The following is a 55,294-nucleotide window of genomic DNA, read 5'->3' on the forward strand; positions in this document are numbered from 1 at the left end:
AGTTCAAGGAAGAGTATTGGGACGGCAACTGCAAGGTCGAGCGCAAAATGAAGCATGGCGAGTACAAGGAAAAGCGCAAGTGCAAGCCGCCCAAATACGCATCGCATCGGGAATATCGTGAGGTAATTCCGGTGTACGAGGACCGCGTGTACTACCCGGTCGAGCGATATGTGGAACCGGAAGTCCGATACTACGACAGGCGCCAGCCGGGTGTATCGATCGATGTAAGCATCCGTCGTTGACGCTCGAGAATTCCGGCCGCTGGATCAGCGGCTAGATCCACACATCGTTGACGGCGGTGCGGTCGCTGGTTTCTTCTTCGCCTGTATTGAGCACGCCGCGCGGCTCGATCAACAGCAGTTTCACCTCGCCCTCGGCGGACGGCTTGTGCTCGACGCCCTTGGGCACCACCACCATTTCACCCTGCGACACCAGCACGTGGCTGTCGCGAAAATCGATCCGCAAGCGCCCTTCCAGCACGATAAAAGTCTCATCGGTGGCGGCATGCGCATGCCAGATGAAATCCCCCTGCAGCCTGACTATCTTGAATTGATAGTCGTTCATTTCCGCGACCACCTTGGGTGCCCACTGCTCGGAAAACAAACTGAATTTTTCAGCGAAATTGATGGTGTGGATGGCGTGCGCCGCCGTCTGCTCGGTATTCATTGGATTGGTCCTGTTGCTGATTGGGGAGTGCCCAGCGTACGCAAAACGGGACGTCGTTTCTTGTACGATTGTGCGGGCGTCAGCCGGCGCGCATTCTCAGCCAGCGCGCCGGCGACAAGCCATAGGTCTTGCTGAAATGGCGCGTCATATGGCTCTGGTCGGTAAAGCCGGCGAGCAACGCCGCGCCGACCAGCGACTGGCCCTGAAGCAGCAGCGAGCGCACCAGGTCCAGGCGGCGCATGGTCAGGTAGCGATACGGCGAGGTGCCGAACAGCAGGCGGAAATCGCGCGACAGGCTCCAGCGGTCGCGTCCGCTGTGGCGCTCCAACTCCTCCAACGTGACGCTGTGCTCCAGGGAGCCGTGGATGAACTCGCGCGCCAGCTCGGCGGCGCGGTAGTCGAACGGCGGGCTTGAACGCGGCGGCGCCGACACCGCGCCCAGCGCGTGGGCCAGGTCGAACAGCGCGTCGTCCTCCTCAAGCGGATCAAGCGGCGCGTCCACGCTGCGCAACAATAGTTCGCTGGCGGCGTACAAGCGGGGATCGGCGCTGATGCCGTGCTGAATGAACGGCAGCGCCCGGCCGCCGAGTATTTGCTGGATCAGCGCCGGTTCGATATACATCATGCGGTAGCGGAAGCCGGCGTCGGTCCCCGCCTCGCCGTCATGCACCTCGTCCGGGTGCAGCACGATGGTAGCGCCGGGCACGCTGTGGCGCTGCCCGCCCCGGTAGTGGAAACTTTGCACGCCGGCCAGGGTGCGGCCGATCGCGTACGTGTCGTGACGGTGCGGCTCGTAGCCGTGGCCCCAGAAGAATGCCTCGATGCGCTCCATGCCCCTCGTCGGCGGCGCGCGCACGATCCAGTCGCCGGCCGGCTTGGCCTTGCTCATGGCGTGGTACTCGTCAGAGTGGCGACATTCATCCGGGTTTCATCGTCGGGTTGGGGGGAAGCTGGAATTCTACCCTTTCCCGATGTAGTAACAACGATGCTCAAGCTACAATCGACCTATCGTTACCCCATCTGGAGCTACACTATGCAAGCAAGTACGGCGGCACTGATCATCATCGATATGCAAAAAGGCATGGCCGATCCGGCGGCCGGCACGCGCAACAACCCCGAGGCGGAACAAAACATCGCTGCCTTGCTCGGCGCGTGGCGAACGGCCGGTGCCACGGTTGTCCATGTCCGCCACATATCGAGAACGGTTGGCTCGCTGTTCTGGCCCGGCCAAGCCGGGGTCGAGTTTCAGGAGCGGTTCGCGCCTTTGCCGGATGCCCATGTGGTCGAGAAAAATGTGCCCGATGCCTTCATCAACACCGGGCTGGAACGCTGGCTGCGCGTGCGCGGCATCGGCGAACTTGTCATCGTCGGCGTGAGCACCAACAACTCGGTGGAGGCCAGCGCCCGGACGGCGGGCAACCTCGGCTTCGCGACCCATGTCGTTGCGGATGCGTGTTTCGCCTTCGCCAAGGTTGACTACGCGGGCGTGCCGCGAACCGCCGAGGATGTGCACGTCATGGCCCTGTCCAATCTGGACGGCGAGTACGCGACCATCGTGCATACCCGGGACCTGCTCGCTGGTTTTGCAAAGGCTGCGTGATGCGCATCGCCCTCGTCTCTGATATCCACGGCAATTTGCCGGCGCTTGAAGCGGTCGCCGCGGACATCAAGCGGCGAGGGGCGGATATCGTCGTCAACATCGGCGATAGCTTGTCCGGGCCGCTGCTGCCGTTGGAAACGGCGCAGTTTTTGATGGCGCAGGATTGGATGCATCTAGCGGGCAATCATGAGCGTCAGATTTTGGCGCTGCACGCTGGTTCGGGCGCGAGCGATACGTTTGCACACTCGCAGCTGACATCGAAGGAGCTGGCGTGGATCGCCGGCCTGCTGCCGGTACGACAAATAACGCCGGACGTGCTGGCATGCCATGGCACGCCAGCCAGCGACGTGACCGGCTTGCTGCAAACGGCCGACGCGGCGGCCACTGCGGCCGAGATCGAGGCGCGCCTGGGCGGGATCGATGTTGGTCTTGTTATCTGCGGACATGTGTGCGTACATTGAGTCGGTAACTGCCTCCACCTATGAAGGCGCGATTTTGAGGCCTGTTCATTTACGTTAAATCGATGACTCACGTGCTTAGATATTCGAATGCTTGCACATTCAGCTCGGAAACTGGCCCTTAGTATCTGGCCGGACGCCTCGCAGGCTATGGCAGTTTGCTAGCCGGACACGTGCTACCTCTTGTGTTGAAACCCCAGTGGGCAAGTGTGACGCAGATACGGCGCCCCAACTGCCACATGTAAAAATGAAAAGATCCGTTGCTGAAGTGAACGTGTTCGTGCATAGTTGTATTTTGGTTACAGCATGAGGGCGACGTATGGTTTTTCAGGTGACGGCCGCGGCCGCAGATTTTTTAGAACGGTTGGCCGAGGCGCTTGAAGTCCCCGCAAGTCGATACGAAGAAGCTGAGAATCGCTACCACTCCGTGGGCGATTGGCTCGACCGCAAGGAGTCGAGTTTGAAGGAGCACTCGCCAAACGTTTATGTGCAAGGCTCTTTCCGTTTAGGGACTCCCATTCGTCCGGTGAACGATGATGAGCACTACGATATCGACCTTGTGTGCGAGCTATCGCTTGGGAAACACGAAGTTTCGCAGGAGGACTTGAAGGCAAAGTTAGGCGTCGAGATGCAGCTGTACGCAAAGCGCTATGGAATGGCGCGTGCCTCAGAGAGCCGACGCTGCTGGACCCTCGACTATGCCGAAGGCGCACAGTTCCATCTTGACGCCTTGCCAGCAATCCCTGATGGCGAAGGTCGGAGGCAAGTGCTCGAGTCGATGCATCTGTCTGCTGAATGGGCAAAAAGTGCGATTGCTATCACCGACACCGAGTGTGAAACTTTCAAACAACGTACGTCACAATGGCCGCACAGTAATCCCAGGGGATTCACGGAGTGGTTCCGCTCGAGGATGAAAATAGCTTTCAACGAGCGGCGTCAGCGTATGGCGTTTGAGGTGCAAGCAAATGTGGAGGATGTGCCCTCGTACCGTGTCAAAACCCCCCTCCAGCAAGTGGTTCAAATTTTAAAACGTCATCGCGACATTCGCTTTGCTGACAATCTTGAAGTAAAGCCGATTTCAGTCATCATCACAACTTTGGCTGCAAGGGCGTATGGAAATCAGGCTGACCTTCCCGAGGCGCTGGCGGCAATCCTCGAGAACATGCATCTCCATATTCAGCAGCGCAACGGCGTGTTCTGGATTGAGAATCCAACTGACCCGGCCGAGAATTTCGCGGACCGTTGGGCGACCCATCCGGAGAGAAAAGACGCGTTCTTCCAATGGCTTAGATTCGCGCACGAGGATTTCAAAAATATTGCAGGCAACGACGACCCTCAGCTAATAATGGAGTCTGCCAGTGCCGCCGTGGGGGACTCGCTGGCAAGGAAGGTCCGGGCCAGCGCTAGCCAATCCAAGGCTACAGGAACTACGCAAAGCATCTTTAAACGCGCGGTCAGCGTATTCACCGCTCCCCATCGCCAAGCTCCACCTTGGGTTACTCGTGCCAAGGGCAAAGTTAGCATTGCAAAAACCCGAGTCTTCCAAAATGGGTTCCGCCCAACTGTCTTGCTGCACGATTCAGCACCATTGACGAAAGGAGTTTCGCTCGAGTTTGCCGCTACAACTAATGTGCCGAAGCCTTACAGTGTTTTTTGGCAGATTGTGAATACGGGTGATGAAGCGAAATCTCGAAACGACCTGCGGGGAGATTTCAATCCCGACTTGATGGTTCAGGGCGGCATCGTGCGAAAAGAGGACGCGGTGTACTCCGGGACGCACTCCGTAGAGTGCTTCATCGTCAAGGACGGAAATTTGGCCGCACGAAGTGGTGCCTTTATCGTAAACGTGAAATGAGATTGAATAGTGAAAAATTTGTTCTATGAGTTTTGCAGCCGGGCTATCGACTGGATTTTCAGAGTACGGACGATGGGTGCACTGTTGCTCAAAGGAGGGCTGCTTCTTCTCATTGGAATAGCGGCAGTCGATTTCGCCTTTCAGGTCAACTATCGCGACAAGGAAAGCAGTCTGAACCTTCAGTTTGGAACCGGCGGGGCGCTGCCAGATTCAATCGTATATATCGTCGTTGGGATAGCGGCACTGCTACTGATTTCAGGGATATACGTGCTGTGGCGCGATGACCGGAGAGAGCGGCTCCAGCTGTTGATAGTCGTAGAGGTGCGGGGTCTTAATGGAACCGTAGACACGCCTTCGGTGAAGGCAGTCAAAACTAAGTTTCGAGGGAACAGGCACCCCGTCGTGGTTGACTTCAGGCCCAGCCGCAACGGGGAGCTCGTAAATCCTGAGCTCATGCTGTCAAAAATCGAAGGCATGAAGTTGACCGTCGACACTTTGTCGCAAGGGCGGGACAAGAGTGACGTTTTCGTTGCTGTGGGCGGTATTGCAGCTGTGCCGGCGATGTTCCTAGTCGGTAAAATGTTCGAGGACGAGTCCCACACTGATTTATATGATTGGGATAGAGACTTAAAATGCTGGAAGATGATAGACCGGCCAGACGACGGCAAGCGGGTGTTGCCGCTGGTAGTACCTACATTGTCCCCAGCAGATACCGAGATTGTTCTCGCAGTTTCGGCCTCTTATCCAGTGGACGACGTATCCGTTGCTGCGGCATTTCCTGGGCTGAGTGTGGCGCAATTGTCGGTTGATACACCACAGGTGAATAGCTACTGGTCAGAAGTGGCGCAGCAGGCATTTGCTGCGGCATTTCGCGACTCTATACAGCAGTTGATGGGGCTAGGCATACGGCGAATCCATCTGGTGCTCGCGGGGCCGGTAAGCTTAGTTGTTCGAATGGGGTCAATGTATGACGACCGTCTTCATCCTGAGCTCATCGTCTACCAATATGAAAAGTCGTCAACGCCGCCGTATCCCTGGGGAGTGGTAATGCCCACGCACGGGTCTCCGAGGCCAACTATCCATAAGCTTACAGTCCCAGCCGCTGGTGCAGCCGATGTTGGTACCTAAGCTTCTCGGTGCTGCGGTCGTTAGCCTGGTTCTCCTGGCGCTTGCCGAAAGACGCTCCAAACCGAACCGCAACCTTCAAATTATGTTCGAGCGCTTCCACGCCGCGATAAAGCTCGACGAAAATGATGAGCGACTCAAGCTGCGCACGAAGCGGGAAATTCTACTCAGGGCGCTTAAGAAGAAGCTGGCGGTGCATTCGCTGGAATTCGAATCGTTCGACCAAGGTAGCTACGCAATGCGGACGGGGGTAGTTCCCAAGGACGGGAATTACGACATCGACGTAGGGCTCATTTTCGATTGTTCGCTTGAACGATTTCCAAATCCCGTTTCTCTTAAGACCTTGGTCCACGACGCGCTCGCTGGAAGTAACAGAACTGTCGCCATACGACGAGCTTGTGTTACGGTCACTTACTTTCGGAATGGAGTTCAGGATTACCACGTAGACCTGGCCGTCTATTTGAGGCAGCTGGATGGTCATCTCATACTGGGGAAAGGCCGGAAATATTCCGAGGCGGAAAAGTGCGAATGGCTGCCCTCGGCACCGACGGAGCTTACCCAGTTTATCCTGTCGAAGTTCGACGGCGAGGAGCAAGCTCAGTATCGGCGCTGCATTCGCTACCTCAAGCGTTGGAGAGACGAGAACTTTAGTGCCGGCGCGCCGCTCAGCATCGCTCTCACTGTCGCAGCGGCACTGTGGTTTGAACCCAAGCGCGCAACAGACGAGACCTTTGCGGACTTGGATGCCGTCCTTGCACTCGTCAAAACGATGCAGCGCAAGTTTGGAAACAACTTCGACTTGGGCAGGCTGTCCGTGCCGCTACCTGGCGTTAAGAAGATAGACTTGATGTCAGGCCTGACATCCGGTCAGATGAGCGTCTTTAAAGAGCGCCTAGATTGCCTGAAGGATGCTCTGTCGAACTGCTATGGCGTCGATTCCGCTGCTGAAGCCGCCCGAATTCTTCGTTTGCAGTTTGGGTCCGAGTTTCCACTTGGCGATGTGATGTAGCGCTGCTTACTGCAAGAGGCGGACAAGGCCAAATCGCCCGAACGAGCGAGTGCTAACAGTCAGATGCCGTCTTCAATTTGATTTCGCGTCGGCCCGACGTCTTTGTATTTGCGCTGAACTGCGGCATTGTCTTCGTCGTGTTCTTCACGGGTTGTCGCTCTTTGAATCGCAACCACCGCAGCACTGTCACCCTCGACGATTGACTCAATCAGGGTGCGCAGGTCGTCTGTCGTCCCCACATGTGTGCCGATATATCCTGATTGAATCAGACTGAACAGAGCGTCCTGTCGCATGTAGTGGCCGTTAAGCGACCGGTAGCTGATTTTTAGGTTCCCGTTTTTGTTCTCAAATTCGGGCTGTTGCAACAATTCCTCCATGTGGTCGAGTGGAATGAGGAGGTTCTTGTCCGAGGGTGAGAGGATGTTTCGTACGAACTTGAAATAGAACCCGCCCGCATTCAAGCGGTATCCCTTCTTATCCGAGTGTTGGGAAAAACGCCGCATCTTGGATATCTGGCCCGGGAAATGCCGCTCTTTCGTATACTGCCAGTCCGAGTTTGCTTCATCGGACCCGCCCGCCTTCTTAAGCATCTTGTACTGAATAAGAATCGCATTGTTGTGGTGGCGATTAAGGTAGATTAGGTCAATGCCCAGGACATCCTCCAAGGGCTTCCTGTTTGCAGTGAACACGTCGAGAGTCTCATTACCGTTGCGAAATGATGCCCTTCCCGTAGTGTCCAAGTGGGTGAACTCATAGCCAGGGAAAGTGACTGCATCGCTCGCAATGACGTCGTCTTCCCGCACGCGGACTTCCTTCAAGGTGGTCTCGTCCTGCGAAATCTCGAGGCGGGTGGCTATAGCGTCCGCTTTTAGACCAAAGGCCTTCAACGCGGTTTGAACCGCGTCTAGCTGCGTGCTTTGATTTTGTCCGCGCTTTTTGCCAGGTAAGCCGTTCGCCACTGCCTCGATGCTGCGATGGTTCGAGGTAGATTCGTTCAGACCCTTAAGGAGAGCTTGACTCACCTTCGGCGATAGCTTGACCAAGTCGGTTTGGCCTGCAAGGGCCCGCTTTAAGTCGCTGTGTTGGCGCTTTTCGCTCACCATTGCGAGCAACGAGGCCTCGGTAGCGGGTTGGATGGGAGACGCGCGTCGTACCCGAACTCGGGTTTCCAAACTAGCTACCGCATCGCGAAGGCCGAGAATACAAAGGAAGGCTGCCGGCGTAGTCGGGCCGGCGCCAAACCGAGGTGCTAATTCCCCGAGAATTATGCAGACGCTGTTCTGGACGATGTCGTGAAAATGGCCATGCGGGCGAATTAGAGTGAAGTCAGTGATACCACTTTTCGTGCCTTGAAGCTGGTCCAATGTGGAACCGAGCCGGAAGACGACAATCGGATGCTTCGCGACCACTGCAAGCATCTCCGTCAGCCACGAAGGCTCAGCCATCGGCACGGTTGAACCGGTCATAGGTAGCAGTCAAAGAATAATCCATGGAGGAAGGCGTCACGTACTTGGCGCCCATGCTGGGCGTAAGCCGCAGTGCAATATAGCGCTTTGATGGCAATGATTCAAGACCGAATCGGTTACGCCCAGTCCGCAGCGATGGAATTTACGACGACAGCACGCTGCAGTACCTTAAAAAGCACCACGGCACCTTGCGATTTGGTTCTCGTCGCGAGCCTGATCCGGAGGCGAGCTCCTACTGGTTTTCAGAAATGCCATGACTTCATCCATTGCTCCTGATTTTCGCAGCGCCTGATGCGTGTGCGATGCGTTCATCCAGTTTCCAACCTTGTACTCTATTTTCTTCCCGCCAAAGCAGCGTGCTCATTGGTCATCAGGTTCTCCCTTTGGCTTCAAAGTACTGTGCAAAAGCACAGTTATCAAGCAATACAGCCGTCCTCCTTGCGCTGTCGCTATACTGTATATGTGACCAGTATCCAGCGAAAAGAAACAATGCGAAAAAGCACACAAGTTTGGTTTTATAACACTCTAATTGACAACGTACATGATTAGGCGGAGTATGATGTGAGAATTGGCACTCGACGGGTGAGAGTGCTAACAGCTACAAAAAATAAGCTAACCCTATGCCAGGTGTGCAGCATGCTCACGGCGAGTCTCACTCTTAAAAAAGGATTTTCTATAATGCCGGCAGTCCAAAAACACTTTGAAGATTTCCACTCCAAAATCAAGCTTGATGAGGATGACGAGAAGTCTACGCTGCGCGAAAAGCGCAAAATCCTGCTGGATGCCTTGACGGCGAACTTGGTGGACGATGTGCCCAAATTTGACAGCTTCAACCAAGGAAGCTACTCCATGCATACCGGGGTGGTCCTACTTGATGGCAATTTCGACATCGACCTCGGACTCATTTTTGATTGCAAAAAAGACAAGTATCCCGACCCGGTCACTCTCAAAAAAAAGATTCGCGATGCGCTGAACACGCATGGCCGCAGCGTAAATATCCGTCGCCCTTGTGTCACCGTGAACTACATGCGTGGCGACAAAATTGCGTATCACGTCGACCTTGCGGTGTACGTGAAGCGCGACGACGGGCTGTTGGACATCGGAAAGGGTAAGGAGAACTCGGATGCAAGCAAGCGCGTCTGGGAGGTGTCGGACCCGAAGAAGCTCACCGACGTCATCCGCACGGCGTTCACGGATACGTACGAGCTGGCGCAGTACCGCCGGTGCATTCGTTATCTCAAGCGCTGGCGCCAAGTCCAATTTTCGTCCGGCGCACCGTTGAGCATTGCCCTGACGCTCGCAGCCCAGAAGTGGTTCAAGCCTTACTTCGAAATGTCCGGCAAGGCAGGTGATCTCCAGGCCATGCTGAACTGGGTCAATGCAATCCTCAACCAGTTCTTGTGGGCGAACGTGAACGACAGCTTTCACCCGCGGCTGGCGGTGACGCTCCCAGTTGCTCCGTACAGCGACCTAATGGGCTGGATGACGGAGGGACAGATGAGTACGGTGAGGTCCAAGTTTGAGGTCCTGCGTGATGCACTGCAGGAGGCCCTCGAGGAGGACTTGCCAGAAGATGCCTGCAAGGTGCTCAACAAGCAGTTTGGTGACGACTTAGTCGTCCCTGAGAAGGCCGCCACTGCCCGCAAAGTAGGGGCGCCGGTCATTGGCACGGGTAACTCCGCCTGATGGGCGCCGGTAACGCCAGCGAGGATTTGGTGAATACCTGCCTCGAGGCGGTCCGTCAAGCCAGTGTCGACCGTGGCCTCCAGCTTGAAGTCCTGGAGGCCACGGCGGAGCATCGCATTAACGTAGTTGTTCAGGGCGCGTCCCAGCGCTGGAACCTGGTAATCGAATGCCTTAGCGCTTCGCTTACGCGGCTGCCTTATGTGAGATTGAAGCCCACCGGTCGGCTCCACCCGCACGTGGGCTACTACGGAAGTGTCTGCGTTAGCGACCACCAGGGTCTGTCCCTCGACCCTGACCGCAACGTGGAAATCGTCGCTTATACATTTCTTGCCGCCTTCGACTTGCTCGAAAAGTGGGATGCAGACAAGGCAGGGGGCGCAGCGGAGTTCTTCAATGAAGTGGAGGGCTACTGGAATGCTATGCCAGGTTCGATTCGCGCATCGAGCGCCTTCGATGCAGATGGACGTGACCGCCTTGTCACGACGTATCTTAAATTCAAGGACAAGGCGCCCCAGCGGTTTTTCACCGAGCGCGATGTCCCGCCACATAAAACTTTCGATGTAAAGGGGGCCGCTTCCCAAAACGCGCTGTACATCCATTTGGATACGTTGCCTGCGCCTCCGGTATTTCCCGATACGCTTACCACTGACTACGTAGCGTCAATTCGAAACAGTATGTCGGAAAGGCAGCTTGAGCTTTGGGGACGGTTGGTTCGACCATCCTTGAACAAGAATCATCCGAAGCAAGCGGCGCTTCTCGTGTCCATTCCACGCCAGGCCGGCGGTGTATCTGTGGTCGGCTTCGAATTTCGGACACGAAACGGCGACATCGACCTCAAGGAGCCCGTGACGCCCCTAACGACGCGACGCCTTACCCCAGCGTATATGCGGGAACGGGGCGGCGCATCTGCGGCGATGTACTCAAAACATGTTGTCGTGATCGGGTGCGGCGCCATTGGCGCGGTGGTCGCTGACGCACTCGCAGCGACCGGGGCGGGTCGGCTTACACTTGTCGATAGCGATGATTTCTCTGAGGACAACGTGTTTCGCTACATCCTGGACCCGTTTTGGATTGATTCGTCAAAGGTCTTCGGCCTGAAGTATCAGCTCGAGACACATTACCCTGGAATCAAAGTCATTGCGCGAGCCACCAGCGGACAGGAGTGGCTTCGTGGGGCAAATCTGGGTGAAGTTGATGCGGTCGTTTTTGCGCTCGGGTTGCCGACGCTTGAGCAGAGCTTTGCACGCGCACTGCGTATGTCAAAAAGGCAGTTACCGATGCTCTTTACGTGGTTGGAACCTCTTGACCTCGGCGGGCACTCCGTGCTTACCTGGACGCAAGGTGAGGGCTGCCTCGACTGCCTCTATCGTGACGACGAAGGTGAATCGAGCCTGCAGTCCCGCATCGCATTTCTTGCCCCCAATCAGTCGGTGTCGAAGACGATTACGGGGTGCGGAGGCAACTTCGTACCGTACGGCGCACTGCAGTCCAGGCGTACGGCGCTGATGGCCGCGGAACATATCCTGTCGGCGCTGTCGGGTAAAACCGGGCCGTCGTACCACTACTGGGCTGGCGAAGGAAACGCGGCCGCCGAACACAATTTGAAAACGACCCCGTGGTGGAATGAGGCGCAGTCGAAGATGCCGAGCGAAGAACAATCGAAGCGCGCATTCGGTCGCTCCTGTAAGAAGTGCAGGACGGTCAAATGAAATTGGTCTACCGCATTTCGAGCAATCGGCGCCTTATCATCGTGGAAGCAGCCGTCCAGCAAATGCTGGCGTTTCGCCAGCGCTCTTGGTGGCAGACAGAGGCCGGCGGCGTTCTTCTTGGACGGCACCTGCTCGATACTGACGATGTGGTCGTTGATGAAGTCACGATGCCGCAGAACGCGGACAGGCGCGGCCGGTTTAGCTTTTTTCGCTCGAAGAAGCACAGCGCAATCGCACAGAGTCGCTGGTCCGAAGAGGAAAGCACGCTCGCTTACCTGGGCCTCTGGCACACCCATCCAGAGGCAGTCCCAAATCCGAGTCGGGTTGACCGCCAAGACTGGAAGAAGGCTTTGTCGTCGGACACCTTCCACGGTGACCAGCTGTTTTTCCCTATAGTTGGCATTGAACGAATCCGCGTTTGGTCGATGACCTGTGACGGAGCATTTTACGAATTGGCCGAGGAGAAAAAAGATGACTAGGACTCAAGCACGAGCTACCATCCCAACAGAGACCAAGAACACGTTGTGGATTGCTGCGGCGGGGCGCTGCCAATTCCGCGGCTGTAATAAGCTAGTCTCACGGGATTTCCTTACCAAAAAAAGACTAAAAGTGGGCGAGAACGCACACATCATTGCCGACAGCCCCGATGGCGCTCGTGGCCTCTCAGGTCTTTCGGAAAAGCTGGCTGCGGACGGCAGTAATTTGATGCTTGCGTGTTTTGACTGCCATGCCCGTATCGACGAGCATGGCAAGAGCAACGAGTACACGGCGGAACAGCTATACGCTATGAAGCGTGAGCATGAAGAGCGCATCGAGCGAATCTATAGCGCGACCGGAATGATGGAGAGTTTGCCTATTTTGATGGCGTTCCCCATTGGTTCTCACGTGCCCATTGTCGACATCGCCCAAATCAATTATGCGATGCTGGAAAACAGTCGCTACACGCGCTCCCCAAAGGCACCGCACATTCACATCGACAAAGCCGATTTTGACGTGTTAGACAATGTCGAGGATTTTTGGCCGCGTGCGGAAGCCGTGCTGCAAAAAATTTACGAGCAACGTATCCGCCCACAGCTAGTTGATAGAAATGGGCCCACACACCTGACGCTTGCGGGATTTGCGCCCATACCGATGCTCATGAAGTTGGGCGCTCTTTTGGGCGACAAGACTGAGGCATCGGTACTCGATTTGCCGAGTGAACGATGGCTCTGGGATGTTAGGCCGGAGTGCGCGGCCCCGAAATATAAGTTCGATGTTCCCAACCAGCTTCCGCGAGAGGTTGCGGTCGTGGTCAATATTTCTGGCCTCGCGTCGACGCCTAACCAGCAGATGCCGGTCTTCGAATTCCGTGCCGAGGAGCCCAATCGCGGCATCATTCGAACCGAAGCGCACGTGCTCGATTTCCGCCGGCAGTTCAATGCGTTCTTGAATGCGCTCAACGCCGCTGGGGTGCGAGTGCTGCACATCTTCCCCGCCACCCCGTTGAGCGCGAGTGTCGAGATTGGACGCATGCTGCTACCAAAGATTTTCGAGGAGGTGCATGCGTGGGAGTGGCAGGCGCCAAATTGGAAGCAGGCGGTACGGCTCAAGTGATGTCATGCAGGCTAGGCGACGCAGTCTACGGTGCAGTATCGCAAGCGATGCTGGCGCCGATGCTGCGACGCTCTTTTGGGCAGGTGTGGACTTGGGGTTTGAAAGAATCTTGCTGGCTTGCTAGCGACAGCGGATGAGGTGTTTTCGTTACTCTTCTTCGTCGCCATAACCTCCAAAAGATTCAAGGACTGGCCACATTTAGGCACAAACTTAAAATTTAGACTAGATGTAGTGGTTTCATTGTACTCGGTTTTTGCGGTAACACAAGAACATACTGGGTTTTCGTACAGTTTATTAGCGGCACTGCAATGCCTATCTGCAGAGCAGGGACCAGTTACCGACATATTGCTCACACACGAGCCTGGTTACCAACATATTGTTGAAAACGGGTGCTTCGTGCGAGCTTGTTAATCGAACGACCGAAATGTGTGTGCGTGTCTGCGGAAGCCCAGTTACCGACCAATTGCCGAAAAAAGCACAGTTACCGTCTTTGTGTTGGAATTACCGACTTAAATGTCGAGTCACAGACATACCCATGTGGCGCGCGGCCTTCGCAGTGGAGTCGGACAATTGATCGTCAACCCCGGCAGCGTGAGTCAGCCAGTATATGCCGACGATTACCCGTGTGCCCATGTGATCGAGTCCGGATCGCCCGATGCCACGTACGCCATCGCGGAGCATATCGATGGGCAGTGGCGATCGAGTCATTTCGCCATCCCCTACGGGCATGCCGAAATGGCGGCCCTGGCGAAGTCGCGCGGACGACTCGACTGGGAATGCGCGCTGTTGACGGGTTATATGCCACGCAGCCCGCAGTAATTCATCGGCTGCGAATCTTCTGGCATTTCCGACATGGGGCGCTGGGCGGTTATGCCTGCGGATCGGTCGTCTTGCCGGTATCGGCCAGCACCGACTCCCCGATCGCATAAAACTGGCCGCCGGCGATGTAATGCAGGCTGCGCAGGCTCGGATCGGCTTTATCGAATTCCCAGTGGCCGTTGCGGAACACGCGGTCGTCGGCCCAGGCCGCCACCACTTCGCCGATGAACAAGTCGTAGGTCTGCTGGATGTGCGGCTCGGGAATCACCTTGCATATCAGCCAGGCCGAGCAGCCGGAGACCAGCGGCGTGTCCCGCTCGCCGGCGCGAAACAACTCGATCCCACATTTTTTCAGCTTGTCCGGCGCGTCGGTCAGACTGAGATTGCCGACGTCGTAGGTCAGCTGGACTTGCCCCGCGTTGGGCACCTGCAGCGCAAAGTAGCCGCTGCCCTCCACCAAGCCGCGCGTGCTGGTGGCCTTGTCCAACACCAGCGTCACTTTAGGTGGAGAGAAATCCAGCGCGCAGGACCAGGCCGCCGCCATGACGTTGTCGACACCATCGTGCGAGGCCGACACCAGCACCGTCGGACCGTGATTGAGCAAGCGATATGCTTTTTCCAGCTCCACCGCCACCATATGTTTATTCACTTAGCCTCCCAATAATACTCAGCAGGAGATTATGCATCGGATCGGGCCTGACCGCTCACGCCAGCGTCTGCAACTCCCCTTTGAAGACAGCGCGCAGCGTCCGCGCCGCGAAGATGGCGATGCACACGGTCGTTATCACCAGCAACAGCAACGCGAGACCGTCGGCGACGGCATGGCGCGCATGGCCGGCGTAGCGCAAGGCGGCCAGGGTGGCGGCGGCAAGCGGGAAGCTGGCCGCCCACCACGACAGGCGGAACGGATGCTCGGCCACCAGCGCGCGCAAACGGCCGGCCACGATGGCAAGCGCGAAGAACATCACCATGACCAGCCCTTCGGCAAACAGGTCGATCTGGCCGGTGGTCGCGGTGTAGGTCGAGAAACCGACGCTGAACGGCGCGCTCAGCAACAGCAAGGTCGGCTGCAGCGGCGCGGGCATCGCATCTTCCCGCATCAAGCGCGTCAACACCATGCCGAGTAACGGCAGCCCGAACACGAGGCCGACCGCGACCGAGAACACCATCACGCCGTGCAATGACGATTGCCAGCCGAGCGCGGGCAAGGCCAGCGGCACGTCGAGCAGGCCGACAACCGGGATCAAGATCGCCGGCGTGATCCCGGTTTGCTTTTCCCTCAGCCAGCGGCCGACGATGGACAGCGAAAACACCGCCATGCCGATGGCCCCGACGACCCACAGCACGCGGGCGGCCGCCAGTTGGAGCGGCGCCAGCAGAATCGGCAGCAGCAGCAAGGTGATCAGCGGTGTGCCGAACAGGTTGCCGGCGACCGGATGGGCGAACTCGCGGCGCACCGCGTCGAAGCCGAACCAGGCCTTGACCGCATAGCCCGTTCCGACCACGACGGCAAGCAACAGCGCGGCCATCGACAGGCCGTCGCCGATCCAGGCCGGCACGCCAAAGATATCGGCAGCCAGGCGCCAAGCCACCGCCAGGCCGATGCTGCCCATGACGGCGCCGAACAAGCCGACCGGCAAGTAGTGAAGATTGCTGCTTGGGGCGGCCTCGGCCGCTGGATTGATTGTGTTCATGGTCTTGCTCCTTAAAGGTTCGAGCGTGTCGCCGCTGGCGCGCGTGACACACGGATGCACAGTTGCCGGCGCGCTATTCGTTGCCGGGCCCGCTGTCGCGGTCTTGCGGTGGCCGCTCGGCGGTGCTCGCGGCCAGTTGCTCCTCGAGGCGCCTGATCCGGGCGTGCAACGGGGCCGTCATGGTGGCGATTTCGCTTTCGGTAAAGCGCGGCGTGATGTGCTGCGGGCAGTTCCAGTCGTAGCCTTCGACGCTGATCACGAAAGCGCGTTCGATGCGCGCCTTGTAGCCTGGCGTGCGCAGTCGCTCGATCAGCTCGGCATCGTCGGCGGCCTCCACCAGCCGCACGCGGCCGATGAGCTTCAAGCGCATCCGGTTGGCGTAATCCATGACGATGATGGAGATACGGTCGTCCTTTTGCAGGTTGCCCACGCTGAGGTATTGCACGTTGCCGCGAAAATCGGCGAAGGCGACGGTCTTCGGATCAAGAACTTTCAGGAAGCCGGCCGGACCGCCGCGATGCTGCACATAAGGCCAGCCCGTCTCGCTCACCGTGGCTTGGTAGAAATGGTCGGCCTGGGCGATGAACTCGGCCTCCATGCGACCCAGGCGGTCGGCCCGGTTGGTCATCAGGTCGAAGCCTTCGTATTGCTCGCGGCTGCCCATGCGTTCCTGCATGGCGCGCACGTTCGGGGTAAAGGTGATGTCGGAAAATGCGCGGCCCATGATGGCTCCTGGTAAAGGTGGATTTAAGGTTTCACTTTGCGGCCGAGGAAGTCGCGCATCAGCTTGGCGATCTTGTCGCCGTCTTCTTCGAGGGCGAAGTGGCCGGTGTCCAGCAGGTGCAACTCGGCTTTCGGCAGGTCGCGCAGGTAGGGCGTGGCGCCCGCCGCCGGGAATATCTTGTCGCCCTTGCCCCAGACGATCAGCATCGGCGGCTGGTATTTGCGGAAATACGCTTGCCACTCGGGATAGCGCGGCGGATTGGTGCCGTAGCTGTAGAACATTTCGATCTGAATGTCCTTGTTGCCGGGACGGTCCAGATAGGCCTGGTCCAGCATCCACGCGTCCGGGCTGACGTTGGCGTCCGGATTGCGGAAACCTTCGGTGTATTGCCATTTGGTGCCGCCGATCTCCAGCAGCGGGCGCAACTTGGCAGCCTTGGCTTCGGTTTTGTCTTTCCAGTACTCCTTGACCGGTTGCCAGAACTCGTTGTCCAGGCCCTCGTCGTAGGCGTTACCGTTTTGCACCACGATTGCCGTGACACGTTCCGGATGGGCGGCGGCCAGGCGGTAGCCGATCGGCGCGCCGTAGTCCTGGACGTAGAGCGCGTACTTGGTCAGCCCGAGCTGGCTGGTTAATTTATCGATCACCTTGGCCTGGTTGTCGAAGCTGTAGCTGAACTTGTCCATCGGCGGCTGGTCGCTCTGGCCGTAGCCCGGATAATCCGGCGCGATCACATGGTAGCGGTCGGCCAGTTGCGGAATCAGGTTGCGGAACATCTGCGACGAGGTCGGGAAGCCGTGCAGCAGCAACAGGGTCGGCGCGTTTTTCGGGCCGGCTTCGCGGTAAAACACTTTCACGCCGTCGATGCTGACGGTGTGATAGCTCACGGCGGTCGAGGCGGCGGGTGCGGCAGGCGCGGCTGCGGCACCGGCGGTGATGGCAACGAAGCCGGCGGTGACGGCCAGGCGGGTCCAAACGGAAGAAGACGAGTTCATGGCGATGCTCCTTAAGATGAGTGGGTACGGGAATCAGGCGGCCAGTTTCAGCTCGACTTGCGGGAAGTCGATCTCGACTTTGCTGGCCTTGCCGAGGATGTTGGTGAGGAAGTTCATGCCGACGTGGGTGATGATTTCCACGATGTCGGAATCGGTGAAGCCGGCGCTGCGCAGCTGGGCGATCTCGATGGCGCTCACATCGCCCTTCTTCTCCATCAGGCTGGTGGCGAATTTGACGGCGATGGCCGCTTGCGCGTCTTCGCTGGTGCCGTGACGGGCGGCGCTGATTTCGTCGCCGGTCAGCCCGCTTTTACGGCCAATGGCCGTGTGCGCCGAGACGCAGTAATCGCAGCCGTTTTGCTGGGCCAGCGCCAGGGCGATGCGCTCGCGGGTTTGATGGTCCAGGCTGCCGGCCCCGGCCACGCTATGCAGGCCCAGGAAAGCGCGCAAGGCGACGGGCGAGTTGGCGAACACTTTGAGGAAGTTCGGCACCATGCCGAGTTGGCCTTGAATGGTGTCGAGCAGGGCTTGTTGTTCGGCGTTGGCGTTGGTGCTGTCGATGATGGCGATGCGGCTCATGGTGTTTCTCCTTGGGGTCGGTTGGTAAGTGTTGTCCAGCGCTTGCAGTTTGAATCTTTTGCCGCATAATGAGAATCCAGAGAAATTACAATGAACCATTCCTGAAAGCGGAATAATATGGACCGACTGTACACGATGGCGATATTCCTGGCCGTGGTCGATGAAGGCGGTTTCGCGCCGGCCGCGCGCAAGCTGCGAATCTCGCCGCCGGTGGTGACGCGGGCGGTGACGGAGTTGGAGGAAACCATGGGCGTGCGCCTGTTGACGCGGACTACGCGGATGGTGCGGGTGACCGATGTGGGCGCGCGCTACGCGGCCGACTGCCGGCGCATCCTGGCCGACGTGGCCGATTCCGAGCAGGCGGCGGCCGGCACGCACGGAGAGCCGCGCGGCAAGCTGGTGATCACCTCGTCGGTGCTGTTCGGCGCCATGTATGTCACGCCGGTGGTGACCGAGTATCTGCGTCGCTATCCGGAAACCGAGGTGGAATGCCGCTTCGTCGACCGGGTGGTCAACATGATGGATGAAGGGATCGATGTGGCGGTTCGCCTGGGCCACCTGCCCGATTCGAGCTACCAGGCGGTGCGGGTGGGCCAGGTGCGGCAGGTCGTGTGCGCGTCGCCTAGTTACCTTGAGGCGCGCGGCATACCGCTCACGCCGGAGGAGCTGGGCGGGCACGACATCGTGCTCGCCAGCGCCCTGACCGCCTCACCGGAATGGCGCTTCGAGTCGGAACGCCAGCCGATGGTCGTGCGGGTGCGCCCGCGTCTCGTCAGTACCAGCAACGATGCGGCCATTGCGGCCGTCGTGCGGGGATTTGGACTGACCCGGGTGATTTCCTATATGGTTGCGCCGCACCTGGCGGCCGGGCGGCTCAAGACGGTGTTGACGCAGTATGAATCGGCGCCGGTGCCGGTCAGTGTCGTGCACCACGAGGGGCGCCGGTCGACGGCCAAGGTGCGTGCTTTTATCGATCTTGCGGTGGCGATGCTGCGGGCCGAAGGAGCATTCAATTGAGCTGAAATTTGCTAAATATCGGCTCAACCCAAGTCGTCGTCCGACAGGACGCTATCTAAGTGAATGTTCAGTGCCAAACTGCACAGGCAAAAAAGAAAAGCCGTTGACGAATCAACGGCTTATCGAATTTGTGGTGGAGACGGCGGGAATCGAACCCGCGTCCGCAAGCACTCCACAGACAGTTCTACATACTTAGCACTATCATTTAATTTAACCAGTACAACACGGACGTGCACGTTTTGGACTAGCGATTCACCTTAGATTTAGCGCTGATCGAAGTGACCCCTCACAGCGCGAGTCCCTGTAAATGACTCCACAGCTTTTAACGGCCCACCCCAGGGACGAGGTGTTGTGGAGCTAACAGCAATTAAGCTGCCAGTGCGTACGAGTTATCGTTTGCAGTTAAGTTTTTCTGGGTGTATTTACGAGGTAACCAGCCCTCGGTATGCCCTGCTCTGCTTTGCAACCCACGTCGAAACCAGGTCGTCCCCACAGACCTCCATTCTAGCGCACTTTGCCTCTGGACGCATGCCCATTCGGAGCCCAGGTCAAACGCCTGTCACAATCGCCCGATATGATGGCTGCAGTTCTCACACAGAACGACCAATTAGCGCCTCCCGGAGGCGGCTACTACCGGCGCCGGCGGTCGGGAAATATACCGGCACCAATTTCCTTCAGTTATAGCCAGTGGGCGGCGCGGACGAACAGTCCTGCGGTCACTAGCAGGCTGGTGATCATTAACCCCACCAGCCAGCGGAACTGCCTGTCCCTGCGCGTCTGGCTCCTGCGGCCAGCGGCAATCACGGTATCGAGACTATGCCTGCCCATCGTTAATCCTTCGATCACGCTCAATCGGGCATCAAACCAAAGTGTTGCATTGCAGCACAAAAGCCGTTGACTTCTAGACGGAAAGTAACAATTTCAAACACTTTTTCAATTTCGCGCGCAACCGCTGCATTAGAATGGGATGTACCAAAACTACTGTTCAGACACCTTTTCATGCCTAACGCCGCCACAATTGACTCCCCCAGCCCCAAAAGACGCGGGCGCCCCTTGAAAGGGGAAAGCGGTGGACTGCGTGCGGAATTGATCGAGAAATCGGCCGAATTGTTTCGCACCAAGGGTTACGACAACACCACCGTACGCGATATCGCCGCCGCCGCCGGCATCCAGGCCGGTAGCTGGTTTTATCACTTCAAAACCAAACAGGACATCCTGGCCGCCATCATGGAGCAAGGCCTGGAGCGCTCGCTGGCCGAGATCGAGGCCATCGGCAGCCAGCCGCTGCCGCCGTGCGAGATCCTGCGCCAGCTGGTCGAGGCCCATCTGCATACCTTGCTGGCGCCGGACCACCATTACATCGCCGTGCTGCTGTACGAGTGGCGCTCGCTCGACGAGCCGTCGCGCTCGCGCGTGGTGGCGTTGAAGGACCGCTACGAAGCCGTGTGGGACCGCGCCATCGCCGAGCTGCACCTGTCCGGCGACTGGGCGATGCCGTCGTCGTTCGACCGCCTGCTGATCTTCGGCGCGCTCAATTGGACCGTGCAGTGGTACAAACCCGGCAGCGGCGCCGACGTCAAGGAGTTGGCCCGCCAGGCGATGCGCTTCATCCTGCGCACGCCCGCCGCAGTTGAGGCACAATAGGGGCATACTTTCAAAAGGATGCCCATGATTTACGAGATCGCCGAGATATATATCAAGCCGGACGACCACGACGCCTTCCAGGCCGGCGTGGCCGAGGCGGTGCCCTTGTTCAAGGCGGCCACCGGTTGCCTGTCGATGCGCCTCGATCGCGACATCGAAACGCCCGACACCTATCACTTGGTGGTCGGCTGGCAGACCCTTGAAAACCATACCGTCGATTTCCGTGGCAGTCCGGCGTTCCAGTCCTGGCGCGGACTGGTCGGCAGCTATTTCGCTACACCACCCAAGGTGGAGCATTTCGAAACCGTGGTGGCCGGCTTCTAAGCCGCGCCCGAACGGTCAACCAAGGAGGTCGTCATGACACGCACAATACACCGCAATTTCGAACAGGTGACCGATGCCGAAAGCGCCCGCAGCGCCTTGCTGGCTAAGGGTTTTCCTCCGTCCACCGTCAAACTGACGAAGCATACGCCGCTGCCGCCGAGCGTGGCGTCCAGCACCGTCGGCAACATCCTCGACGCGCTGACGCCGGGCGGCCCGGCCGCCGCCGCGCACGCGCGCGAACGCAGCGGCGCCATGCTGTCGATCGATATCTACGACGAAGATGAAAGCAGCAACGCGGACGCCATCATGAGCGGCTTCGGCGCCCGACCGGCCTAAGAACTGACCCGCCCTAGTCCAATGCCGCTACGTTAGCGGACATCGGAACCACGTAGGGCCGATTAGCGCAGCGTAATCCGCTAGGCGCCGTCGGCGGCTCATGGCGGATTACGGCGTGCCGCCTAATCCGCCCTACGAAAATCACACGGCAGGATGGTTGAACACCTGGCGCAGATAGGCCAGGAAAGTCTCGTCCTTGCACAGCGTTTTGCCGGGCGAGTCCGACAGCTTGGCCACCGATTGCCCGTTGCAGTTGACCAGCTTCATGACGATGTTCAGCGGCTTGAGGCCGACGTCGTTGGTCAGGTGCGTGCCGATGCCGAAGCCGGTCATGATGCGGTCGGCGAAGTGGCGGTACAACTCAAACGCCTTCTCCAGATTCAGTCCGTCCGAAAACACCAGCCGCTTGGTCTTGGCGTCGATGCGCAGCGCGGCGTAGTGGGCCAGTGCCTTCTCTCCCCAAATCACCGGGTCGCCCGAATCGTGGCGCAGCCCGTCGAACAGCTTGGCGAAGTACAGGTCGAAATCGTCGAGGAAGGCGTCCATGCCGACCACGTCGGTCAGCGCGACACCCAGGTCGCCACGATACTCCTGCACCCACGCCTCCAGCGAAGCTTTCTGGAAGTCGCGCAACCGCACGCCGAAGGCCTGGAACGACTGCATGTATTCGTGCGCCATCGTGCCGATCGGCACCAGGCCGAACTTCATCGCCTGATAGACGTTCGACGTGCCTTTGAAATACTCGGGCACCTCGCGCGACAGGCGCTGCACCACTTCGTCATGCCAGGCGCCGGAAAAGCGCCGGCGCGTGCCGAAGTCGGAAAACTCGAACGGGTTGCGGCGCGCCGGCTCGGCGCCGAAGGCCTTGAGCGCGGCGATCTTGGCGCTGAGGCGCTCGCGCCCCTCGGCCAGCGCGGCGGCCTGGTCGAAGCGGCGGAAATACAGTTCGTTGACGATGTAGAGCACGTAGATCTCAAAGCCCATCACGTGCACCTGCGGCCCGGTCGCGCGGATCGCCAGGGAGTCGCCGTCGATCCGCACGTCGATGAACTTGCGCTGGAAGCGGAACACCGTCAGGAAGTCGACGAAATCGCTTTTGATGTAGCGCAGCGAGCGCAGGAAGGTCAGTTCCTCGTCCGAAAACCCCATCGAGCACAGATGATCGAGTTCGCGCTCGACTTCCTCGTGCAGCTCGGCCAGCGGATAGACCGGCGTGTTGCGGCAGACGAATTCGTATTCGGTGTGCGAATTGGGATGGCCATGCAGCAGCGCTTGCCACATGGTGAATTTGTATAGATCCGTCTCCAGCAGGCTGCGGACGATAGGCTGACTCATGGACTCTCCAGATTGCATATTGCCATGATCTTACGCCATGCGCGACGGATGCGTGGATTGCGGCGTCCGCGCGCGCGCCCGGCGCCGCTTCAGCGGGCGGCGTTGGCCAGCAGCTCGGGCAGCACGTCGCCCGCCTGCATCAACTGCACGCCGCGCTCCCGCATGGCCGCGAGGAAGCCCTGGTACTGCGCCTCGAAGCCGGCGACCGGGCTCATACAGTCGGTGATCAGCACCAGCTTGGACGCGGCCTGGTCGCCGAAACGGTCGGCAAAGTGGTCGACAATATGCTCGACGGTCGCCTTGATGCAGTGGCTGCCGGCCTCCCCCGCCACGTAGATCTGGTCGGCCTCGGCCAGCGTGTTGACGAACTTGGTGTTGAACTGGGTGTCCGGGTCGTCGGCGTAGGGCACCTCGGCCATGACGGCCGAATAGTGCTCGGTCCACGGATTGGAGCCCTTGGCAAGCTTGGCGACGATGCCGAGCGAGGCTTCCTCCCAGGCGCCATAGGCGGCGCGCACGTCGTCATGGACGTTGTTGCCCCAGCTGCCGATTTCGCAGTGCACCGGCCACACCATCAACTGATAGCGGCCGGCGGCCTCCAGCTTGTCGAGATAGTTCAGCGCCAGCGGCAAGGCGGCCGGATGGCGCGGCAGGTATTTTTCGGCGCGCACGTCGTCCGCAGTGATCTGCGTGAACGGCGCCACCGGCATGCCGTCGCGGGCGATCCAGAACGTCGGGTGGGCGATGTCGAAGCGGTGGTGCGAGTCGAGCGTGAGGCTGATCGCCGTCAGGCCGGAGCGGCCACGGTTGATCAGGCCGGCCAGGCGCTGCATGTCCTGATGCGCGCCGGGCACCGGCAGCGCCGGTGCGCGCGGCTGGCGCGTGACCGGGTCCAGCGGCAGATAGGCGGCCGGCAGATCGCAAAAGTCGTTTTGCGGATCGATGATCAGCAGGTGCAGATGTCGTTTCATGTGAAGCTCCGTGACGGGTATGCCTTCCATGATACGCAGCAAAGAACAAGCCCCGCAAGCGGGGCTTCGTTCAGTGGCGTTTGTGTGGCTTATTGATGCCAAACCCGCACTGCCAGGCAGGGTCGTACCCCTCGGGGTACGACCCTTAAGCGGCAACGCACGCGTATCGCCAACGGCATGCGGGTTTGGGTTAAACCAGGATGGCGTTGATATCGGCGCGGCTCTTGGCGATCGCTGCGGCGGCCGCGTCTTCACCCTTCGACACGCCTTCGGCGACGATGAAGGTGATGTCGGTCATGCCCAGGAAGCCGAGGACGGCGCGCAGATAGGTGGTGACGTGGTCGTAGCCGGCCGCCGGGCCCTCGCTGTAGACGCCGCCGCTGGCGACGATCACATACACCTTCTTGCCGGTGACCAGCCCTTGCGGACCGTTGGCGCCGTACTGGAACGTGCGGCCGACGCGGGCGATCTGGTCGATCCATGCTTTCAGGCCCGACGGGACCGAGAAGTTGTACATCGGCGCGCCGATGACGATGGTGTCGGCGGCAAACAGCTCGTCGATCAACGTGTCGGAGGTTTTCACCGCGTGGGCCTGGTCGGCGTTGCGCTGGTCCGCCGGGGTGAAGAAGGCGCCGACCACCGGTTCGGTCAGGTGCGACACGGGCGCGGCGCCCAGATCGCGCGAGACGATGGTGTCGGACGGATGGGTTTCTTTCCATTTCGCGACGAATTCACCGCCGAGCTGGCGGGTCAGGGAGCCTGGACGAACACTGCTGTTGATGTGGAGTACGGTTGCCATGATGTGCTTCCTTTATGAGGTAGGGTTGCACGCATCATAGAACGGGATTACTATCGATGAAATACGGTAAATTTAAATCTTACTGATCGATTTTATCGATATCTAATCATCAACCATCGTACCTACCACAGGCAACCACAGGTAACCATCATGCGCGACCCCGGCCTTCCCTCCCTCGACCAGCTGCGCGTGTTCATCGCCGTCATCGACCATGGCGGCTTCGCCCACGCCGCGCGGGCGCTGCACCGCACGCAATCCGTCATCAGCTACACCATCGCCAACCTGGAGGAGCAGCTCAACATCGAACTGCTCGACCGCAGCAAGCGCAAACCGGTGCTGACCGAGGCCGGCAAGGCGCTGCTGGCCGACGCCCGCGCCGTCTCGCTCAAGGTCGACGGCATGCGCGCCCGCGCCAAGGCGCTGTCGGCCGGGCTGGAGGCGGAGGTGTCGCTGGTGGTCGACGTGATGTATTCGACCTGCAAGCTGGTGCGCATTCTGCACGGCTTCCAAAAGGAATTCCCGACCGTTTCGATGCGGCTGCGCACCGAGGCGCTGGGCGCGGTCACGCAACTGGTCATGGACCGCACCTGCCATATCGGCCTGAGCGCCTGGATGCCCGGCTCGGCCGACACCATCGAGCGCCAAAGCTGCGGCGTGGTGACGATGGTGCCGGTGGTCTCCCCCGACCATCCGCTGGCCCAGATCAAAGGCAAGATCTCCAACGAGGTCCTGCGCGAGCACACGCAACTGGTGCTGACCGATCGCAGCACCCTGACCAAGGGCCAGGATTTCGGTGTGGTGGCGCTGCGCGACTGGCGCCTGGGCGACCTGAGCTCCAAGCACGCGCTGCTGCGCAGCGGCATCGGCTGGGGCAATATGCCGGTCGAATTCATCCAGTGGGACCTGGACGCGGGACGCCTGGTGCAACTCGAGGTCGCCGAGGGGCCGTCGTTCAGCGCGCCGCTGTACGTGATACGGCGCGGCGACGAGGAGCCGGGGCCGGCCACCCGCTGGGTCATGCAGCAGTTTCTGGACATGGACCGGCGCATCGCCGAGGAGTACGGCGGCAAATTGCAACCCGCCACGGCGGGCGGGGAGCACGTGCCGATCCACATGCCCTTCCACCAGCGCTCGACCGAAAAGCCGTCCGCCGCAACGACCCCGGCGATCACCGCGGCGCCGGTCAAACAGGCGCCGGGCGCTACTTCACGCCAGCGGCGCTGAGCTTGCGCCGCAGGCGGCTGATTTCCTCCGACAGGTCGACCACCAGCGCGGCGACGTCGTCATTGGCCTCGAAGTCGCGCTCGATCTGGCACAGGCGGCGCGCCCGCACCAGGTCGGCGCTGGTGAAGCGCCAGCTGACGCAATCCTCCGAGTCGCACTCCATCAGGATACCGGTGCGCACCCGCTGCACCACCCAGTCGCGCTCGACGGCGCAGGCGCGCGCCAGCTCCTCGAGCGTCAGCGCGGTCTCATCGATCAACACGGCGGTCAGGGGCGATTGCCCCACCGCCGCTTCCATAGCCTGTCCCATAGCTCATCCTCCCGCGCGCGGATTGAACGCCATCTCGCGCGCCATCGTTTGATACAGTTCGCGTGCCTTGTCGGTGTTCGCCGGCGGCAGCACCACTTCCAACAGCAGATATAAGTCGCCGGCCTCCTTGCCGGGGATGCCGCGTCCGCGCAGGCGCAGCTTGCGGCCGCTTTGCGAACCGGCCGGGACCGACACGGTCACCTTGCCCGACGGCGTAGCCACCTCGATGTCGGCGCCCAGCGCCAGCTCCCACGGCGCGACCGGCACCGTCTCGAAGACGTCGCGGCCATCGACGCGGTAGCGCGCATCGGGCCGGAACTGGATTTCCAGATACAAGTCCCCCGGCCCCGCCTCGCCGCGCTGGCCCTGGCCGGACAGGCGCAACTGCTGGCCGGCCGTCACGCCCTTCGGGATGTTGACGCTGAGCGTGCGCTCGCGCGTGACGATGCGGTCGGCGGCGTCGCGCTCGGCCACCATCATGCTGACGTTGCGCGTGGCGCCTTGATACGTGTCGACCAGGTCGATGGTGATCGTGGCATGGCTGTCGTCGCCGCGCTGCGGCTCGTACTGCGTGTATTGCTGGCGCCGGCGTCCGCCCAGGTTGGCGAACAAATCGGAGAAAAAGTCGCTCGAATCGGTGTCGCCGAAGCCGCCACCCGTACCGGCGCCGCCCGGATTGCCGGTGCCGCCGCCGAAGCCGCGTCCCCAGTCCGGCGGCGGGCGGAATTCCTGGCCCGCGCGGAACTGCCGACCGCGCCCGAGGTCGTCGTAGGCGGCGCGTTTTTCGGCGTCGCCCAGCACGCCGTAGGCCTCGTTGAGTTCCTGGGTTTTCTTTTGCGCGTCGGCTTCCTTGCTGACGTCCGGATGGTATTTGCGGACCAGCTTGCGGTAAGCCTTCTTGATCTCGTCTTCCGAGGCGGTTTTAGATACGCCCAGGGTCTGGTAATAGTCCTTGTATTCCACGTTGCGCTCCACTCTTGCCTGCGTTGGGCCGGCGACTTGACTCGACAATGATCGGAAGTTTACCTCCAATCCGCCTTCGCCGCCGCCCTTCAGACGGGAGGGCGCGACACTGCCGCCACAAAAAGTTGTAATTTTATATCTTAACCATTTGGAAATAGATACTATTTCCACTTGAATAAAATCAGGGAGATTAAATGTTTTTATCAAAACTGAACGCCGCTTTATTGGCCGCCACCTTGTCCATGGGGACCGGCGCGGCACAGGCCACCATTATCACCTTCGACGAATTCCCCGCCACTGGCACCATCCCCCTGATTACCGGGGACAGCTTCGCGACGAGCGGCTATAACTTTAACGTTTTGGAAGGATCGGTGTATTTCCTATCCTCTGGTAACGGTACGACCAGCATGGATTTGGGTGGCAAAGTCAGTGTGAGAAACGCGTCCAATATACCGTTCTCGTTCACCAGCTTCGCCCTGCGCACGGTGTTGGCGCTTGAAACCAGCACGGTGAAATTCAGTGGCACGGATGTGGGCGGAAACGTCATTGTCGAGACCTACACCGTCAGCGGCGCCAACAGCCCCAATCCGCTCGACATGACATTCTTCAATCCGTCCCGCTTCAACAACCTCACCGCGCTGGAAATGGAAATCGTCTACGGCCCCTGGGACGCCGAGACCTACTTCAGCTTGATCGACAACATGGCCTTCAATGAACAGGGGGTGTCCGCCGTGCCCGAGCCGGAGACTTGGGCGATGCTGGGATTGGGCCTTGCCATGGTTACGGGACTGGCGCGCCGCAAGCGCGCCTAGGCAGCAAATGCGGTAGCACACGCCGGGACGGCAAGCCGTCCCGGTCGAACGTTTAGCGCACGCGTCGCACCGATGAGATGCGGTCGCCCATGTCGCGCAGGTTGTCGTAGCGGCCCGGCGACAGAACGATACATTTGCCGCGGAAATCGGCGTCGTCGCACAGCTGCCACTCGCCCTCGCGGATGATCACCGAACCGGCCTGGTCGTTGAAGTCGAGACGATCCAGCTTGCGGATGTCGTCGCGCAATTCGACCTCGGCGCCGTTGAAACGCGACTGCGAATACAGCACGATCGGCGCGCCGCCACGGCGGCCTCCGCCACCGTAGCCGTTGTCACCGCGACGGTCATGGCCGCGATCGCCGCGGTCACCACGGTCACCACGATCGTCGCCACCTACCTCGCGCAGCGACGACAACACATCGTTAAACCCTTCCAGCTTGCGGTACTCGCCCGGCCCAAGGACGATGCAACGGCCGTCGAAATTGGCGTTCTCGCACAGCTGCCAGCGGCCCGAGCGCACCCGCACGCTCGAGGCGCGGTCGTTGAAGCCATCGGCCGACAGATCGGGGACCTGGTCGCGCACCGAAATCGCCGGCCCGCCGAAATTGTCATGGGTGTAAAGCGTGATTTCGCCGGCATGCGCGGCGGAGGCGAAGACAACGGGAGCGGCCAGCGCGAGGGCGGCGTTCAGCAAGCGGGGCAGGAATTTTTTCATGTTTTTGGCCTGAATAGTTGTAGGGCGACGTCCGGATTGGACCTCTTCTGTACATAACGCGCATGTTATAAGTTTCGCATACGCAGCAGTCCAACTAAATTGCAACCAAATGCAATCGTGACGAAGGTAGCCGTTAAAATGGCGGGCTCAGTCACATCAGCTTGCCGCTCCGGTCACCTTATGCCCCATTCTTTCACCCTGTCGTCGATCCGTCTCGAAGCCGCCGCGTTGTGGCGCCTGTCCTGGCCCATGCTGATCGGCCAGTTGGCCACCGTCGGCATGGGTGTGGCCGACGTCGCCATGACCGGCCACACCAGCGCCGACGAGCTGGCGGCGGTGTCGCTGGGCGCATCGATCTGGTCGATCATCCTGGTCACCGTCAGCGGCGTCATGATGGCGATCAACAGCATCGTCGCGCACGACGTCGGCGCGGGCGACCTGCGCAAGATCCCGCACACGGTGCGGCAATCGCTATGGAAGGCGCTCGGCGTCGGCCTGGCCGCGGCCGCGCTGGCCAACGTGGCCACCCTGCTGTTCGCCCACCTGTACCTGACGCCGCACGTGCAGCGCCAGGCCGAGCTGTTCGTCCACATCATCAGCATCGGCCTGCTGCCGTTCGCCGCCTACCGCGCGCTGTACGGCTACAGCACCAGCATCAACCAGACCTTGCCGGTGATGCTGATCGCCATCATGGGCCTGTGCATCAACATCTTCGTCAACTGGCTGCTCGTCTTCGGCAACTGGGGCTTCCCGGCCCTGGGCGGGGTCGGCTGCGCCGTCTCGACCGCGCTGTGCATGTGGATGATGCTGTTCGCCATGCTGGCGTGGATACGCTACGCGCCGGCCTACCGCGCCACCTACCCGTTCACGCACTGGGAATGGCCGCACTGGCCGGAGATCGGCACGATGCTGCGGCTCGGCGTGCCGATCGGCATCAGCTACTTCGCCGAGGTCAGCGCCTTCGGCGCGGTCAGCCTGCTGGTGGCGCGCTATGGCGTGGTGCAAATCTCGGCGCACCAGATCGCGCTCAACTTCACGTCGCTGGTGTTCATGGTGCCGCTCAGCTTTGGCATCGCGCTGATCACCCGCGTCGGCCAGTCGCTGGGCGAAGGCAATCCGCTCAAGGCGCGGTTCGTGGCCTGGGTCGGCGTGTGGATGTCGCTGGCGTTCGCCGTGTTGTCGGCCGCGTTCATCGTCGTGTTCCGCCACCAGATCGCGCAAGCCTATACATCCGACCCGGCGGTGCAGGAACTGTGCGCGCACCTGCTGCTGTTCGCCGCGCTGTTCCAACTGTCCGACTCGACCCAGGTGGCGGCCGCCTGCGCGCTGCGCGGCTACAAGGTCTCGCGCCAGCCGATGCAGATCCAGCTGCTGGCGTTCTGGGGCTTCGCGCTGCCGCTGGGCTGCTGGCTGGGCCTGGCGCCGCAATGGATGCCGTGGTCGCCGGCCGAGCCGATGGCGGCATCGGGCTTCTGGATCGGGCTGGTGGTGGGCCTGACGGTGGCCGCCGTGCTGCTGAGCTGGTCGCTGCGCAACCTGTCGCTGGCGCGCGTGCGCGGCGCCTGAAAAAGACGATATGAAACACAGCGATACATAAGGCCGAAGGAAAGACGGTTTTGCGGGATGGATTCAGAACATTGCCATCTCGCCACATAAACACGACTCTGGTATCGTCTTGGATTGCCCACCAAGAGACCTTCCATGCGCTTTATCCTCTGCTTTCTCGCACTGCTGGCCGGCGGCAACGCCGCCGCCGAAAAACTGACCCTGGACCGTATCCATGCCGACCCGTCGCTCAGCGGTCCGGGCGTGCGCAGCCTGAAAGTGTCGCCCGACGGCGCCCGCGTCACCTTCCTGCGCGGCCGCGACGACAACCAATTCCAGCTCGACCTGTGGGAATACAACCTCAAGGACAAGTCCACGCACCGCCTGGTCGACTCCAAGATCCTGGTGCCGGAAGAGAACCTGTCGGACGCCGAAAAGGCCCGCCGCGAGCGCGCCCGTACCGCCAGCCTCAAGGGCATCCTCAGTTATAGCTGGTCGCCGGACGGCAAGCAGCTGCTGGTGCCGATCGCCGGCAACCTGTACCTGATCGACGTCAGCAAGCCGGACGCCGCGCGCATGGTCGCTTCCGGCAACGTGCTCGATCCGAAGATCTCGCCCAAGGGCCGCTACGTCTCCTTCGTGCGCGACCAGAACCTGTTCGTCATCGACCTGTCCAACAACAAGGAACGCCAGCTGACCAGCGACGGCAAGGGCACCATCCACAACGGCGAAGCCGAGTTCGTGGCGCAGGAAGAAATGGGCCAGACCAGCGGCTACTACTGGGCGCCGGACGACTCCGCCATTGCCTACAAGCGCTACGACGAGGCCCCGGTGCCGGTGGTCAAGCGCTTTGAAATCTACGCCGACCGCACCGACGTGATCGAGCAGCGCTACCCTGCCGCCGGCGATCCGAACGTGCTGGTGCAGTTGAAGATCGTCTCGCCCGTTAGCGGCGAGATCCGCAACGTCGAACTCGGCGCGGAACAAGATATCTACCTGGTGCGCGCCGACTGGAGCGCCAACAGCAAGGCCTTGCTGTTCCAGCGCCAGAGCCGCGACCAGAAGAAGCTGGAGCTGGTGTCGGTCGATGCCGCCACGTTGACGCAGCGCGTGCTGATCACGGAGACGTCGCCGACCTGGGTCAGCATCTTCGACGACCTGCGTTTCCTGGGCAACGACAAGTTCATTTGGCCATCGGAGCGCAGCGGCCGCAAGCACCTCTACCTGTACGACCTGAACGGCAAGCTGCTGCACCCGATTTCCAGCGGCGAATGGGGCATCGACAAACTGCTCGCCGTCGACGAAAAAAATGGCCGCGTGTTCGTGCAATCGAATCGCGACGCCGTCATCGACAGCCAGACCTACGCGCTCAAGCTCGACGGCAGCAGCGCCGACAAGCCGGCCCGCATCACCGAGGGCGACGGCTGGCACGACTCCTCGTTCTCGCGCAACGGCGAAGTGTTCGTCGACACCTTCTCCGATCCGGACACCCCGCCGCAGGTGAGCATCCGCCGTCCGGACGGCAAGATGATTAGCTGGCTCGAGCACAATGAGCTGAACGCCAGCCACCCGTACGGCAAGTACAAGGACGCGCACCTGCGCACCGAGTACGGCACCTTGAAAGCCAACGACGGCCAGACCCTGTACTACTCGATGATCAAGCCGAGCGGCTTCAGCCCGGTGAAAAAATATCCGGTCTACCTGTCGACCTACGGCGGCCCGCACGCGCAGCACGTCGCGCGCAAATGGGGCAACTTCTTCGACCAATACATGGCGCAGCAAGGCTTCGTGGTGTGGCGCCTGGACAACCGTGGCTCGTTCCGCCGCGAGCGCGCCTTCACCGACGCCAACTACCTGAACCTGGGCAAGTTCGAAGTCGAAGACCAGCTGACCGGCATCGAATGGCTGGGCAAGCAAAGCTACGTCGACGCCAAGCGCATCGGCGTGTTTGGCTGGAGCTACGGCGGCTTCATGACCTTGCGCCTGCTGGCGCAAGCGTCGGACAAGATCGCCATGGGCGTCTCGGTCGCGCCGGTGACGGATTGGGCGCTGTACGACACCCACTACACCGAACAGTTCATGAGCACGCCGAAAGCCAACGCGGCAGGTTACGTGTCGGCGGGTGTCTACTCGCACCTGGACGGCCTGAAATCGCCGCTGTTGCTAATGCACGGCATGGCCGACGACAACGTCCTCTTCACCAACACCACGCGCATGATCGACGCGCTGGTCAGCCGCAACGTCCGCTTCGAACTGATGACCTACCCGGGCGGCAAGCACGGCATCGCCGGCCGCGCGCCGCAGCGCCACGTCTACGGCAACATCGAAGCCTTCTTCAAAAAGAACCTGATGCCCGACGCCAAATAAACCCACGGGGGTCAGGTCCGACATTCGGACACGAACGGGGCGCTAGGATGAAAGTTGGCGTCTAACGCAAGAGCCCGTGTCCGAATGTCGGACCTGACCCCGGGGTTTCTTGGGGGTGGCTTGAGCGGCCACAAGAGGAGATTTGTTGATTATTCGATAATGCCCGCTGCGGTGCGTTTCGCATCGTTTCACTTATATTCCAGGAGGAATTATGGCTATCGATGTCTATCTGCAGATCGACGGAATTCGCGGCGAGTCGGCGGATGAAAAACATAAGGATTGGATTGAATGCAAGTCGGTGAGCTGGGCGGTGAGCCAGCCGAAATCGGCTACCGCGTCGACCAGCGGCGGCCATACCGCCGAGCGTTGCGAACACCAGGACATCACCTTGCTGAAAATGGCCGACCTGGCGTCGCCGGTGCTGCTGCAAACGTGCTCATCCGGTAAAACCATTCCGAAGGCGAAGTTCGAATTCATGCGTGCCGATGGCCAGGGCGAGCGCATCAAGTACTTCGAAATCGAACTGGAAAATGTGTTGGTCGGAACCGTGTCGCCCAGCGTGCAGGAAGGCGACGTGCTGTCGGAGCAAGTGTCGCTGAAGTTTTCGAAAGTGAAGTGGCGCTACACGCAGCAGAAAATCTCCGGCGGTTCGGGCGGCAATACCGCCGGCGGCTGGGATTTGTCGACCAATCGCATCGCGGCTTGATCCGTCCTGCAGGTAAACGAAAACAGCCGCTAACGCGGCTGTTTTTTTATGCGGCGAATGATCGCCTGCGATGCGCTCTAGGCGCCGGGTGGGGCTGTTAGTTGCGGTTGCCTTTGACGACGTCGTCAATCGCTTCTTTGGCATCGCCAATGCCCTTTTGCACTTTGCCTTCGGCTTGCTTGTTCAGGCCCTTGGCTTGCTGTTCCGAGCTGCCGATTACTTCGCCGGTTTTTTCCTGGATTTTGCCGCCGATGTCTTTCGCCGTACCCTTAACTTGATCCTTGTTCATGATGAACTCCTTTATCGTTGTTGAAGCTACAGGACACACAACTTGGCGCCGTGTGCATGGATTCACTATAGGCTCCAACCGCTGAGTTCTCTGTGCGTTCCCGAACGCTGCCAAAAATCAAATTTTCCGCCAGACACTGGCCAGCCAAGGCTGTTGATCGCGCGGCAGTCCGCTGGGCCGGTAGTAATGTTGGACGCCGCTAAAGCCTGCCGCGACAAGGTGCCGTTCCCAGGTATCGTAATCGTAGTAGCTACCGTAGCGCGGGCCGTTCCAGCCTTCGCGGTTGTCGCCGCGCGGATTCGAGCTGAACAGAACGCCGCCCGGTTTCAGCGCCGCGTGCAGGCGCCGCAACACGTCCGGCAGCGCCGCGCTCGGCACGTGGAACAGCGAGGCGTTGGCGTACACGCCATCGAAATATTCGGCCGGCAAATCGAGCTGGACGAAGTCCTGGTGCCAGGCGTCGCAACCGCTGTAGGCGCGCGCCATCTCCACGAAGCGGGCCGAGCCGTCAACGCCGATCGCTTCGTGTCCCATCTCGCGGAAGGTCTTCAAATCGCGGCCGGGACCGCACCCCAAATCGAGCAGGCGATACGGCGCCGCCCCCTCGATCGCGTCGAGCAGCGCGGCGATGTTTTGGCTGACATCATGATCGATGGTGCCGGCGAAAAATTGCTGCGCCGTCAGCTCGTAATGCTGCAGCGTTTTCTGTGTAATTTCTTCAATGTGATCGGGTTCCATGATGCCAGTGTAGCGTATCGGCACGGCAGAAAAGATACGCTCAGGTATCAAATCGCTTCTTTCCTTCGGTGAATCGCTATATAGTTAGCCCATAGCAACGCCCCTATTACGAGTATCGAGGAGATAAAAATGAAACTTGACGCCTTGTTCCAGAATCCGACCGCGCTGCCCACCGCGCCCAAGGTCGTCGAGGAATTGATCAGCAGTTTCGACAAGGCCAGCGTCTCGACCGAAGAGATCGCGAAAAAACTGGCGACCGATCCGGTGCTCAGCGCCAAGCTGCTGCGGCTGGCCAACTCGGCCTACTATCACGTCTCGCGCAGCATCGGCACGGTCGAGGACGCCGTGCTGATGCTGGGCTTTGTCACCGTGCGCACCCTGGTCATCAGCTCGGGCCTGGTCAGCGGTTTCAAGACCGTTCCCGGCCTCGACCTCAAACAATTCTGGCGCTACAGCCTGCACACCGCCGTGTCGGCCAAGTGGATCGCCAAGAAGACCAAGGAAAACACCGACCTCGCCTTCACGATCGGCATGATGCACGCGATCGGCCAGCTGGTGATGCACTCGGCCATGCCGGAGAAATCGATGGAAATCGACAAGATCGCCGGTACGATGGACGCGCGCCGTCTCGATGCGGAGACTGCCTCGTTCGGCTACACCTTCGCCGATGTCGGCGCCGAGCTGGCCAAGCGCTGGAAGTTCCCGGCCGCCTTCTCGGAAACCATCGAGGCCTTCCCGGAACCGCATCACAACGGCGAACTCAATCGTTTGGCCGCCGTCGTCTCGCTGGCGGCCTGGCGCGCGCGCGTCGAGCACGCCGAAATGAGCGAAGAGGAAATCGCCGCCTGCTACCCGACCGAACTGGCCGAGGAGCTGGGTCTGGACGATAACGCGCTGATTGACGATATGCCATCACCGGACGAGTTGAGCGCTGGTCTGGAGGAGCTGGTCAAGTAAACTGACCAGTTTGCCTTAAAGGCAACGAAAGCCGCCTGCTTTTCAGCACGGCGGCTTTTTTTTCGACTTTTTTAAATATTTTTTCAAAATACCCTAAAGTTCCCGTTTAAGGCGACGTTAATCAGGACATGCGGTAATCCGTTTTGCCGAAGATAACTAGCCTGGGTGGGTATATGATCGCTACCGAAGTCCTCTCGATGTACGAAAACATTGCCGGTTTGAGCAACCAGATGGCCGCCGCCGCGCGCATGGGCGACTGGGATGGTCTGAGCAAACTGGAAGCCCAGTGCGCCACCGAAGCCCGCGCCGTCGCCACCGGCGTCCCAGCCCTGAGCGGCGCCCCGCGTATGCGTAAGATCGACCTGCTGAAGCAGATTCTGGCGAATGACCGCGAAATCCGCGACATCGCCGATCCCTGGATGAACCAGGTACCCGGCATGGCGCGTCAGTAAAAACCGCCCGCCCAACAAAAAAGCGCCTGACCACAGGCGCTTTTTTTATTCTGAAACACGTAGGGCGGATTAGGCGGAACGCCGTAATCGGCCATGTATGCGCCAACGCGACGCACGCATGGCGGATTACGCTGCGCTAATCCGCCCTACGTGGTTTAGAAGATTTTTATCTTACCCGGCCAGAGCGACGCGCAGCGACAACGCGATGCCCTGCGCCGCCTTGGTGATCTCGTCCAGCGACGGGAAGCTTGGGGCGATACGGATGTGGCTATCCTTCGGGTCGTTCCCGTACGGGAAGGCGGCGCCGGCAGGCGTCAGGGTGATGCCGGCTTCTTTCGCCAACGCCACCGTACGTTTGGCCGAGCCTTCCGGCGTTACCAGGTCGATGAAGTAACCACCCAGCGGACGCGTCCACGAAACCCCCGGCACGTCGCCCAGGTAAGCTTCGAACTGCGCCAGCACGGCTTCGAACTTCGGCTGCAGCAGCGCGCGGTGCTGTTCCATCAGCGCTTCGACGGTCGCCACATCCTTCAGCAGGCGCACGTGGCGCAGCTGGTTGATTTTGTCCGGGCCGATGCTGCGGATGCCGGCGTGTTTGGTCCACCAGGCGATGTTGGCTGGCGATGCCGCCAGCGCGGCGATGCCCGAACCGGCCCACGTCACCTTCGACGACGAGGCGAACACGATCGCGCGGTCCGGATTGCCGGCCTTGGCGCAAGCGTCGAGGATGTTGGCGACTTCCAGCTTTTTCTCGCTCAGGTGGTGGAAGCGATAGGCGTCGTCCCACATCAGGCGGAAGTCCGGAGCGGCCGTTTTCATCGCGGCCAGGCGGCTGACGACCTCGTCCGAATAGACCACGCCACCCGGATTGCTGTACTTCGGCACGCACCACATACCCTTGATGCTCGCGTCCTCGGCCACCAGTTTTTCGACCAGGTCCATGTCCGGACCGCCTTCGGTCATCGGAATGTTGATCATCTTGATGCCGCGCGCTTCGCAAATGGCGAAGTGGCGGTCGTAGCCCGGCACGGGGCACAGGAAGGTCACCGGCTCGCGCACCCACGGCGCGTTGCCCGGCGTGCCGTTGAGCAGGCTGTAAATGATGACGTCATGCATCAGCGACAGGCTGGCGCTGCTGTCGACGACGACTTGCGCGGCCGGCACGTCCAGCAGTTTGCCGAACAGCTCGCGCGCTTCCGGCAGGCCGATGGTGCCGCCATAGTTGCGGCCGTCGGTGCCGTCGGCGGCTTTGAAGCCACCCAGCGATTCGGTCAGCGCGTTGGACAAGTCGAGTTGCTCGGGCGCTGGTTTGCCACGCGACATATCCAGTTTAAGGCCGAGTTGTTTGAAGGCTTGGTACTGCTCCTGATATTGCGACGTTGCGGTCATATGCTCTTTCAAAATGGGGTATGGCGTGCAAAAAGCGTCGAATACTATAACCCAGATCGAGACACCGCAGGCAAAGCTGAGGTTATAAGCTTATTACTATTGCATTATTGATTCGGGCGTGACTTCGTGCAGCGGCTGCGCCTCCTGGGGCTTGCCCGCCGCGTCGGCCGGCTTTTTCTTGCGGAAGCCCTGCCAGATTTTCAGCGGCGCGGCGCCGGATTTCTTGCGGCGCCAGTAGATCAGACCAGCGCCAGCGAGCAGCAGCGCGCCGACCGCGCCGGCGCCCCAGGCGACATAGTTGGTCGGACGTTCGACCGGCTTTTCCTTCTTGTATTTCAGTTTGGGCAGCACGCGCTTGAGCGGAACCGGCGCGGACGCCGAGGCGGAGGCACCGGCCGCCGAGGCCGACGCGTTGGCGCCATGCTCGCCGACGGACGCCGATGCCGAAGCGGAAGCGGCCCGCGCCGAAGCCGAAGCCGCGGCGCCATCCATCGTCGCCGCTTGCGCTTCGCCGGCCTTGCCCGGTTTGCTCGATTTGCCTGGCTTGCCTTCGGCCACCTTGGTCGCTGCCGGGTCAGGACCCGGCGCCGCCGAGGCCACCGACGCGGACTTTGGCGACTCCTTTGCCGACGCAGGCGCCGCCACAGCGGCCGCCACGCTGCTGCCGGCCGCCGCCAACACGGCCGTAGCCGCCTGCCCGACTTTCGGCGCGGCGGCAGGAGCAGCCGCTGCGGGAGTGATCGCCGCCGGTGTCACCGCGGAATTTTTGATCGCGCCCTGCAGCGCCTTCATTTTCCCCTCCAGCTCCACCAGCTTGCTGGAAAGGGCCTGGCTATGCGTATCGAGCACCTTGCATTCCTTGGCGCTGACGCCGGACGGCGCGCACGCGGCAGGCGCGGCCGGGCGCTTGACGCCGGCTGGCAACGGCAACGGCCCCAGCGGCAGCAATGCCTGCGCCACCGGCAATGGCACGGCGCTGTCGACGGCGGCCAGGTCGCGCTTTGCCGCCGGCTTGTCCGGTGCCGGAGAAGATGCGGACGCGGGCGCGGGCGCACTGCGCGGCGTCCCCATCGCGTCCGCGATGCGCGATGGCAAATCCCGCACTGCCACCGTAGGCGTTTGCCGAACCGGCGTCGCGGCGGCTGCGGCGGCCTTGAGCACCCCAGGGGCACCGGTCTCGGACTCATGCAAGGACGGCAGCGGGGCCGGACGCGAGCGGTCACGCACCGGCGGCGCGGAAGGCACGGCCGGCGAGGCGGCGACCCGCTCCGCCCTCGCCTGCGCCGCAATCCGCTCCGCGTCTTCCGACGTCATCGCGCTGGGCGCCGCCACGGACGCCGTCACCGGCGCCGGCGGCGGTGGCGGATTGGGATCCGCCTGCAACCAGACCGTTGCCAAACGCACATCTTGCCGGCCTGCCGCGCTTAATTCCACATACATATGGACGTAATCGGCGTCGATGGCGCGCGTGGTCGTCACATGCAAAAACTGTTTCTGGTCGCGTTTGACCACCGACATGCGCACCGACGACAGCGCCGGGTTCATTGTGATGTTCGCGCCGCGAAACACGTCAGGCCGCGCCAGCCTGACCTGCAAGGCGTTCACTTCGTCCGGCGCCAGCGCCACCAGTTCGATGTCCGCCGACAGCGGCTGGCCGATGTACGAGCGCGCGGAAACGTCGCCCAGCTCGGCCGCGTTGGCGACAATGCCGGCAGGCGCCAGCAATGCGGCGCAGGCCAGGGAGCGGAGCATATGTGTAAGTGTGAAACGCTGCATAGAAGTCGTCGGTAAGGCGCGCTAGTGACGCGTAGTCTTAAGGTATATGGCTATAACGGCTGAATTTCCCAATTTTGTAGCCCCAGGATAATTTTTCCAAACTGCGCTACACTGAAAAGCCCACAAATGATGACTTCCGCACAAGGATGAATTATGAGCAACAGAAGCGAACGTGACAGTTTTGGCCCGATCGACGTCCCCGACGACAAGCTGTGGGGCGCGCAAACCCAGCGCTCGCTGGAACACTTCCACATCTCCACCGAGCGCATGCCGCCGGAACTGATCCACGCGCTGGCCAGCGTCAAGCGCGCCGCCGCCCGCGTCAACCTGGACCTGGGCCTGCTCGACGGTCCGAAAGCGATCGCCATCACCCAGGCCGCCGACGAGGTGCTGGCCGACAAGCACACCGGCGAGTTCCCGCTGGCGGTGTGGCAGACCGGTTCGGGCACCCAGTCCAACATGAACATGAACGAAGTGCTGGCCAACCGCGGGTCCGAATTGATGGGCGGCGTGCGCGGCGAGAGCCGCAAGCTGCACCCCAACGACGACGTCAACAAGGGCCAGTCGTCGAACGACATCTTCCCCACCGCGATCCACGTCGCCGCCGCGCAGGCGCTGGCCAACACCGTGCTGCCATCGCTGCGCCAGCTGCGCGCCAGCCTGCACGCCAAGGCCGAGGCCTTCGCCGACATCGTCAAGATCGGCCGCACCCACCTGCAGGACGCCACGCCGCTGACCCTGGGTCAGGAATTCTCCGGCTATGTCGCCCACCTGGACTTCGCCGAGCACGCGATCAACGCCGCCCTGCCCGGCGTGCTGCAGCTGGCCGCCGGCGGCACGGCCGTCGGGACCGGCCTCAATGCCCATCCGGAATACGCGGTACGCATCGCCGCCGAGCTGGAACATACCTTGTCGCTGCCCTTCCGCACCGCCGACAACAAATTCGCCGCCCTGGCCGGCCACGACGCGCTGCTGTCGGCGCACGGCGCGCTGAAAACCCTGGCCGCCGCGCTGATGAAGATCGCCAACGACGTGCGCTGGATGGCCTCGGGTCCGCGCTCGGGCCTGGGCGAGATCACCATCCCCGAGAACGAGCCGGGCAGCTCCATCATGCCGGGCAAGGTCAACCCGACCCAGTGCGAAGCGGTCACGATGCTGTGCTGTCAGGTATTCGGCAACGATGTCGCCATCACAATGGGCGGGGCCTCGGGCAATTTCGAGCTGAACGTCTACAAGCCGCTGATCGCGCACAACTTCCTGCAAAGCGCGCGCCTGCTGGCCGACGGCATGCGCAGCTTCGAGGAACATTGCGTGCATGGGATAGAACCGAATCGCGGCCGCATCGCCGAACTGATGGAACGCTCGCTGATGCTGGTGACGGCGCTGGCGCCGCACATCGGTTACGACAAGGCCGCGTCGATCGCCAAGAAGGCGCAGCATGAAGGGACGACCTTGAAGGAAGCGTCGCTGGCGCTGGGTTATGTCACGGCCGAGCAATTCGACGAGTGGATCGTACCGCTGGACATGACGCGCCCGAACGCGGCCTGATCAGAACCCGTACGAGTAACGCACGCCGGTCAACACATCCGGCGCGGCGTTCGCGTCATGCCCGGGATTGACGCGCAACATCACCGCCCCGGTCAGCTTGCCCATCTTGCCGGCCTTGCCGACCATGGTGGTATAGCCGAACTCCAGGTCCCGCTCGGTGGCGGTCGGCCGCAGATTCAAGGTCGGCGCGCCGACCTCCTGCCCGTTGGCATAACTGACGCGCGTATCCAGGTCACCGTTTTGCAGCGAACCGGTGCGCACCTTGGCCGGCACCGACAAGGTCACCGCCAACCGGTCCTGGGAGGTGAAAATCTGCCGCGTCGACAAGCCGACGCTGTACGCCATCGTCCGCACGGACGATATCTGCGCCATCAAGCTGTCCGGCGCGCCGAAACCTTCGGTCTTGCCATACGACGCCATCGCCATGACCGAGCTGCGCGGCGTCAGCGCGTACCCTAGCGACAACGACGTGAATTTGGTGGTGGGACGGCTGTTCACGCCCCACGACGTGCCGGGTTGGCCGCCGCCCAGGGTGGAGCCCGTCTCGCGCAGCAGGCCGATGGTCAGAATGCCGACCGCGCGCCCGGTCTTCTTTTCGAACTCCGCGCTGCTCAGATAGCGCCGGCTGCGCTCGTTCAACAGAGGGCCGAGCGGATCGAGCAAAGACAGATTGTCCGGCAAGGCGCCGAAGTGCAGGCGCGGCGCGCCAGCGAACGCGGCATAGCGGCGCGCGCCATCGGTCTGCAACTGGTCGACCAGCGCCGACTGCCGGTCGGCGGCGTCGAATAGCAGCGCGGAATTGGCGCGTTTTTCGTAGACCGGGGTGGTTTGCTGGGGGAACAAAGGATCGGATGTGGCCGCCCCAGCCGCAGTCGAGAGCGGAGAAACGATTACCAGCATAGTCAGGGAAAGCTTATTCATGATGCTGCTCGGTAAGACATCGCTAAGACATCGCTAAAACAGATCGCTGCTTAAATATTTGGCAGTCACTTCAGCATAGCAATTTTTTTTCTGAGTGACAACCCGATTCGTTCGGGTAAACTGCGCGGCTGTCGGAATGCCGCTACACTATCTGAAGTGACGTTGGCGCCGGCTTCACATCATGGTAACAGAGGACAAAAATGCAAAAAGTAAGCTTCGAATTAAACGGTGAGTTTGTGGAACTGAACCAGCTCCTGAAGCTCGTTGGATTGTGCGACAGCGGCGGCGCCGGCAAGATGATGGTGGCCAGCGGCGCGGTGAAAGTCGACGGCAAGCAGGAATTGCGCAAGACCGCGAAAATCCGCGCCGGCCAGCGGGTCAGCGTCGGCGACGTCATCATCAGCATTGACGCCGTGTAATTTCCTCTTGCTTTTAAGCAATAACGTACTAATCTGTAAGCGCAGCGGAGAAAACGCTGCAGACGGGGGTGAGTGTGTTTGATTACGCGCAAACCGACTGGCGATATCGTAGTTATATTGGAATTGCTTGCCACCCGGCTTTTTCAACCAGTTTCTTTACGACCAGGGGGACGTCATGGACGGTCCTGAACCACATAGCCCAACCCAGGAAAAACTGCTCGACGATCTGCGCCAGGTGATAGAAAACGCCGAGGAGCTGCTCAAGAACACCAATCAGTACCACGGCTCGCTGTACCAGGGCGCGCGCGCCAAGCTGGCGCAGGCGCTGCTGACCGCGACCGAGGAACTGGCCCGGTTTGAAGACGTGCAGATCGGCCGCATGATCGAGCTGACGGCCGCCGCCAATGAACTGCACCGGGATTTGACGGGCGAAGCCAAGGTACTGCGCGCGTTCAAGCCCGACAACTGATACCGGTCACCCCGTTTCACCCACCCCATCTATTTTGACGATCAACGCGTGGGCCAGCCAGAGTTGTAAATTGCCGGCCACGTCAAAGGCTTCGTCGATGTCGAACGCGGCATCGAGCGCGGCGCCGAAATCCCTCCCCTCCCCCAATACCCGCAGCGCCGCGTGACCGGCGCCGCTGAGCGGCACCACCTGCGTTTTCCAGGCCGGACGCGCGACCACGCCATAACTCGGCGCCGCCATGTGTTCGGGGAAGCCTGTCCCGCTGCCAGGCTGGTGCGCCTGCCACAGCGGAATCGTCGCCCACTCCGACGACAACAGCCGGCAGGCCGGATGCAGCGTCATCCGCGCCGTCTCCATCTGTTCCGGCGACAATGCGGCAAGCCGCTGCGCGGTGACGCCATCGGCCGCCGGCGCGTAGTGCGCGCGGTGCAGCGCCCACTCCAGCGTCGCCATGTCCGGCAGATAGGGATAATCGGCCACGTGCGGAAAGTGGCGCAGGAAAGTATCGAAGTCGGCGCCGAAACGGTTCAGGTCGCCGCTGGTGGACGGATGCGCGCGGCCGTAGGCTTTGCCCAGGCCGCTGAAAAACTCCTCGCCCATGAGCATTCGCACCACCGGATAGGCGGCAGACAAGGTCTTGTCCCAGGTCGCGCTCAGATTGCCGCGATAAAGCCCGAACCGGTGTTCGTTGTCGCTGCCCTTGAATTGCGATAACAACGGTTCCGTCTGGCCCGGGTCGAGCAGCGCGCCGGCGAACAGTTGCTGGTCGGCGGCGAGTTTGGGGGCGTCGGCCTCCTCCGCTAGCATCGCCGCCAAGCGCGGCGGCTCCGCAGGCGGCGCGGCATAGCGGCGATGCAGCGCCTCGGCCTTGGCGGCCTCTTCCAGCAGCACCTCGACCGGCGGGATATCGGTATCCCACTCGATCAAGGTCGGCACCGCGCCGAAGCGCTCCAGCGCCGCCTCGTACAGCCGCCAGACGGGGGCGGCCACCGTCGCGCCGTGGTGATCGATCACGGCCCCGGGCGTCACCAGATGACCGGCAAGATGCATTTCACCGACCGTACCGGGCGCGATGGCGGCAATGGCGGCCAGCGCGTCTTCGCCGTGGTTGCACTGGTTGACGTAAAGGTTGTTGATATCGAGCAGCAGCCCGCAACCGGTGCGCGCCGCCAGCGCCGCCATGAACTCCGCCTCGCTCATCGCATCGCGATGAAACCGTACATAGGTAGAAACGTTTTCAAGCAACAGTTGGCGTTTGAGCGTGTCTTGAACGCGGCTGACGCGCGCGCTCAGCATATCGAGCGCGGCAAGGTCCAACGTCAGCGGCAAGAGATCGTTGAGATAGCGGTCGCCGACGGCGCCCCAGCACAGGTGTTCGGACACCAGCACCGGGTCGATCCGTTGCACCAGGCTACGCACGCTGTCCAGGTGGCGCTCGGAAAAGCCGCGCGCCGAGCCCAGTCCCAGGCCGACGCCATGCAGGCTGATCGGATAGTCGCGCCGCAATTGCTCCAGCACGTGGCTATCCCAGCCGGCTTGATCGAGGTAGTTTTCGGTGTGAACCTCGAGCCAGGCGGCGCGCGGCCGCTGCTCGAGAAACTGACGGTAATGTGGCGCCCGTAATCCGACGCCGACACCCGGCTTCGGCTCCGACAGGCGTAGCGACGACATGGCTCCGGCGGTTGCTATGTGAGTCCCGCCGCGATTATTTGGCAGGCGGCGTGGTTTTGCCGCCGGCTTTTTCGCAGGTGCCTTTTGCCACGTATTTCCACTCGGTCGGCGCGTTGTCGACCTTGGCCTGGCCGGAGCACGAGTGCGTGCCGTTGGCGGCGGCGCAATCGTTTTGACCGGCCTTGGCGATGCCGTAGCACTTTTCCTTCGGCGTATCTTGATCGACGGCGGCGGCGGTGGCGCAGACGGTGGCCAGGGCGGCGGCGATCAGGGCTTGACGTTTATTCATGGTAAGTCTCCTCGAGTGGGTGATTGAATTCAGAACCGCAGCGTATCAGTAATAACGTCAATACGCATGTTTCTGTTGACCGGATTCAAATCGAAGAGAGGCGCGGACCGAACGACCGCGCAAAGACGCCGCGCACCCGATGGCGCACGGTGCTTGCATGCGGCGCCGCAGGAGCCGCGAAACCACCGCTCAGGCGGTGGTATTGATGGTGTTACCCAGGTTCGAAGGCAATCTCTGCGCCGACGGCGCGGGAGGAATGGCTTCAATCAAGGCCTGCGCGCTGGAAGCCTGGATATCCTGGGCTTTTTTCAGCACAGCCAGGCCGACCGCCTGCTTGTTGCCGGTTTCCGCCATCGAGGTTGCGGCTTGAGCAATACTTGAAACGTCCATATCATCCTCCTTTAAGGGGTATCACTTCTTTTACGGATGATTCGAGAAGAACTTTAGTCTTCCCGCGATTTATTTTAACTTTTTTTTCTCGACGTGGGCCACCAGCCAGGCCAGTACCTCGGTGGGCGCGTTCAGGTTCAGCCATACCGTGCCGGGCAACAAATCGGCGGGTCGGGGCAAGTCGGAGGCAACCGCGACGACGTGCGGATCGAGCGGATACAGCGGCGCACGGCCCTGCTCGGCGCGATAGACTTCCAGCTTGTCGATCGGATAGGTCTTGAACCCTTCGAGCAGGGTCAGGTCTGCCGGCGACAGGCGGTTCAGCTGTTCCTGCAAAGTCGGTTCGGGGGCGCCGCGCAGTTCGCGGATGATAGCGACACGGAACGGCGACGCCACCATGACTTCGGCGGCGCCGGCCATGCGCAAGCGGGCGCTGTCCTTCTGCGGCGGCTCCAGTTCCAGGTCGTGGTGGCTGTGCTTGATGACATTGACCTTCAGCCCCTGCGCAGCCAGCCGGGCGATCAGGAATTCCAGCAACGTGGTCTTACCGCTGCCGGACGTCCCGATGACGCCCAGAACATTGCGCATGTGCGCGGAACTCTCTTGCTGCATCGATCAACCCCTCTACCCCAATCTGTTACCGCCATTATACGCAGCAACATTTAAGGACGTAGCGAGGCTTCCGGCCAGATATTTACTCGTCGTTCTTTTGGTTGAACGCATCGTTGCGCGCCCGGCCGTTGGCCAGCAGGACCAGGCCCAGGCATAGCAGTCCGGCGCCGTAGCCGATCGGTTCTTGCTGGGTATCGACTTCCGCCGCCTGCGCGCGTGGCATGGCGAAGGCTGCGGCTATCAGGAAAGGCAATATTCTCAGGTGTTTCATGATATTTCCCCATGCATTGTTTTCAATGATAAGAAAATATCACTACCGAGTGACAAGTTGATGACAGGTCAATACGGAACGCGGTAACGATAGCCTTTGAAATTGAAGACGGCTTCCTTGGGGTTCAGTTTTTCCAGTTTGAGGCCGGGCGCGACCTCCTCCCCTTCGCGGCGCAGCACTTTGTCGATCAACAACAGCCGGTCGGACGGATTCTTGGAATAAATGTAACCGCCGACGGCGACCTGCGGAATCGAGCGCTGGATGGGCTCGGGCAGATCGCGCAAATTCTGGACCGGTTCCTCGAACGCGGCGGGCGCCTTGGCCTGTGCGCCCGGGGCGGCCGTAGGACTTGCATTGGCGCCCGCCTGAGGCGCGGCCTGAACCGTTTGCGATTCGGCGTGCTTGCGCGGCGCCGGGGTGAGCGTGGCCACCGGTGGCGGCAGCGCGGCGACGGGCGCCGGCAACGGCGCGGCACTATCGGCGACAACCTGGACCGGCGTCTGCGTGGCAAGGACAGGTGCCGCCGGCACCGGCGGCGCGGCTGGCGCTGGTGCACTCACCCCGCCCTGAACAAGCGGAGCGTCGGCGGGCGCCGCCGCCGGCTTCAACACCATGACCAGCAGCGCGGCGATGACGACGCCCATTCCCACGATCAACAACAGCAACGGCTTTTTAAGACGTCCGCCGGCCGAAGACCGGTCCACCGATTGCAATGTGGGCGCGTGCAGGGTCGGCGAGTTGCCGAGTTGACGTTCCGCCTGCGCTTTTTTCAGCGCTTCCAAAATATAGGACATATTATTTCCCTGCCACGGCGTCGGCCTTGCCGGCACGGGCCAGCAGACGTGGCTCCTGTACGCCGCCCAACTGATACAGTCGGATGAAAGTTTTCGGACCGGCCACGCCGTCCGCCTTGAGATGCTGCTCGGTCTGGAACTCGGTCAGACGGCTGCGCAGCGCCGCGTCCAACGGTTGGTTTTCCTGCGGCTTTTTCAGCTCGTACAGTTGCGACAAGCGCTTGGCCAGCCAGTCCACATCCGGTCCATGATCGCCGACGGTTACCTCGTCGCGCCAACTGCGTGGCGCCCGCCAGAACGTGGTGAACTCGCCGCCGAAGCGCGCGCCCAGCGCATCCAGGCCGATGGTCTGGGGCGCACCACCAGGGGGCGTGATGGTCGCGTTGCGTTTATCGAGCGCGGTCAACAACACATAGTTGGGCGCGACGGGATCGTCGCGCAGGGTCAGCACCGCCGGACGGTCCAGCAGGCGCAGATCGTCGATGCCGCCTTTGGTTTGCAGGCAACGCAGGTTCAGGCGCGCCGCCGTCGGACAGGGATCGCCGTCGACCAGCGCCAGCCCCCACATGCCGGCGAGCTGGCGCAACGCCGCCGCCTTGCTCGCGCCTTCGGCCGGCGCGGCCGCCGGCAAGGCTGCTGGCATCGCGTTGGCCGCGGAGGGCAAGGACGCGGCCGGTGCAAGCGCGGGCGCCTGCGCACCCGCCTTCGGCACGGCGACAGCGGCGCCACCGGCTGCCGACGGCGTCGCCGAAGCGGCCCGGGCACTCTGCATGCCCGGCTTGGCGTCGTGCGCCGCCAACTGCCACAGCACCGCGCTGATGATCACGCCACCGAGCGCGCCGGCCGCCACCAGCGGCCAGCGCCGCCCGGCCGAGGAGGCAAGCAACGCGCCCGGCGCCACTTCCTGCCCTGAAAACACCTCCGACGCCGCGCGGCGCAAGATGACGCGCGTCACCTGCGGCTGGTTCTCGACATACGCGCCCAGCAGCGCCCGGTCGCACAGCAGGTTGATACGGCGCGGCACGCCTTTCGCCAGACTGTGCACCAGCCCCATCAGGCGACGCGGAAACGGCGCGATCGCCGACGCGCCGGCCACCGCCAGCCGGTGCTCGATATAGGCGCCGGTTTCGGCCTCGGTCAAGGAGCCCAGGTGATAGCGGGCGATGACGCGCTGCGCCAACTGTTCCAGTTCCGGCCGCGCCAGCATCGTGCGCAGCTCGGGCTGGCCGATCAGGATGATTTGCAGCAGCTTGCGCTCGCTCGTTTCCAGATTCGTCAGCAGGCGCAACTGCTCCAGCACCTCGGCCGACAGGTTCTGCGCCTCGTCGATGATGAGCACATTGTTCTTTGCCTGCGCGTGGCTGGCCAGCAGATAGGCGTTGATCGCGTCGACATAGCCCTTGACGCTGACGGCGCCGGCGCCCTGCGGCGGCAGCTCGATGCCGAACTCGTCGCAGATCGACAGCAACAGTTCCTCCACCGACAGCTTGGGATTGAAGATATAGCCCAGCTTGCAGTTCTCCGGGATCTGCTCCATGAAGCAGCGGCACACGGTGGTCTTGCCGGCGCCGATCTCCCCCGTCAGCAGCACGAAACCGCCGCCGCTGCCGATGCCGTACAGCAGATGGGCCAGCGCCTCGCGGTGGCGTTCGCTCATGAACAGGTAGCGCGGATCGGGCGCGATGGAAAACGGCGATTGCTTCAGATTGAAAAAGTGGGTGTACATGAAGACCTTGGGAGTGCGCGTACCCTATTTTATCCGCTGGCGCACGGCAGGCGGCTGCACCGGCGGCAAGGGCTTGTACTTCGCGCAGTAAATCTTGGATTTGGTATCGAAATAAACGATGCGGCTGGCCGGCTTGGCCTCGCGCACCGGAAAGGCCGACGTGTCGATTCTCGCATAATGAACGCCGACCTGGGCGATGATCGCTTTCTCCAGCTCCTCCGGCGTGGCCTCGGCCACGGCGCCGACGAAAATATAGGTGCTGGTGTCGTCGCTGACCATCACCTCGGAGACCGGCGTGCCCCACAGGTTGGCGCCCTCGGTCTTGAACCAGAAGGCGCCGCCGTCGTGCTTGTAGGCCGGGCCGAAGGCCTTGAGCAGGTAATCGTAGTAATAGAAATTGGCGGTCTGGTCGCGGCACAGCAGGCCGTTGCCGATGACGGTGCCGAAGGTGGTGGGCACCGCTTGCGCCCGGGCGACGCTGGAAAGCAGCATGGCGGACGCCGCCAGTGCGCAAAACGCAGCGCGGCGTCGCGATAAGGAAAACGTCATCATTAAAGTTTCGATAACCAGGAGCGGTTGGCGCTGATCCGTGCCTTGGCGGTCGCCGGCAACGCCTCATAGCATCCCGGGTACTGCTTCAAGGCCGTTTCCCGGATTTCCTTCTGTAAGCCGTTGATTAAGAACACATACAGCACCGAACCGTCGTCCGTGTTTTTTGTCCCCATGTATTTAATCATGTCCGCCCCCCGCTTCCTTTCCCCGCTCGAGCATCAGTAACCCGATTATGACATTATCGGCGCCCGCGACGACAAGTTGAATCGCAGTTCAGCGCCGCTTTTTTGCCGTTGATCCCACTATTCCGCGCATCCGTCCCATTCCGCGCGCCGCTTGCTTGCTTTTGTCATATCGTTCATTCCTCGCCACTTCCACAATCGAGATAAAAAATGAAGCAGACGATCAAACACCAGGCGCTGGCCTGCACCCTGCTGGCGGCCGCCGTCGCCGGCGGCTACGCCCAGGCCGACACCAAGGCCGACAGCAAATCCGACGGCGCCATCGGCACCGAGACCCGCACCGTCGCGCCGTTCACCAGCATCAACCTGAACGGCCCGTTCCGCGTGATCGTCACCAACCAGGCCGGCAACGGCATCGAACTGTCCGGCCCGCGCAAAAAGTTCGCCGACATCGAAACCTCGGTCAGCGGCGACACGCTCACCGTGCGCCAGCCGCGCAAAAAGAGCAACGGCTGGGTCTTCAACTTTAACTGGAACAACGACCATAAGTCGCAGGTGACGGTGCGAATCAACGCCGCGACCTTGAAAAGCCTGCGCGCCGCCGGCAGCGGCGACGTCGATCTGCAACAATTCCAGGGCCAGGCGCTCAGTTTGACGTCCGAGGGCGCCGGCGACATTCGCGCCAACGGCACGGTGCAGGAGCTGACGGTCACCTCCTCCGGCAGCGGCGACCTCGAGCTGCGCAACTTGAAAGCGGCCAGCCTGAACGTGGTCTCCAACGGTCCCGGCGACATCAACGCCGCCGGCGTCACGCAGGATCTGAACATCTCGGTCAACGGGCCGGGCGACCTCGACATTACCGACATCAACGCCGGCAAGATCAACACCGCGATGCACGGGCCGGGATCGGTCACCTTGCGCGGCAACGCGAAGGAAATTCGCGCCGAAGTGGCGGGCCCTGGCGATCTCGACGCCTGCGGACTGAGCACCGAGGCGGCCAGCGCCATGCTGCACGGTCCGGGCGACGCCTGCATCGCCGGCAACATCAAGAAACTCGACGCCGAAGTCCACGGCTCGGGCGACCTGACGGTGCGCGGCCTGCAGGCGCAAACGGTGCGCGCCATCCTTAGCGGCCCGGGCAGCATGACCTTGTCGGGGGCGACGGCAATGCTGAGCGCGGAAGTCAGCGGCCCCGGCGACCTGGACGCCAAGACCTTGCAGGTCGGCCGCGCGGTGGCGCGCAGCCGCGGTCCCGGCAATATTCATCTGAACCGTGTCAGCGACACGCTGGAGGCGGAAGTGGGCGGCCCCGGCGACCTGACGGCGACGGCCGACTGCAAGAGCGTGCGGCTGAACATGCACGGCCCCGGCGAGGTCAAGCTCGACGGCAAAACCGCCACCCTGACCGCGCAGCTAAGCGGCTCGGGCAACCTTAACGCGAAGCAGTTGTGGACCGGCCAGGCCGACGTCATCGTGCGCGGGCCGGGCAACGCGGTGGTCAATGTGAATGGCAAGGCGGCGGAACAATCGCGCCTGGTGACGTACGAGCGCACCGGCACCCGCGACAAAGCCAACAATTAGTCGAAGCAGAGGCGCTTCTTGGTGGCGGCAATCAGCTTGTCGTCATACGGATGCAGGTTCTCGACGAACAGCAACTCCGTCTCGTCCGGCTCTTCCAGACACATTTCAATCATCATCGGCCCGTCTTCCATGCGGCCCAAAAAGTGCGATGGCCAGCGGTTCTTGCGGTGCGTCTTCAGCACTTCCATCCCCAGCTTGGCCAACGGCGCCTTCACGCCCGCAGCCAACGCTTCGCGCTGCCAGTCGTCCCAATAGTCAGTCATTTGTCTTACCTTTAAATATCTAGCAAAGCGGAATTGTACTCCTTCCGCCGCCCTCCCTACCAAAACCAGACCAAAGTGGCATGCATCGACGGCTCGCCTGCGAGCTTGCCCCGGCTCGTCAATTTCCATTAAAAACAGATAGTTACCAACAAATACCAACTCGACAACGCAAGTCCACTTCAATATTTTATAATACCAGTTAAATACCTGTTGACAAGCTGGTTGGGCAACCATATAGTGCCCTCAACCACCCCGGCCCGGCCGGATTTCCAGCGACAGCGTTTTCGGATACCCATGATCGAATTTTTAATCGGCGTTGACGGCGGAGGCAGTGGCACCAGGGTTCGCCTGGCGCGCGCCGACGGCGTCGAACTGGCAAGCGGCGCCAGCGGCCCCTCCGCCCTGTCGCACGGCATCGCCGGCGCCTGGGCGGCAGTCGAAGACGCCGCAACCAAAGCCTTCGCCGCCGCCGACCTCGATTTCCCCGCCAGGTCGTCCATCGCGATCGGCCTTGGGTTGGCCGGCGTGCATAATCGGGCCTGGGCGGCGCAGTTCGTCGCCGCCAACCCGGGTTATGCGCACCTGGCGCTGGAATCGGACGGCCATACCACCGTGCTCGGCGCCCACGCCGGCCTGCCGGGCGCGATCATCGCGCTGGGCACCGGCAGCGTCGGCGAGGTCAAACCGGTCCGGGGCCCGCATGTCGAAGTGAGCGGCTGGGGCTTCCCGGCCGGCGACGAGGCCAGCGGGGCCTGGATGGGACTGCGCGCGGCCAACCACCTGCAGCAAGTGCTCGACGGCCGCAAGCCGGACGACGCGTTCGCCGCCGACGTCGCGGAAGCCTGCGGCGCTGCCCAAGGCGCGGACCTCGCGCAGACGCGCCTATCGGTGCAGCAGTGGCTGGCCAAGGCCACGCAGACCCAATACGCGCAACTGGCGCGCGCGGTGCTGCGCCATGGCGAATCGAATCCCACTGCGCGCGCCATCCTGCTCGAAGCGGGACGCGAAGTGGAACGCATGGCCGACGCGCTCGATCGCAGCGGCGCGCTGCCAATCGCGTTGTGCGGCGGCCTGGGTGAGCCATTGCGCCCCTACCTGCCGGCGGCCACCCTGGCGCGCATCGTGGTTGCGCAAGGCGATTCGGCGGCCGGCGCGCTGCGGCTGATCCAACAACGATTGAAGGAGTAGCCCGTGCTGGCCCAGTCGAGCGAACAGCTGAAAGATTTCGAGCCGGACGCCGGCAGCGACACGCCGCTGTACATGCAGCTGGCGAACAAGCTGTCCGACGGCATCGTCAACGGCGAGTGGCGCGCCAACGAGGCCTTGCCGTCCGAGCGCGTGCTGTCGGAGATGCTCAATATCTCGCGCGTCACCGCCCGCAAGGCGATCGACATGCTGTGCGAGCGCGGCATGCTGACCCGCAAGCGCGGCTCGGGCACCTACATCACGCCGAAACTGGAGCAGCCCTTGTCGCGACTGACCAGCTTTTCCGAGGAACTGCGGGAGCGCGGCTTCAACGCCGGGTCGCGCTGGCTGCAACGCGACATCGGCGTGGCCTCCCCGGTGGAGGTGCTGTCGCTCGGCCTCTCGCCCAACATGCCGGTGGCGCGCCTGAAGCGCCTGCGCACCGCCGACGACGTGGTGATGGCGATCGAGACGACCACCATCCCGGCCCAGTACATGCCCAACCCGCACAGCGTGACCGATTCGCTGTACGGCTACCTGGAATCGAAGGGCACGATCCCGATGCGCGCGTTGCAGCATATCCGCGCCGTCAACGCCAGCGTGGAACAAGCGCGCCTGGCCAACATACCTGCGGGTGCCGCCATGCTGCACATCACCCGCGTCAGTTATCTCGACAACGGCGCAGCGGTGGAACTGACCCACTCGTATTGCCGTAGTGATTATTATGAATTCGTAGCGGAGTCGCGCAGATGAGCAGTGCAATCAAAGGCAATATCCTTACGTCGGCGGGCTGGATCCGCGGCGAAGTCACATTCGACGAACGCGTGATCGCCATCACCGGCGGCGGCATCGATCCGGCCCTCAACGCCGACGACTACATCATCCCCGGCTTCATCGACCTGCACGTGCACGGCGGCGGCGGCAAGGACGTGATGGAAGGCGGCGACGCGGTCCGCACCATCGCCGCCATCCACGCGCGGCACGGCACCACCAGCATGCTGGCGACCACCATGACGGCGCCGCCGGAGGATATCGACCTCGCGCTGGCCGGCATCGGCAAGGCCGCCGCCCAGCGTGGCAAAGGCGAAGCGCGCGTGCTCGGCGCCCACCTCGAAGGCCCGTACATCAACTCCGGCAAGCTCGGTGCGCAGCCCAACTACGCGCGCTCGGCCAAGCTGGCCGACGTCGAACGCCTCGAAACGCTGGCGCCCCTGAAACTGATCACCGTGGCGCCGGAAATCGACGGCCACCTGGAACTGGTCAAGGAATTGTCGGACGCCGGCATGCGGGTGCAGATCGGCCACACGCTGGGCTCCTACGAGGACGGCAAGGCGGCGCTGGAAAACGGCGCCCACGGCTTCACCCACCTGTTCAACGCGATGACCGGCCTGCACCACCGCGAGCCGGGCATGGTCGGCGCGGCGCTGGCCCACGCGCAGTACGCCGAACTGATACCGGACCTTCTGCACGTGCACCCTGGCGCCATCAAGACCGCGCTGCGGTGCATTCCGCGTCTGTACTGCGTGACCGATTCCACCTCCGCCACCGGCATGCCGGACGGCGAATATATGCTGGGCCGCCAGGTCGTTCACAAGTGCATGGGCGGCGTGCGCCTGCCCGACGGCACCCTGGCCGGCAGCACCCTCACCATGGACCAGGCGCTGCGCAACCTGGTCGGACTCGGCCTCGATCTGGCGGATGCCTCGGCACGGGTCTCAACGTATGCGGCCGACTATCTCGGCCTGCAAGAGCGGGGCCGCGTGGCCCCCGGCGCCTACGCCGACTTCGTGGTGCTCGACCGTGACCTGAACCTCAAAGCCGTCTATATCGAAGGAGAATTGTTGTGACCTCAATGATGTTGAAAGAAGCCCTGTCCGCAGCTGATTGCGTGGCCCTGCAACTGGCCCACGATGGCGACCGTTACGCGGAGCTGGGCCGCAAATTGAGGAGCACCTCCTTCTCGACCGCGCTGACCATCGCGCGCGGTTCGTCGGACCACGCCTGCGCCTACGCCGCCTACCTGATCATGGCGCGCCTGGGCCGCGTGGTGGCGTCGCTGCCGATGTCGCTGGTGACGTTGAACAAATCGCCGCTGATCACCCGCGACACGCTGGCGATCTCGATCTCGCAATCGGGCCAGAGCCCGGACGTGGTCGAGCCGATCAAATACTTCCGCGACGGCGGCGCCACCACTATCGCGCTGGTCAACGACATCGATTCGCCGCTGGCGCACGCCGCCGAATGGGCCATGCCGCTGCGCGCAGGCAAAGAGCAAAGCGTGGCCGCGACCAAGAGCTTCATCACCAGCCTGGTCGCCGGCGCCCGCCTGGTGGCCGCGTGGCAGGACGATCCGGAGCTGCTGGAAGGCCTGCAGGCGCTGCCCGAGTCGCTGCGCGCCGCCACCACCGAGGACTGGTCCCCGGCGCTGGAGGTGCTGGCCCCGGCCCGCAACATCATGGTGGTCGGTCGCGGCATCAGCTTCCCGGTTGCGCTGGAAGCCTCGTTGAAGTTCAAGGAAACCTCGGCGCTGCAGGCGGAAGCGTTCAGCGGCGCGGAGATCAAGCACGGCCCGATGGCGCTGATCGAAGAAGGCTATCCGCTGGTGATCTTTGCCACGCGCGGTCCGACACAAGCCGGCCTGCTGCAACTGGCCAGCGAGATGCGCGGCCGTGGCGCCCGCGTGCTGCTGGCCGCGCCGGCCGACGTGGCCGAGCGCGACCTGACCTTGCCGGTGGCGGCGACGCCGGATCTCGATCCGATCGTGGCGATCCAGACCTTCTACGTGATGGCGGCGAAACTGTCGGCCGCGCGCGGCATGGACCCGGACGCGCCGCGCCACCTGAGCAAAGTCACCAAAACAAATTAAGACGATATGAGTGAGCCGCGCAGCAACCCGCAGAGCATGGGGTCGTACCCCGTACGGGGTACGACCCCGGCATGCCGACGTGCGGGTTTAAAGCGGCTGCACCGTTGTCACCTGAACGGAACCGCAAAATGACCCAAACCCACAACGATCTGCGGAAAATCGCGGGCCAACTGATCATGATCCGCTTCCCCGGCACGGTGCTGGACGCGGCCACCGCCGACTTCCTGAAGGCGAACAGCATCCGCGCCGTCTGCCTTTTCCGGGGCAACATGACCGACTCCGAACAACTGGGCAAGCTGACGGCCGACCTGCGCGCGGTCATGGGACCGGAATCGCTGATCGCCATCGACCAGGAAGGCGGCGCCGTGGTCCGCTCGACCTGGGTGCCGGCGCCGCCTGCGGCCATGGGCCTGGGCGCGGCCGACGACACCGACCTGGCCTACCGCACCGGCGCCGCCGTGGCGCGCGCCGTCAAGGCATTGGGCTTCAACTGGAACTTCGCGCCGGTGCTGGACCTGAATAACAACCCGCACAATCCGGTCATCGCCGAACGCTCCTTCGGCGCCGAACCACAGCGCGCCGCCGAACTGGCGATGGCGTGGATGGCCGGCAGCCATGCCGAAGGCGTGGCCTGCTGCGTCAAGCACTTCCCCGGCCACGGCGACACCAACGTCGATTCGCACCGCGACCTGCCGACCGTGAACAAGCCGGTGGAGGAACTGGACCGCCTGGAACTGGCGCCGTTCCGGATCGCGTCGGCGGCCGCGCCGGCGATGATGACCGCGCACATCGTCTACCCGACCCTGGACCCGGACAACCCGGCCACGATGTCGCGCCGCATCCTCACAGGCCTGCTGCGCGACGAGTGGAAGTACAAAGGCATCGTCATCACCGACGGCATGGACATG

The 55,294-nt window shown here is 61.8% G+C and carries 59 protein-coding genes, 1 other RNA gene and 1 pseudogene (2 of these 61 only partly in view); 31 read left to right on the plus strand and 30 right to left on the minus strand.

The window, feature by feature from the left end:
• Positions 1–242, plus strand: the 3' portion of a protein-coding gene (locus NHH88_25995) for a hypothetical protein (protein ID USX13080.1). Its footprint begins 115 nt before the window's first position; the window shows 242 of its 357 coding nt (coding positions 116–357); the start codon falls outside the window, past its left edge; the stop codon is at positions 240–242.
• A gap of 31 nt (positions 243–273) precedes the next feature.
• Here the strand turns inward: NHH88_25995 and NHH88_26000 are convergent, their stop codons facing one another.
• Positions 274–666, minus strand: coding sequence for a cupin domain-containing protein (locus tag NHH88_26000; GenBank protein USX13081.1), 393 nt, complete (start codon positions 664–666; stop codon positions 274–276).
• Positions 667–745: 79 nt separating this feature from the next.
• Positions 746–1,555, minus strand: coding sequence for an AraC family transcriptional regulator (locus NHH88_26005; GenBank protein ID USX13082.1), 810 nt, complete (start codon positions 1,553–1,555; stop codon positions 746–748).
• Between the two features lie 144 nt (positions 1,556–1,699).
• On the opposite strand from NHH88_26005, the gene NHH88_26010 reads away from it, so the two are divergent.
• The 5 genes and pseudogenes from NHH88_26010 to NHH88_26030 all read left to right on the plus strand — a co-directional run bounded on the left by NHH88_26010 (position 1,700) and on the right by NHH88_26030 (position 6,713).
• Complete coding sequence (locus tag NHH88_26010) at positions 1,700–2,266, plus strand: cysteine hydrolase (GenBank protein USX13083.1); 567 nt, start codon at positions 1,700–1,702, stop codon at positions 2,264–2,266.
• Positions 2,266–2,712, plus strand: a pseudogene (locus tag NHH88_26015) (metallophosphoesterase). The gene NHH88_26010 and the pseudogene NHH88_26015 overlap by 1 nt, the downstream one beginning before the upstream one ends.
• A gap of 331 nt (positions 2,713–3,043) precedes the next feature.
• Entirely contained in the window at positions 3,044–4,579 is a 1,536-nt protein-coding gene (locus NHH88_26020; protein ID USX13084.1) for a nucleotidyltransferase, read from the plus strand.
• 9 nt (positions 4,580–4,588) lie between these two features.
• A complete protein-coding gene (locus NHH88_26025; GenBank protein ID USX13085.1) occupies positions 4,589–5,707 on the plus strand; it encodes an SAVED domain-containing protein in 1,119 nt (372 codons plus the stop codon).
• Positions 5,694–6,713, plus strand: coding sequence for a nucleotidyltransferase (locus NHH88_26030; protein ID USX13086.1), 1,020 nt, complete (start codon positions 5,694–5,696; stop codon positions 6,711–6,713). Before NHH88_26025 ends, NHH88_26030 begins: the two co-directional genes overlap by 14 nt.
• Positions 6,714–6,772: 59 nt before the next feature.
• Here the strand turns inward: NHH88_26030 and NHH88_26035 are convergent, their stop codons facing one another.
• Complete coding sequence (locus tag NHH88_26035; GenBank protein USX13087.1) at positions 6,773–8,179, minus strand: hypothetical protein; 1,407 nt, start codon at positions 8,177–8,179, stop codon at positions 6,773–6,775.
• 678 nt (positions 8,180–8,857) lie between these two features.
• On the opposite strand from NHH88_26035, the gene NHH88_26040 reads away from it, so the two are divergent.
• The 5 genes from NHH88_26040 to NHH88_26060 all read left to right on the plus strand — a co-directional run bounded on the left by NHH88_26040 (position 8,858) and on the right by NHH88_26060 (position 13,986).
• A complete protein-coding gene (locus NHH88_26040) occupies positions 8,858–9,865 on the plus strand; it encodes a hypothetical protein (GenBank protein USX13088.1) in 1,008 nt (335 codons plus the stop codon).
• Complete coding sequence (locus NHH88_26045; protein ID USX13089.1) at positions 9,865–11,574, plus strand: ThiF family adenylyltransferase; 1,710 nt, start codon at positions 9,865–9,867, stop codon at positions 11,572–11,574. Before NHH88_26040 ends, NHH88_26045 begins: the two co-directional genes overlap by 1 nt.
• A complete protein-coding gene (locus tag NHH88_26050) occupies positions 11,571–12,053 on the plus strand; it encodes a Mov34/MPN/PAD-1 family protein (GenBank protein USX13090.1) in 483 nt (160 codons plus the stop codon). The genes NHH88_26045 and NHH88_26050 overlap by 4 nt, the downstream gene beginning before the upstream one ends.
• A complete protein-coding gene (locus NHH88_26055; GenBank protein ID USX13091.1) occupies positions 12,046–13,167 on the plus strand; it encodes an SAVED domain-containing protein in 1,122 nt (373 codons plus the stop codon). The genes NHH88_26050 and NHH88_26055 overlap by 8 nt, the downstream gene beginning before the upstream one ends.
• Positions 13,168–13,737: 570 nt before the next feature.
• On the plus strand, positions 13,738–13,986 hold the full coding sequence (locus tag NHH88_26060; GenBank protein ID USX13092.1) for a hypothetical protein: 249 nt from the start codon (positions 13,738–13,740) through the stop codon (positions 13,984–13,986).
• Positions 13,987–14,035: 49 nt separating this feature from the next.
• Here NHH88_26060 and NHH88_26065 read toward each other — a convergent pair whose 3' ends face one another.
• The 5 genes from NHH88_26065 to NHH88_26085 form a co-directional block, all read right to left on the minus strand.
• Positions 14,036–14,635, minus strand: coding sequence for a flavin reductase family protein (locus NHH88_26065; protein ID USX13093.1), 600 nt, complete (start codon positions 14,633–14,635; stop codon positions 14,036–14,038).
• Positions 14,636–14,690: 55 nt separating this feature from the next.
• Positions 14,691–15,680, minus strand: a complete 990-nt coding sequence (locus NHH88_26070) for an SLAC1 anion channel family protein (GenBank protein ID USX13094.1) — start codon at positions 15,678–15,680, stop codon at positions 14,691–14,693.
• Positions 15,681–15,753: 73 nt separating this feature from the next.
• Positions 15,754–16,404 carry a pyridoxamine 5'-phosphate oxidase family protein gene (locus tag NHH88_26075; protein ID USX13095.1) on the minus strand — a complete coding sequence of 217 codons (651 nt, stop codon included), beginning with the start codon at positions 16,402–16,404 and terminating at the stop codon, positions 15,754–15,756.
• A 23-nt stretch (positions 16,405–16,427) separates the two neighbouring features.
• On the minus strand, positions 16,428–17,399 hold the full coding sequence (locus tag NHH88_26080) for an alpha/beta hydrolase (protein ID USX13096.1): 972 nt from the start codon (positions 17,397–17,399) through the stop codon (positions 16,428–16,430).
• Positions 17,400–17,432: 33 nt separating this feature from the next.
• Positions 17,433–17,978 carry a peroxidase-related enzyme gene (locus NHH88_26085; GenBank protein USX13097.1) on the minus strand — a complete coding sequence of 182 codons (546 nt, stop codon included), beginning with the start codon at positions 17,976–17,978 and terminating at the stop codon, positions 17,433–17,435.
• A 117-nt stretch (positions 17,979–18,095) separates the two neighbouring features.
• On the opposite strand from NHH88_26085, the gene NHH88_26090 reads away from it, so the two are divergent.
• Positions 18,096–18,995, plus strand: coding sequence for a LysR family transcriptional regulator (locus NHH88_26090; GenBank protein ID USX13098.1), 900 nt, complete (start codon positions 18,096–18,098; stop codon positions 18,993–18,995).
• A gap of 131 nt (positions 18,996–19,126) precedes the next feature.
• Here NHH88_26090 and ssrA read toward each other — a convergent pair.
• Positions 19,127–19,486: a transfer-messenger RNA gene (ssrA, locus tag NHH88_26095) on the minus strand.
• A gap of 508 nt (positions 19,487–19,994) precedes the next feature.
• Between ssrA and NHH88_26100 the strand changes: the two genes are divergently transcribed.
• The 3 genes from NHH88_26100 to NHH88_26110 are packed head-to-tail and all read left to right on the plus strand — an operon-like array spanning position 19,995 to position 21,299.
• Positions 19,995–20,639 carry a TetR family transcriptional regulator gene (locus NHH88_26100; protein ID USX13099.1) on the plus strand — a complete coding sequence of 215 codons (645 nt, stop codon included), beginning with the start codon at positions 19,995–19,997 and terminating at the stop codon, positions 20,637–20,639.
• A gap of 24 nt (positions 20,640–20,663) precedes the next feature.
• Complete coding sequence (locus NHH88_26105) at positions 20,664–20,963, plus strand: antibiotic biosynthesis monooxygenase (protein USX13100.1); 300 nt, start codon at positions 20,664–20,666, stop codon at positions 20,961–20,963.
• Between the two features lie 33 nt (positions 20,964–20,996).
• The gene (locus NHH88_26110) at positions 20,997–21,299 is read left to right on the plus strand and encodes a hypothetical protein (protein USX13101.1); all 303 of its coding nucleotides are present in this window, start codon (positions 20,997–20,999) and stop codon (positions 21,297–21,299) included.
• A gap of 141 nt (positions 21,300–21,440) precedes the next feature.
• Here NHH88_26110 and pncB read toward each other — a convergent pair whose 3' ends face one another.
• The 3 genes from pncB to NHH88_26125 all read right to left on the minus strand — a co-directional run bounded on the left by pncB (position 21,441) and on the right by NHH88_26125 (position 24,404).
• A complete protein-coding gene (gene pncB, locus NHH88_26115; GenBank protein USX13102.1) occupies positions 21,441–22,634 on the minus strand; it encodes a nicotinate phosphoribosyltransferase in 1,194 nt (397 codons plus the stop codon).
• Positions 22,635–22,723: 89 nt separating this feature from the next.
• Positions 22,724–23,605 (minus strand): cysteine hydrolase, encoded by an 882-nt coding sequence (locus NHH88_26120; GenBank protein USX13103.1) that lies wholly within the window; start codon positions 23,603–23,605, stop codon positions 22,724–22,726.
• Positions 23,606–23,795: 190 nt separating this feature from the next.
• Positions 23,796–24,404, minus strand: a complete 609-nt coding sequence (locus tag NHH88_26125) for an FMN-dependent NADH-azoreductase (protein USX13104.1) — start codon at positions 24,402–24,404, stop codon at positions 23,796–23,798.
• A gap of 150 nt (positions 24,405–24,554) precedes the next feature.
• Here NHH88_26125 and NHH88_26130 point away from each other — a divergent pair, with 150 nt between their 5' ends.
• Entirely contained in the window at positions 24,555–25,628 is a 1,074-nt protein-coding gene (locus NHH88_26130) for a LysR family transcriptional regulator (GenBank protein USX13105.1), read from the plus strand.
• On the opposite strand, the gene NHH88_26135 is transcribed toward NHH88_26130, so the two are convergent.
• On the minus strand, positions 25,606–25,938 hold the full coding sequence (locus NHH88_26135) for a chaperone modulator CbpM (GenBank protein USX13106.1): 333 nt from the start codon (positions 25,936–25,938) through the stop codon (positions 25,606–25,608). The genes NHH88_26130 and NHH88_26135 overlap by 23 nt on opposite strands.
• A gap of 3 nt (positions 25,939–25,941) precedes the next feature.
• Entirely contained in the window at positions 25,942–26,901 is a 960-nt protein-coding gene (locus NHH88_26140) for a DnaJ domain-containing protein (protein ID USX13107.1), read from the minus strand.
• 194 nt (positions 26,902–27,095) lie between these two features.
• Here NHH88_26140 and NHH88_26145 point away from each other — a divergent pair, with 194 nt between their 5' ends.
• Positions 27,096–27,713 (plus strand): PEP-CTERM sorting domain-containing protein, encoded by a 618-nt coding sequence (locus NHH88_26145; protein USX13108.1) that lies wholly within the window; start codon positions 27,096–27,098, stop codon positions 27,711–27,713.
• Positions 27,714–27,765: 52 nt separating this feature from the next.
• Here NHH88_26145 and NHH88_26150 read toward each other — a convergent pair whose 3' ends face one another.
• A complete protein-coding gene (locus NHH88_26150; protein ID USX13109.1) occupies positions 27,766–28,428 on the minus strand; it encodes a beta/gamma crystallin family protein in 663 nt (220 codons plus the stop codon).
• A 180-nt stretch (positions 28,429–28,608) separates the two neighbouring features.
• Between NHH88_26150 and NHH88_26155 the strand changes: the two genes are divergently transcribed.
• The 3 genes from NHH88_26155 (at position 28,609) to NHH88_26165 (ending at position 33,046) form a co-directional block, all read left to right on the plus strand.
• Positions 28,609–29,994, plus strand: a complete 1,386-nt coding sequence (locus tag NHH88_26155) for an MATE family efflux transporter (protein USX13110.1) — start codon at positions 28,609–28,611, stop codon at positions 29,992–29,994.
• 135 nt (positions 29,995–30,129) lie between these two features.
• On the plus strand, positions 30,130–32,340 hold the full coding sequence (locus tag NHH88_26160) for a S9 family peptidase (GenBank protein ID USX13111.1): 2,211 nt from the start codon (positions 30,130–30,132) through the stop codon (positions 32,338–32,340).
• 211 nt (positions 32,341–32,551) lie between these two features.
• Positions 32,552–33,046, plus strand: a complete 495-nt coding sequence (locus NHH88_26165) for a type VI secretion system tube protein Hcp (GenBank protein USX13112.1) — start codon at positions 32,552–32,554, stop codon at positions 33,044–33,046.
• Between the two features lie 97 nt (positions 33,047–33,143).
• On the opposite strand, the gene NHH88_26170 is transcribed toward NHH88_26165, so the two are convergent.
• Together NHH88_26170 and NHH88_26175 are read right to left on the minus strand one after the other, a co-directional pair.
• On the minus strand, positions 33,144–33,335 hold the full coding sequence (locus NHH88_26170) for a CsbD family protein (protein ID USX13113.1): 192 nt from the start codon (positions 33,333–33,335) through the stop codon (positions 33,144–33,146).
• A gap of 117 nt (positions 33,336–33,452) precedes the next feature.
• Positions 33,453–34,073 (minus strand): class I SAM-dependent methyltransferase, encoded by a 621-nt coding sequence (locus NHH88_26175; GenBank protein USX13114.1) that lies wholly within the window; start codon positions 34,071–34,073, stop codon positions 33,453–33,455.
• 129 nt (positions 34,074–34,202) lie between these two features.
• Here NHH88_26175 and NHH88_26180 point away from each other — a divergent pair, with 129 nt between their 5' ends.
• Together NHH88_26180 and NHH88_26185 are read left to right on the plus strand one after the other, a co-directional pair.
• A complete protein-coding gene (locus tag NHH88_26180; protein ID USX13115.1) occupies positions 34,203–35,030 on the plus strand; it encodes an HDOD domain-containing protein in 828 nt (275 codons plus the stop codon).
• 173 nt (positions 35,031–35,203) lie between these two features.
• Positions 35,204–35,482 carry a flagellar protein FliT gene (locus NHH88_26185; GenBank protein USX13116.1) on the plus strand — a complete coding sequence of 93 codons (279 nt, stop codon included), beginning with the start codon at positions 35,204–35,206 and terminating at the stop codon, positions 35,480–35,482.
• A gap of 171 nt (positions 35,483–35,653) precedes the next feature.
• On the opposite strand, the gene NHH88_26190 is transcribed toward NHH88_26185, so the two are convergent.
• Positions 35,654–36,871, minus strand: a complete 1,218-nt coding sequence (locus NHH88_26190) for an aminotransferase class I/II-fold pyridoxal phosphate-dependent enzyme (protein ID USX13117.1) — start codon at positions 36,869–36,871, stop codon at positions 35,654–35,656.
• A gap of 96 nt (positions 36,872–36,967) precedes the next feature.
• Entirely contained in the window at positions 36,968–38,623 is a 1,656-nt protein-coding gene (locus NHH88_26195) for a hypothetical protein (GenBank protein USX13118.1), read from the minus strand.
• 177 nt (positions 38,624–38,800) lie between these two features.
• Here NHH88_26195 and fumC point away from each other — a divergent pair, with 177 nt between their 5' ends.
• Complete coding sequence (gene fumC / locus NHH88_26200) at positions 38,801–40,195, plus strand: class II fumarate hydratase (protein ID USX13119.1); 1,395 nt, start codon at positions 38,801–38,803, stop codon at positions 40,193–40,195.
• On the opposite strand, the gene NHH88_26205 is transcribed toward fumC, so the two are convergent.
• Positions 40,196–41,116: a hypothetical protein gene (locus NHH88_26205; GenBank protein ID USX13120.1), complete on the minus strand. Its 921-nt coding sequence runs from the start codon at positions 41,114–41,116 to the stop codon at positions 40,196–40,198.
• A 200-nt stretch (positions 41,117–41,316) separates the two neighbouring features.
• Here NHH88_26205 and NHH88_26210 point away from each other — a divergent pair, with 200 nt between their 5' ends.
• Entirely contained in the window at positions 41,317–41,535 is a 219-nt protein-coding gene (locus tag NHH88_26210) for an RNA-binding S4 domain-containing protein (protein USX13121.1), read from the plus strand.
• A gap of 175 nt (positions 41,536–41,710) precedes the next feature.
• Positions 41,711–42,004: a hypothetical protein gene (locus tag NHH88_26215; GenBank protein ID USX13122.1), complete on the plus strand. Its 294-nt coding sequence runs from the start codon at positions 41,711–41,713 to the stop codon at positions 42,002–42,004.
• Between the two features lie 6 nt (positions 42,005–42,010).
• Here the strand turns inward: NHH88_26215 and NHH88_26220 are convergent, their stop codons facing one another.
• From NHH88_26220 to NHH88_26260, 9 genes are all read right to left on the minus strand, one after another.
• Positions 42,011–43,675 (minus strand): DUF692 family protein, encoded by a 1,665-nt coding sequence (locus NHH88_26220; GenBank protein ID USX13123.1) that lies wholly within the window; start codon positions 43,673–43,675, stop codon positions 42,011–42,013.
• Positions 43,676–43,709: 34 nt separating this feature from the next.
• Entirely contained in the window at positions 43,710–43,964 is a 255-nt protein-coding gene (locus NHH88_26225) for a DUF2282 domain-containing protein (GenBank protein USX13124.1), read from the minus strand.
• Between the two features lie 189 nt (positions 43,965–44,153).
• Positions 44,154–44,354, minus strand: coding sequence for a YjfB family protein (locus NHH88_26230; protein USX13125.1), 201 nt, complete (start codon positions 44,352–44,354; stop codon positions 44,154–44,156).
• Positions 44,355–44,423: 69 nt separating this feature from the next.
• Positions 44,424–44,966 carry a molybdopterin-guanine dinucleotide biosynthesis protein B gene (gene mobB, locus NHH88_26235; protein USX13126.1) on the minus strand — a complete coding sequence of 181 codons (543 nt, stop codon included), beginning with the start codon at positions 44,964–44,966 and terminating at the stop codon, positions 44,424–44,426.
• 82 nt (positions 44,967–45,048) lie between these two features.
• On the minus strand, positions 45,049–45,237 hold the full coding sequence (locus NHH88_26240; protein ID USX13127.1) for a hypothetical protein: 189 nt from the start codon (positions 45,235–45,237) through the stop codon (positions 45,049–45,051).
• Between the two features lie 68 nt (positions 45,238–45,305).
• Positions 45,306–46,031 (minus strand): general secretion pathway protein GspB, encoded by a 726-nt coding sequence (locus NHH88_26245; protein USX13128.1) that lies wholly within the window; start codon positions 46,029–46,031, stop codon positions 45,306–45,308.
• Position 46,032: 1 nt separating this feature from the next.
• Positions 46,033–47,757 carry an AAA family ATPase gene (locus NHH88_26250; protein ID USX13129.1) on the minus strand — a complete coding sequence of 575 codons (1,725 nt, stop codon included), beginning with the start codon at positions 47,755–47,757 and terminating at the stop codon, positions 46,033–46,035.
• A 24-nt stretch (positions 47,758–47,781) separates the two neighbouring features.
• On the minus strand, positions 47,782–48,249 hold the full coding sequence (locus tag NHH88_26255) for a hypothetical protein (GenBank protein USX13130.1): 468 nt from the start codon (positions 48,247–48,249) through the stop codon (positions 47,782–47,784).
• Between the two features lie 59 nt (positions 48,250–48,308).
• Entirely contained in the window at positions 48,309–48,494 is a 186-nt protein-coding gene (locus NHH88_26260; GenBank protein USX13131.1) for a hypothetical protein, read from the minus strand.
• A 207-nt stretch (positions 48,495–48,701) separates the two neighbouring features.
• Here NHH88_26260 and NHH88_26265 point away from each other — a divergent pair, with 207 nt between their 5' ends.
• The gene (locus NHH88_26265; GenBank protein ID USX13132.1) at positions 48,702–50,072 is read left to right on the plus strand and encodes a DUF2807 domain-containing protein; all 1,371 of its coding nucleotides are present in this window, start codon (positions 48,702–48,704) and stop codon (positions 50,070–50,072) included.
• On the opposite strand, the gene NHH88_26270 is transcribed toward NHH88_26265, so the two are convergent.
• Positions 50,069–50,335 carry a hypothetical protein gene (locus tag NHH88_26270; protein USX13133.1) on the minus strand — a complete coding sequence of 89 codons (267 nt, stop codon included), beginning with the start codon at positions 50,333–50,335 and terminating at the stop codon, positions 50,069–50,071. The two genes, NHH88_26265 and NHH88_26270, sit on opposite strands and share 4 nt — an antisense overlap.
• Positions 50,336–50,629: 294 nt before the next feature.
• On the opposite strand from NHH88_26270, the gene NHH88_26275 reads away from it, so the two are divergent.
• The 5 genes from NHH88_26275 to nagZ all read left to right on the plus strand — a co-directional run.
• Complete coding sequence (locus NHH88_26275) at positions 50,630–51,523, plus strand: ATPase (GenBank protein ID USX13134.1); 894 nt, start codon at positions 50,630–50,632, stop codon at positions 51,521–51,523.
• Between the two features lie 72 nt (positions 51,524–51,595).
• Positions 51,596–52,273, plus strand: coding sequence for a GntR family transcriptional regulator (locus NHH88_26280; GenBank protein USX17440.1), 678 nt, complete (start codon positions 51,596–51,598; stop codon positions 52,271–52,273).
• Positions 52,270–53,367, plus strand: coding sequence for an N-acetylglucosamine-6-phosphate deacetylase (gene nagA / locus NHH88_26285; protein USX13135.1), 1,098 nt, complete (start codon positions 52,270–52,272; stop codon positions 53,365–53,367). Before NHH88_26280 ends, nagA begins: the two co-directional genes overlap by 4 nt.
• Positions 53,368–53,372: 5 nt before the next feature.
• Complete coding sequence (locus tag NHH88_26290) at positions 53,373–54,386, plus strand: SIS domain-containing protein (GenBank protein ID USX17441.1); 1,014 nt, start codon at positions 53,373–53,375, stop codon at positions 54,384–54,386.
• A gap of 128 nt (positions 54,387–54,514) precedes the next feature.
• A protein-coding gene (nagZ, locus tag NHH88_26295; GenBank protein USX13136.1) for a beta-N-acetylhexosaminidase crosses the window boundary here: on the plus strand, positions 54,515–55,294 show its 5' portion. The gene runs 714 nt beyond the window's last position; only the first 780 of its 1,494 coding nucleotides appear in the window; its start codon is at positions 54,515–54,517; its stop codon lies beyond the right edge, outside the window.

The organism is Oxalobacteraceae bacterium OTU3CAMAD1 (assembly GCA_024123915.1).
Classification (GTDB): Bacteria; Pseudomonadota; Gammaproteobacteria; order Burkholderiales; family Burkholderiaceae_D; genus Rugamonas.

What these genes read in the sequence shown, in the direction of transcription:
- NHH88_26265 (USX13132.1), top strand. Translation starts at nt 48,702, where the DNA reads ATGAAGCAGACGATCAAACACCAGGCGCTGGCCTGCACCCTGCTGGCG.
- NHH88_26210 (USX13121.1), top strand. Translation starts at nt 41,317, where the DNA reads ATGCAAAAAGTAAGCTTCGAATTAAACGGTGAGTTTGTGGAACTGAAC.
- NHH88_26165 (USX13112.1), top strand. Translation starts at nt 32,552, where the DNA reads ATGGCTATCGATGTCTATCTGCAGATCGACGGAATTCGCGGCGAGTCG.
- NHH88_26170 (USX13113.1), bottom strand. Translation starts at nt 33,335, where the DNA reads ATGAACAAGGATCAAGTTAAGGGTACGGCGAAAGACATCGGCGGCAAA.
- NHH88_26185 (USX13116.1), top strand. Translation starts at nt 35,204, where the DNA reads ATGATCGCTACCGAAGTCCTCTCGATGTACGAAAACATTGCCGGTTTG.
- NHH88_26080 (USX13096.1), bottom strand. Translation starts at nt 17,399, where the DNA reads ATGAACTCGTCTTCTTCCGTTTGGACCCGCCTGGCCGTCACCGCCGGC.
- NHH88_26250 (USX13129.1), bottom strand. Translation starts at nt 47,757, where the DNA reads ATGTACACCCACTTTTTCAATCTGAAGCAATCGCCGTTTTCCATCGCG.
- fumC (USX13119.1), top strand. Translation starts at nt 38,801, where the DNA reads ATGAGCAACAGAAGCGAACGTGACAGTTTTGGCCCGATCGACGTCCCC.
- NHH88_26275 (USX13134.1), top strand. Translation starts at nt 50,630, where the DNA reads ATGATCGAATTTTTAATCGGCGTTGACGGCGGAGGCAGTGGCACCAGG.
- NHH88_26105 (USX13100.1), top strand. Translation starts at nt 20,664, where the DNA reads ATGATTTACGAGATCGCCGAGATATATATCAAGCCGGACGACCACGAC.
- NHH88_26270 (USX13133.1), bottom strand. Translation starts at nt 50,335, where the DNA reads ATGACTGACTATTGGGACGACTGGCAGCGCGAAGCGTTGGCTGCGGGC.
- NHH88_26180 (USX13115.1), top strand. Translation starts at nt 34,203, where the DNA reads ATGAAACTTGACGCCTTGTTCCAGAATCCGACCGCGCTGCCCACCGCG.
- NHH88_26155 (USX13110.1), top strand. Translation starts at nt 28,609, where the DNA reads ATGCCCCATTCTTTCACCCTGTCGTCGATCCGTCTCGAAGCCGCCGCG.
- NHH88_26175 (USX13114.1), bottom strand. Translation starts at nt 34,073, where the DNA reads ATGGAACCCGATCACATTGAAGAAATTACACAGAAAACGCTGCAGCAT.
- NHH88_26030 (USX13086.1), top strand. Translation starts at nt 5,694, where the DNA reads ATGTTGGTACCTAAGCTTCTCGGTGCTGCGGTCGTTAGCCTGGTTCTC.
- NHH88_26050 (USX13090.1), top strand. Translation starts at nt 11,571, where the DNA reads ATGAAATTGGTCTACCGCATTTCGAGCAATCGGCGCCTTATCATCGTG.
- NHH88_26110 (USX13101.1), top strand. Translation starts at nt 20,997, where the DNA reads ATGACACGCACAATACACCGCAATTTCGAACAGGTGACCGATGCCGAA.
- NHH88_26045 (USX13089.1), top strand. Translation starts at nt 9,865, where the DNA reads ATGGGCGCCGGTAACGCCAGCGAGGATTTGGTGAATACCTGCCTCGAG.
- NHH88_26010 (USX13083.1), top strand. Translation starts at nt 1,700, where the DNA reads ATGCAAGCAAGTACGGCGGCACTGATCATCATCGATATGCAAAAAGGC.
- NHH88_26290 (USX17441.1), top strand. Translation starts at nt 53,373, where the DNA reads ATGATGTTGAAAGAAGCCCTGTCCGCAGCTGATTGCGTGGCCCTGCAA.
- NHH88_26225 (USX13124.1), bottom strand. Translation starts at nt 43,964, where the DNA reads ATGAATAAACGTCAAGCCCTGATCGCCGCCGCCCTGGCCACCGTCTGC.
- NHH88_26160 (USX13111.1), top strand. Translation starts at nt 30,130, where the DNA reads ATGCGCTTTATCCTCTGCTTTCTCGCACTGCTGGCCGGCGGCAACGCC.
- mobB (USX13126.1), bottom strand. Translation starts at nt 44,966, where the DNA reads ATGCAGCAAGAGAGTTCCGCGCACATGCGCAATGTTCTGGGCGTCATC.
- NHH88_26240 (USX13127.1), bottom strand. Translation starts at nt 45,237, where the DNA reads ATGAAACACCTGAGAATATTGCCTTTCCTGATAGCCGCAGCCTTCGCC.
- NHH88_26255 (USX13130.1), bottom strand. Translation starts at nt 48,249, where the DNA reads ATGCTGCTTTCCAGCGTCGCCCGGGCGCAAGCGGTGCCCACCACCTTC.
- NHH88_26040 (USX13088.1), top strand. Translation starts at nt 8,858, where the DNA reads ATGCCGGCAGTCCAAAAACACTTTGAAGATTTCCACTCCAAAATCAAG.
- NHH88_26195 (USX13118.1), bottom strand. Translation starts at nt 38,623, where the DNA reads ATGCTCCGCTCCCTGGCCTGCGCCGCATTGCTGGCGCCTGCCGGCATT.
- NHH88_26070 (USX13094.1), bottom strand. Translation starts at nt 15,680, where the DNA reads ATGAACACAATCAATCCAGCGGCCGAGGCCGCCCCAAGCAGCAATCTT.
- NHH88_26280 (USX17440.1), top strand. Translation starts at nt 51,596, where the DNA reads ATGCAGCTGGCGAACAAGCTGTCCGACGGCATCGTCAACGGCGAGTGG.
- NHH88_26135 (USX13106.1), bottom strand. Translation starts at nt 25,938, where the DNA reads ATGGGACAGGCTATGGAAGCGGCGGTGGGGCAATCGCCCCTGACCGCC.
- NHH88_26075 (USX13095.1), bottom strand. Translation starts at nt 16,404, where the DNA reads ATGGGCCGCGCATTTTCCGACATCACCTTTACCCCGAACGTGCGCGCC.
- nagA (USX13135.1), top strand. Translation starts at nt 52,270, where the DNA reads ATGAGCAGTGCAATCAAAGGCAATATCCTTACGTCGGCGGGCTGGATC.
- NHH88_26230 (USX13125.1), bottom strand. Translation starts at nt 44,354, where the DNA reads ATGGACGTTTCAAGTATTGCTCAAGCCGCAACCTCGATGGCGGAAACC.
- NHH88_26190 (USX13117.1), bottom strand. Translation starts at nt 36,871, where the DNA reads ATGACCGCAACGTCGCAATATCAGGAGCAGTACCAAGCCTTCAAACAA.
- NHH88_26205 (USX13120.1), bottom strand. Translation starts at nt 41,116, where the DNA reads ATGAATAAGCTTTCCCTGACTATGCTGGTAATCGTTTCTCCGCTCTCG.
- NHH88_26090 (USX13098.1), top strand. Translation starts at nt 18,096, where the DNA reads ATGGACCGACTGTACACGATGGCGATATTCCTGGCCGTGGTCGATGAA.
- NHH88_26000 (USX13081.1), bottom strand. Translation starts at nt 666, where the DNA reads ATGAATACCGAGCAGACGGCGGCGCACGCCATCCACACCATCAATTTC.
- NHH88_26035 (USX13087.1), bottom strand. Translation starts at nt 8,179, where the DNA reads ATGACCGGTTCAACCGTGCCGATGGCTGAGCCTTCGTGGCTGACGGAG.
- NHH88_26005 (USX13082.1), bottom strand. Translation starts at nt 1,555, where the DNA reads ATGAGCAAGGCCAAGCCGGCCGGCGACTGGATCGTGCGCGCGCCGCCG.
- NHH88_26245 (USX13128.1), bottom strand. Translation starts at nt 46,031, where the DNA reads ATGTCCTATATTTTGGAAGCGCTGAAAAAAGCGCAGGCGGAACGTCAA.
- pncB (USX13102.1), bottom strand. Translation starts at nt 22,634, where the DNA reads ATGAGTCAGCCTATCGTCCGCAGCCTGCTGGAGACGGATCTATACAAA.
- NHH88_26130 (USX13105.1), top strand. Translation starts at nt 24,555, where the DNA reads ATGCGCGACCCCGGCCTTCCCTCCCTCGACCAGCTGCGCGTGTTCATC.
- NHH88_26260 (USX13131.1), bottom strand. Translation starts at nt 48,494, where the DNA reads ATGATTAAATACATGGGGACAAAAAACACGGACGACGGTTCGGTGCTG.
- NHH88_26120 (USX13103.1), bottom strand. Translation starts at nt 23,605, where the DNA reads ATGAAACGACATCTGCACCTGCTGATCATCGATCCGCAAAACGACTTT.
- NHH88_26220 (USX13123.1), bottom strand. Translation starts at nt 43,675, where the DNA reads ATGTCGTCGCTACGCCTGTCGGAGCCGAAGCCGGGTGTCGGCGTCGGA.
- NHH88_26150 (USX13109.1), bottom strand. Translation starts at nt 28,428, where the DNA reads ATGAAAAAATTCCTGCCCCGCTTGCTGAACGCCGCCCTCGCGCTGGCC.
- NHH88_26100 (USX13099.1), top strand. Translation starts at nt 19,995, where the DNA reads ATGCCTAACGCCGCCACAATTGACTCCCCCAGCCCCAAAAGACGCGGG.
- NHH88_26020 (USX13084.1), top strand. Translation starts at nt 3,044, where the DNA reads ATGGTTTTTCAGGTGACGGCCGCGGCCGCAGATTTTTTAGAACGGTTG.
- NHH88_26055 (USX13091.1), top strand. Translation starts at nt 12,046, where the DNA reads ATGACTAGGACTCAAGCACGAGCTACCATCCCAACAGAGACCAAGAAC.
- NHH88_26215 (USX13122.1), top strand. Translation starts at nt 41,711, where the DNA reads ATGGACGGTCCTGAACCACATAGCCCAACCCAGGAAAAACTGCTCGAC.
- NHH88_26085 (USX13097.1), bottom strand. Translation starts at nt 17,978, where the DNA reads ATGAGCCGCATCGCCATCATCGACAGCACCAACGCCAACGCCGAACAA.
- NHH88_26125 (USX13104.1), bottom strand. Translation starts at nt 24,404, where the DNA reads ATGGCAACCGTACTCCACATCAACAGCAGTGTTCGTCCAGGCTCCCTG.
- NHH88_26145 (USX13108.1), top strand. Translation starts at nt 27,096, where the DNA reads ATGTTTTTATCAAAACTGAACGCCGCTTTATTGGCCGCCACCTTGTCC.